The organism is Pseudomonas sp. FSO-7, from assembly GCF_059579345.1.
Genome location: NZ_CM184193.1, coordinates 5,510,205 through 5,566,052 on the forward strand (window position 1 = coordinate 5,510,205; position 55,848 = coordinate 5,566,052).

The 55,848-nt window shown below is 61.0% G+C and carries 54 protein-coding genes, 2 tRNA genes and 1 pseudogene (2 of these 57 running past the window's edge); 26 read left to right on the top strand and 31 right to left on the bottom strand.

All coding sequences use genetic code 11. The annotated features are described in order from the left end of the window. Positions 1–866 carry the 5' portion of a sulfate adenylyltransferase subunit CysD gene (gene cysD / locus AC515T_RS24065; RefSeq protein WP_003178041.1) on the bottom strand. The gene continues 52 nt to the left of window position 1, outside the view, so only the first 866 of its 918 coding nucleotides appear in the window; it begins with the start codon at positions 864–866; its stop codon lies off the left edge, out of view. A gap of 241 nt (positions 867–1,107) precedes the next feature. Further along, entirely contained in the window at positions 1,108–1,866 is a 759-nt protein-coding gene (locus AC515T_RS24070) for a Nif3-like dinuclear metal center hexameric protein (protein WP_496530293.1), read from the bottom strand. A gap of 104 nt (positions 1,867–1,970) precedes the next feature. Between AC515T_RS24070 and algW the strand changes: the two genes are divergently transcribed. From algW to AC515T_RS24085, 3 genes are all read left to right on the top strand, one after another. Next, complete coding sequence (gene algW, locus AC515T_RS24075) at positions 1,971–3,131, top strand: Do family serine endopeptidase AlgW (protein WP_072344423.1); 1,161 nt, start codon at positions 1,971–1,973, stop codon at positions 3,129–3,131. 252 nt (positions 3,132–3,383) lie between these two features. Next, the gene (locus AC515T_RS24080; protein WP_496530294.1) at positions 3,384–5,489 is read left to right on the top strand and encodes a TonB-dependent siderophore receptor; all 2,106 of its coding nucleotides are present in this window, start codon (positions 3,384–3,386) and stop codon (positions 5,487–5,489) included. A gap of 13 nt (positions 5,490–5,502) precedes the next feature. Then, positions 5,503–6,222: a DUF4198 domain-containing protein gene (locus tag AC515T_RS24085; protein WP_496530295.1), complete on the top strand. Its 720-nt coding sequence runs from the start codon at positions 5,503–5,505 to the stop codon at positions 6,220–6,222. A 295-nt stretch (positions 6,223–6,517) separates the two neighbouring features. On the opposite strand, the gene AC515T_RS24090 is transcribed toward AC515T_RS24085, so the two are convergent. From AC515T_RS24090 to AC515T_RS24100, 3 genes are read right to left on the bottom strand one after another with little or no spacing between them, the layout of a single operon-like run. Then, positions 6,518–7,141 (bottom strand): SOS response-associated peptidase, encoded by a 624-nt coding sequence (locus tag AC515T_RS24090; RefSeq protein ID WP_072409381.1) that lies wholly within the window; start codon positions 7,139–7,141, stop codon positions 6,518–6,520. Positions 7,142–7,180: 39 nt separating this feature from the next. Next, on the bottom strand, positions 7,181–7,441 hold the full coding sequence (locus tag AC515T_RS24095) for a putative signal transducing protein (protein WP_092202539.1): 261 nt from the start codon (positions 7,439–7,441) through the stop codon (positions 7,181–7,183). A 10-nt stretch (positions 7,442–7,451) separates the two neighbouring features. Then, the gene (locus AC515T_RS24100) at positions 7,452–7,634 is read right to left on the bottom strand and encodes a CPXCG motif-containing cysteine-rich protein (RefSeq protein ID WP_122567091.1); all 183 of its coding nucleotides are present in this window, start codon (positions 7,632–7,634) and stop codon (positions 7,452–7,454) included. Positions 7,635–7,773: 139 nt separating this feature from the next. Here AC515T_RS24100 and AC515T_RS24105 point away from each other — a divergent pair, with 139 nt between their 5' ends. After that, positions 7,774–8,940, top strand: a complete 1,167-nt coding sequence (locus tag AC515T_RS24105; RefSeq protein WP_496530296.1) for a 1-acyl-sn-glycerol-3-phosphate acyltransferase — start codon at positions 7,774–7,776, stop codon at positions 8,938–8,940. Between the two features lie 246 nt (positions 8,941–9,186). On the opposite strand, the gene AC515T_RS24110 is transcribed toward AC515T_RS24105, so the two are convergent. Continuing rightward, positions 9,187–9,468 carry a hypothetical protein gene (locus tag AC515T_RS24110; protein WP_496530297.1) on the bottom strand — a complete coding sequence of 94 codons (282 nt, stop codon included), beginning with the start codon at positions 9,466–9,468 and terminating at the stop codon, positions 9,187–9,189. A gap of 406 nt (positions 9,469–9,874) precedes the next feature. On the opposite strand from AC515T_RS24110, the gene AC515T_RS24115 reads away from it, so the two are divergent. After that, positions 9,875–10,081, top strand: coding sequence for a hypothetical protein (locus AC515T_RS24115; protein ID WP_058544127.1), 207 nt, complete (start codon positions 9,875–9,877; stop codon positions 10,079–10,081). A gap of 71 nt (positions 10,082–10,152) precedes the next feature. Here the strand turns inward: AC515T_RS24115 and AC515T_RS24120 are convergent, their stop codons facing one another. Beyond that, the gene (locus AC515T_RS24120) at positions 10,153–10,737 is read right to left on the bottom strand and encodes a YajG family lipoprotein (RefSeq protein WP_003205489.1); all 585 of its coding nucleotides are present in this window, start codon (positions 10,735–10,737) and stop codon (positions 10,153–10,155) included. A 205-nt stretch (positions 10,738–10,942) separates the two neighbouring features. Here AC515T_RS24120 and AC515T_RS24125 point away from each other — a divergent pair, with 205 nt between their 5' ends. Both AC515T_RS24125 and mqo read left to right on the top strand, forming a co-directional pair. After that, positions 10,943–11,176, top strand: a complete 234-nt coding sequence (locus AC515T_RS24125; RefSeq protein WP_072344449.1) for a hypothetical protein — start codon at positions 10,943–10,945, stop codon at positions 11,174–11,176. Positions 11,177–11,914: 738 nt separating this feature from the next. After that, on the top strand, positions 11,915–13,423 hold the full coding sequence (gene mqo, locus AC515T_RS24130; protein ID WP_496530298.1) for a malate dehydrogenase (quinone): 1,509 nt from the start codon (positions 11,915–11,917) through the stop codon (positions 13,421–13,423). Between the two features lie 115 nt (positions 13,424–13,538). On the opposite strand, the gene AC515T_RS24135 is transcribed toward mqo, so the two are convergent. Continuing rightward, positions 13,539–13,826, bottom strand: coding sequence for a PA4642 family protein (locus AC515T_RS24135; protein WP_496530299.1), 288 nt, complete (start codon positions 13,824–13,826; stop codon positions 13,539–13,541). 62 nt (positions 13,827–13,888) lie between these two features. Then, positions 13,889–14,374 (bottom strand): hypothetical protein, encoded by a 486-nt coding sequence (locus AC515T_RS24140; RefSeq protein ID WP_496530300.1) that lies wholly within the window; start codon positions 14,372–14,374, stop codon positions 13,889–13,891. Positions 14,375–14,703: 329 nt separating this feature from the next. Between AC515T_RS24140 and dauA the strand changes: the two genes are divergently transcribed. Next, on the top strand, positions 14,704–16,443 hold the full coding sequence (dauA, locus tag AC515T_RS24145) for a C4-dicarboxylic acid transporter DauA (RefSeq protein ID WP_496530301.1): 1,740 nt from the start codon (positions 14,704–14,706) through the stop codon (positions 16,441–16,443). Positions 16,444–16,582: 139 nt separating this feature from the next. On the opposite strand, the gene AC515T_RS24150 is transcribed toward dauA, so the two are convergent. Then, positions 16,583–17,056, bottom strand: coding sequence for a WbuC family cupin fold metalloprotein (locus tag AC515T_RS24150; RefSeq protein WP_496530302.1), 474 nt, complete (start codon positions 17,054–17,056; stop codon positions 16,583–16,585). A gap of 3 nt (positions 17,057–17,059) precedes the next feature. Continuing rightward, on the bottom strand, positions 17,060–17,617 hold the full coding sequence (locus AC515T_RS24155; protein WP_053125250.1) for a hypoxanthine-guanine phosphoribosyltransferase: 558 nt from the start codon (positions 17,615–17,617) through the stop codon (positions 17,060–17,062). A gap of 164 nt (positions 17,618–17,781) precedes the next feature. Between AC515T_RS24155 and upp the strand changes: the two genes are divergently transcribed. Next, positions 17,782–18,420 carry a uracil phosphoribosyltransferase gene (gene upp, locus AC515T_RS24160; protein ID WP_003185330.1) on the top strand — a complete coding sequence of 213 codons (639 nt, stop codon included), beginning with the start codon at positions 17,782–17,784 and terminating at the stop codon, positions 18,418–18,420. Between the two features lie 2 nt (positions 18,421–18,422). Continuing rightward, a complete protein-coding gene (locus tag AC515T_RS24165) occupies positions 18,423–19,697 on the top strand; it encodes a uracil-xanthine permease family protein (protein WP_407805428.1) in 1,275 nt (424 codons plus the stop codon). 142 nt (positions 19,698–19,839) lie between these two features. On the opposite strand, the gene hemH is transcribed toward AC515T_RS24165, so the two are convergent. Together hemH and AC515T_RS24175 are read right to left on the bottom strand one after the other, a co-directional pair. Beyond that, a complete protein-coding gene (gene hemH / locus AC515T_RS24170) occupies positions 19,840–20,865 on the bottom strand; it encodes a ferrochelatase (protein ID WP_496530303.1) in 1,026 nt (341 codons plus the stop codon). A 13-nt stretch (positions 20,866–20,878) separates the two neighbouring features. Further along, complete coding sequence (locus tag AC515T_RS24175; protein WP_496530304.1) at positions 20,879–21,778, bottom strand: TIGR01777 family oxidoreductase; 900 nt, start codon at positions 21,776–21,778, stop codon at positions 20,879–20,881. A 196-nt stretch (positions 21,779–21,974) separates the two neighbouring features. Here AC515T_RS24175 and AC515T_RS24180 point away from each other — a divergent pair, with 196 nt between their 5' ends. From AC515T_RS24180 to AC515T_RS24205, 6 genes are all read left to right on the top strand, one after another. Next, positions 21,975–22,961 carry an NAD(P)/FAD-dependent oxidoreductase gene (locus AC515T_RS24180; protein ID WP_496530305.1) on the top strand — a complete coding sequence of 329 codons (987 nt, stop codon included), beginning with the start codon at positions 21,975–21,977 and terminating at the stop codon, positions 22,959–22,961. Between the two features lie 177 nt (positions 22,962–23,138). Further along, positions 23,139–24,101 (top strand): YbgA family protein, encoded by a 963-nt coding sequence (locus tag AC515T_RS24185; protein WP_496530306.1) that lies wholly within the window; start codon positions 23,139–23,141, stop codon positions 24,099–24,101. Beyond that, positions 24,101–25,048, top strand: a complete 948-nt coding sequence (locus AC515T_RS24190; RefSeq protein WP_496530307.1) for a MerR family transcriptional regulator — start codon at positions 24,101–24,103, stop codon at positions 25,046–25,048. Before AC515T_RS24185 ends, AC515T_RS24190 begins: the two co-directional genes overlap by 1 nt. Positions 25,049–25,060: 12 nt before the next feature. Beyond that, positions 25,061–26,512, top strand: a complete 1,452-nt coding sequence (gene phrB / locus AC515T_RS24195; RefSeq protein WP_496530308.1) for a deoxyribodipyrimidine photo-lyase — start codon at positions 25,061–25,063, stop codon at positions 26,510–26,512. Between the two features lie 122 nt (positions 26,513–26,634). After that, the gene (locus AC515T_RS24200; RefSeq protein ID WP_496530309.1) at positions 26,635–27,408 is read left to right on the top strand and encodes an SDR family NAD(P)-dependent oxidoreductase; all 774 of its coding nucleotides are present in this window, start codon (positions 26,635–26,637) and stop codon (positions 27,406–27,408) included. A gap of 27 nt (positions 27,409–27,435) precedes the next feature. Beyond that, complete coding sequence (locus AC515T_RS24205; RefSeq protein WP_060740657.1) at positions 27,436–27,741, top strand: YkgJ family cysteine cluster protein; 306 nt, start codon at positions 27,436–27,438, stop codon at positions 27,739–27,741. 131 nt (positions 27,742–27,872) lie between these two features. Here AC515T_RS24205 and AC515T_RS24210 read toward each other — a convergent pair whose 3' ends face one another. From AC515T_RS24210 to hemA, 6 genes are all read right to left on the bottom strand, one after another. Further along, positions 27,873–28,391: an acyloxyacyl hydrolase gene (locus AC515T_RS24210; protein ID WP_496530310.1), complete on the bottom strand. Its 519-nt coding sequence runs from the start codon at positions 28,389–28,391 to the stop codon at positions 27,873–27,875. A 114-nt stretch (positions 28,392–28,505) separates the two neighbouring features. Beyond that, the gene (gene murI, locus AC515T_RS24215) at positions 28,506–29,297 is read right to left on the bottom strand and encodes a glutamate racemase (RefSeq protein WP_496530311.1); all 792 of its coding nucleotides are present in this window, start codon (positions 29,295–29,297) and stop codon (positions 28,506–28,508) included. Next, positions 29,290–30,045 carry a molybdopterin-synthase adenylyltransferase MoeB gene (locus AC515T_RS24220; RefSeq protein WP_496530312.1) on the bottom strand — a complete coding sequence of 252 codons (756 nt, stop codon included), beginning with the start codon at positions 30,043–30,045 and terminating at the stop codon, positions 29,290–29,292. The genes murI and AC515T_RS24220 overlap by 8 nt, the downstream gene beginning before the upstream one ends. Further along, complete coding sequence (gene prmC, locus AC515T_RS24225; protein WP_496530313.1) at positions 30,039–30,869, bottom strand: peptide chain release factor N(5)-glutamine methyltransferase; 831 nt, start codon at positions 30,867–30,869, stop codon at positions 30,039–30,041. Before prmC ends, AC515T_RS24220 begins: the two co-directional genes overlap by 7 nt. 14 nt (positions 30,870–30,883) lie before the next feature. Further along, positions 30,884–31,966 carry a peptide chain release factor 1 gene (gene prfA / locus AC515T_RS24230; protein ID WP_496530314.1) on the bottom strand — a complete coding sequence of 361 codons (1,083 nt, stop codon included), beginning with the start codon at positions 31,964–31,966 and terminating at the stop codon, positions 30,884–30,886. Further along, positions 31,963–33,252 (bottom strand): glutamyl-tRNA reductase, encoded by a 1,290-nt coding sequence (gene hemA / locus AC515T_RS24235; protein ID WP_496530315.1) that lies wholly within the window; start codon positions 33,250–33,252, stop codon positions 31,963–31,965. The genes prfA and hemA overlap by 4 nt, the downstream gene beginning before the upstream one ends. Before the next feature lie 172 nt (positions 33,253–33,424). Between hemA and AC515T_RS24240 the strand changes: the two genes are divergently transcribed. From AC515T_RS24240 to ychF, 8 genes are all read left to right on the top strand, one after another. Further along, on the top strand, positions 33,425–35,149 hold the full coding sequence (locus AC515T_RS24240) for a tetratricopeptide repeat protein (protein ID WP_496530316.1): 1,725 nt from the start codon (positions 33,425–33,427) through the stop codon (positions 35,147–35,149). Positions 35,150–35,153: 4 nt separating this feature from the next. Beyond that, positions 35,154–35,771, top strand: coding sequence for a lipoprotein insertase outer membrane protein LolB (lolB, locus tag AC515T_RS24245; RefSeq protein WP_003205525.1), 618 nt, complete (start codon positions 35,154–35,156; stop codon positions 35,769–35,771). 1 nt (position 35,772) lies between these two features. Next, positions 35,773–36,624, top strand: a complete 852-nt coding sequence (gene ispE / locus AC515T_RS24250; protein ID WP_496530317.1) for a 4-(cytidine 5'-diphospho)-2-C-methyl-D-erythritol kinase — start codon at positions 35,773–35,775, stop codon at positions 36,622–36,624. A 37-nt stretch (positions 36,625–36,661) separates the two neighbouring features. After that, a tRNA-Gln gene (locus AC515T_RS24255) sits at positions 36,662–36,736 on the top strand. Between the two features lie 47 nt (positions 36,737–36,783). Then, positions 36,784–37,725, top strand: a complete 942-nt coding sequence (locus tag AC515T_RS24260) for a ribose-phosphate pyrophosphokinase (RefSeq protein ID WP_003171603.1) — start codon at positions 36,784–36,786, stop codon at positions 37,723–37,725. A gap of 140 nt (positions 37,726–37,865) precedes the next feature. Further along, positions 37,866–38,468, top strand: coding sequence for a 50S ribosomal protein L25/general stress protein Ctc (locus AC515T_RS24265; RefSeq protein ID WP_496530318.1), 603 nt, complete (start codon positions 37,866–37,868; stop codon positions 38,466–38,468). 166 nt (positions 38,469–38,634) lie between these two features. Next, positions 38,635–39,219, top strand: coding sequence for an aminoacyl-tRNA hydrolase (pth, locus tag AC515T_RS24270; RefSeq protein ID WP_003185374.1), 585 nt, complete (start codon positions 38,635–38,637; stop codon positions 39,217–39,219). A gap of 22 nt (positions 39,220–39,241) precedes the next feature. Further along, complete coding sequence (gene ychF, locus AC515T_RS24275) at positions 39,242–40,342, top strand: redox-regulated ATPase YchF (protein WP_496530319.1); 1,101 nt, start codon at positions 39,242–39,244, stop codon at positions 40,340–40,342. 96 nt (positions 40,343–40,438) lie between these two features. Here ychF and AC515T_RS24280 read toward each other — a convergent pair whose 3' ends face one another. From AC515T_RS24280 to AC515T_RS24335, 12 genes and pseudogenes are all read right to left on the bottom strand, one after another. Then, on the bottom strand, positions 40,439–41,647 hold the full coding sequence (locus AC515T_RS24280) for a hypothetical protein (RefSeq protein ID WP_496530320.1): 1,209 nt from the start codon (positions 41,645–41,647) through the stop codon (positions 40,439–40,441). Further along, on the bottom strand, positions 41,565–42,503 hold the full coding sequence (locus AC515T_RS24285; RefSeq protein WP_496530321.1) for a hypothetical protein: 939 nt from the start codon (positions 42,501–42,503) through the stop codon (positions 41,565–41,567). Before AC515T_RS24285 ends, AC515T_RS24280 begins: the two co-directional genes overlap by 83 nt. A gap of 1,106 nt (positions 42,504–43,609) precedes the next feature. Then, on the bottom strand, positions 43,610–43,981 hold the full coding sequence (locus tag AC515T_RS24290; protein WP_496530322.1) for a c-type cytochrome: 372 nt from the start codon (positions 43,979–43,981) through the stop codon (positions 43,610–43,612). 78 nt (positions 43,982–44,059) lie between these two features. Beyond that, positions 44,060–44,647: a hypothetical protein gene (locus AC515T_RS24295; RefSeq protein WP_496530323.1), complete on the bottom strand. Its 588-nt coding sequence runs from the start codon at positions 44,645–44,647 to the stop codon at positions 44,060–44,062. Between the two features lie 4 nt (positions 44,648–44,651). Next, positions 44,652–45,095 carry a DUF3592 domain-containing protein gene (locus AC515T_RS24300; RefSeq protein WP_496530324.1) on the bottom strand — a complete coding sequence of 148 codons (444 nt, stop codon included), beginning with the start codon at positions 45,093–45,095 and terminating at the stop codon, positions 44,652–44,654. Between the two features lie 73 nt (positions 45,096–45,168). Then, a complete protein-coding gene (locus AC515T_RS24305; protein WP_496530325.1) occupies positions 45,169–46,206 on the bottom strand; it encodes a sensor histidine kinase in 1,038 nt (345 codons plus the stop codon). Between the two features lie 9 nt (positions 46,207–46,215). Next, positions 46,216–47,676, bottom strand: a complete 1,461-nt coding sequence (locus tag AC515T_RS24310) for an ATPase domain-containing protein (protein WP_496530326.1) — start codon at positions 47,674–47,676, stop codon at positions 46,216–46,218. Continuing rightward, positions 47,673–48,107 carry a hypothetical protein gene (locus tag AC515T_RS24315; protein WP_305468474.1) on the bottom strand — a complete coding sequence of 145 codons (435 nt, stop codon included), beginning with the start codon at positions 48,105–48,107 and terminating at the stop codon, positions 47,673–47,675. Before AC515T_RS24315 ends, AC515T_RS24310 begins: the two co-directional genes overlap by 4 nt. A gap of 164 nt (positions 48,108–48,271) precedes the next feature. Beyond that, complete coding sequence (locus tag AC515T_RS24320) at positions 48,272–49,177, bottom strand: methyl-accepting chemotaxis protein (protein WP_496533189.1); 906 nt, start codon at positions 49,175–49,177, stop codon at positions 48,272–48,274. After that, positions 49,172–50,434: pseudogene (locus AC515T_RS24325) on the bottom strand (cache domain-containing protein); the annotation flags it as partial. The gene AC515T_RS24320 and the pseudogene AC515T_RS24325, both read right to left, overlap by 6 nt. 492 nt (positions 50,435–50,926) lie before the next feature. Beyond that, positions 50,927–51,988 (bottom strand): ankyrin repeat domain-containing protein, encoded by a 1,062-nt coding sequence (locus tag AC515T_RS24330; RefSeq protein WP_496530327.1) that lies wholly within the window; start codon positions 51,986–51,988, stop codon positions 50,927–50,929. A gap of 79 nt (positions 51,989–52,067) precedes the next feature. Further along, positions 52,068–53,285: an MFS transporter gene (locus tag AC515T_RS24335; RefSeq protein WP_496530328.1), complete on the bottom strand. Its 1,218-nt coding sequence runs from the start codon at positions 53,283–53,285 to the stop codon at positions 52,068–52,070. Positions 53,286–53,616: 331 nt separating this feature from the next. Between AC515T_RS24335 and AC515T_RS24340 the strand changes: the two genes are divergently transcribed. Together AC515T_RS24340 and AC515T_RS24345 are read left to right on the top strand one after the other, a co-directional pair. Beyond that, positions 53,617–55,674 (top strand): methyl-accepting chemotaxis protein, encoded by a 2,058-nt coding sequence (locus AC515T_RS24340; protein WP_496530329.1) that lies wholly within the window; start codon positions 53,617–53,619, stop codon positions 55,672–55,674. A gap of 103 nt (positions 55,675–55,777) precedes the next feature. After that, positions 55,778–55,848 (top strand) — tRNA-Met (locus AC515T_RS24345) (it continues 6 nt past the right edge of the window).

A 55,848-nucleotide genomic window follows, 5' to 3' on the forward strand; every position in this document is an offset into this window, starting at 1 on the left:
TCGATGACCCGGCCCTGGCGCTCGGAAGTTCGCGTCAGGAGCATTTCCTGGATGATGTCCGTCAGGCTTTCGGCCTCGGACTCCACCGCGCCCGTCAACGGGTAGCAGCCAAGGGTACGGAAACGCACTTTCTTCTTGACGATACGGGCTTTGTCTTCGTCGGACAGGTGCTCGAGGATGCGCTCGTCGTCGATCATGATCAGCGTGCCGTTCTTCTCGATCACTTCACGTTCGGCGGCGAAGTACAGCGGCACGATCGGGATGCCTTCGAGGTAGATGTACTGCCAGATGTCCAGCTCGGTCCAGTTCGACAACGGGAATACGCGGATCGACTCGCCCTTGTTGACCTTGCCGTTGTAGACGTTCCACAGCTCCGGGCGCTGGTTCTTCGGGTCCCAGCGGTGCTTGCTGTCACGGAACGAGTACACACGCTCCTTGGCGCGGGATTTCTCTTCATCGCGACGGGCACCGCCGAACGCGGCGTCGAAACCATATTTATCCAAGGCCTGCTTCAGGCCTTCGGTCTTCATGATGTCGGTGTGCTTGGCACTGCCGTGGGTGAACGGGTTGATGCCCTGCGCCACGCCGTCCGGGTTCACATGAGTGATCAGGTCCAGGCCCAGTTCTTCGACCATGCGGTCGCGGAACTTGTACATTTCCTGGAATTTCCAGCGGGTGTCGACGTGCATCACCGGAAACGGCAGCTTGCCGGGGAAGAACGCCTTGCGTGCCAGGTGCAGCATCACGGCGGAGTCTTTACCGATGGAGTACAGCATCACCGGGTTATCGAACTCGGCGGCCACCTCGCGGATGATGTGGATGCTTTCCGCCTCCAGCTGTTTCAGATGCGTCAGTTTGTCGACCATGGCTACTCACGAAAACTTTCTTATGAACGGCCAGCGGGCCGTGTTCGAGCGGGGAATCCTAGCACAGCGACCTCTTCTAATCAGGGCGCCAACTAGATCGAAACAGCATATGGATATGCCTGGTGGTTCGGGCCTTTTGTGGGAGCGAGCTTGCTCGCGATAGCAGTGTATCAGTCGGCATTGAAGTTGACTGACCCACCGCTATCGCGAGCAAGCTCGCTCCCACAGGGGTTACAAGCAGTCAGATGGGGTTCGGGCAATCGATGAAGATATGTTCCAGGGCAAAGCGTCGCGCCAGGTAGTCACCCAGTGCCTGGACGCCGTAGCGTTCGGTCGCATGATGGCCGGCGGCGATGAAGCTGATGCCGTTTTCCCGCGCGCTGTGGAACGTCTGCTCCGAGGCCTCGCCGCTGAGGTACAGGTCGACACCGGCCAGCACCGCCTGATCGATATACCCCTGGCCGCCGCCGGTGCACCAGCCAACCCGGCGGATCATCTGCTCGCCTTCGATCAGCAAGGGCTCGCGGCCCAGGGCTTCCTGGACCTTGCGCGCGAAATCCCGCGCCGTCATGGGTTCGGAGAGGGAGCCGACCAGGCCGACAACCTTGGGGTTGTCCGGGTCCAAGGGTCCCTCGACGGTGATGTCCAACTGCCGGGCCAACTGCACGTTATTGCCCACCTCGGGGTGCAGGTCCAGGGGCAAGTGGTAAGCCAGCAGGCTGATGTCATGCTTGAGCAACGTCTTGAGACGACGCTGTTTCATGCCGGTGATACAAGGGTTCTCGCCCTTCCAGAAATAACCGTGATGCACCAGCACCAGGTCGGCCTCGGCCTCGACGGCGGCATCGAGCAGCGCCTGGCTGGCGGTGACACCACTGACGATGCGCATCACCTGGGGCGCGCCTTCGACCTGCAGGCCGTTGGGGCAATAATCGGCAATCCGGCTGCTTGCCAGGTAACGGTCCGCTTCTTCAACCAGGGTGTTCAGGGCTACGGCCATGAAAAGACTCCTAAATATCCCGTTCAGAGGCGCGCGCGGCCTCGTATAATGCGCGACATTATGGGCGGTCTCATACCGCCTGCAACCTTTGTAGGACGTGCTTAATGCTCAAGGCGCTGCGTTTTTCCGGCTGGCCGCTGTTGGCCGGCGTGCTTGTCGCTCTACTGATTATCCAGCGCTACCCGGAATGGGTCGGCCTGCCGAGCCTCGACGTCAACCTGCAGCAAGCGCCGCAAACCAAGGCGGTTCAGCAGGGCCCGGTGTCCTATGCCGACGCCGTGACCACCGCCGCGCCGGCCGTGGTGAACCTGTACACCACCAAGGTCATCAACAAACCCAGCCATCCGCTGTTCGAAGACCCGCAATTCCGGCGCTTCTTTGGCGACAACTCGCCCAAGCAGAAGCGCATGGAGTCGAGCCTGGGCTCGGGCGTGATCATGAGCCCGGAAGGCTACATCCTGACCAACAACCACGTCACCAGCGGTGCCGACCAGATCGTGGTGGCCCTCAAGGACGGCCGCGAGACCCTGGCCCGGGTGATCGGCAGCGACCCGGAAACCGACCTCGCAGTGCTGAAGATCGACCTCAAGAACCTGCCGGCCATCACCATCGGCCGCTCCGACAGCATCCGCATCGGCGACGTCGCCCTGGCCATCGGCAACCCGTTCGGCGTTGGCCAGACCGTAACCATGGGCATCATCAGCGCCACCGGGCGCAATCAGTTGGGCCTGAACAACTACGAGGATTTCATCCAGACCGACGCCGCGATCAACCCCGGCAACTCCGGTGGCGCGCTGGTGGATGCCAACGGCAACCTCACCGGGATCAACACGGCGATCTTCTCCAAGTCCGGCGGCAGCCAGGGCATCGGTTTCGCCATTCCGGTGAAGCTGGCGATGGAGGTGATGAAGTCGATCATCGAACACGGCCAGGTGATCCGCGGTTGGCTGGGGATTGAAGTCCAGCCGCTGACCCAGGAACTGGCGGAGTCCTTCGGCTTGTCCGGGCGGCCCGGCATCGTGGTGGCGGGAATTTTCCGCGACGGCCCGGCGCAGAAGGCCGGCCTGCAACTGGGCGATGTGATCCTGAGCATCGATGGCGAACCGGCCGGCGATGGCCGTCGCTCGATGAACCAGGTGGCGCGGATCAAGCCCACCGACAAGGTGACGATCCAGGTCATGCGCAACGGCAAGGAACTCAAGCTCACCGCTGAAATCGGCCTGCGCCCACCGCCGGCGCCGGTGGTGCTCAAGGAAGAGCAGTAAGCCGTAACAGCCCCCATCCCCGTGGCGAGGGAGCTTGCTCCCGCTGGGCTGCACAGCAGCCCTGAACCTGCCACCGCAAAAACCCAGACTGATCGCATCAATCCTGTTGGGGCTGCTTCGCAGCCCAGCGGGAGCAAGCTCCCTCGCCACGAAAACAGCGTCTGGCGCTACTTTTTCTGAAAATCAGGAATAGCATAAATTCTCATCAGTAGTGTTATATTGTTTCAATACTAAAAATTGGAACAACATAACATGTCATCCCTGAAACGGATTTCCGTTGCCAGCCTCGCCTTGGGCCTGCTCGGCGATCCCTCCTACGCCGAAGAAAGCCAACCCGTGGAACTGGACGCCATCAGCGTCACCTCCGAGTACGAATCGCCCACCGGCCCTGTGATGGGCTATCGCGCCACCCGCTCTGCCAGTGCCACCAAAACCGACACGGCCCTGCGCGACATCCCGCAATCGATCAGCGTGATTCCCGCCAGCGTGCTCAAGGACCTGGGCAGCACCAGCGTCGAGCGGGCATTGGAATATGCCGGCGGCGTGTCGAAGCAGAACAACTTCGGTGGCCTGACGCTCTACGAATACAGCGTGCGCGGCTTCACGACCTCGGAGTTCTACAAGGACGGTTTCAGCGCCAACCGCGGTTATCCGAGCACGCCGGACGCGGCGAACATCGAACGCATCGAAGTGCTCAAGGGCCCGGCCGCCAGCCTGTATGGCCGGGGCGATCCCGGCGGTACGGTGAACATCGTCACCAAGAAACCGCAACCGCAAGCCTTCACCACCCTGCAGACCAGCGCCGGCAGTTGGGACCGCTACCGCACCGCACTGGACGTCAACACGCCCCTGGACGCCGAAGGCCAGCTGCTGTCGCGGGTCAACCTGGCGGTCGAGGACAACCACAGCTTTCGCGATCACGTCGACAGCAAGCGCGTCTTCGTCGCGCCTTCCCTCAGTTGGCAGTTGAACCCCGACACGCGGTTGCTGGTGGAAAGCGAAATCGTGCGCCACAGCTCGACGTTCGACCGTGGCATCGTCGCCCCGAACAATCGCTGGAGCGGCGTTTCCCGCTCGACCTTTTTGGGCGAACCCAACGACGGCGACATCGACAATCACAACAACATGCTCCAGGCCGCCCTCGAACATCAGCTCAACGACACCTGGCAATTGCGCCTGGCCAGTCACTACAAACAAGGTGAACTCTGGGGCTTCGCCTCCGAAGCGCGTCCACTGAACGCCGACGACCACACGGTGAATCGCCGCTATCGCGAGCGCGACAACAATTGGCACGACAGCATCACCCAGCTGGAATTGCGCGGCCTGTTCGACCTCGGCCCGTGGCAGCACGAACTGCTGATCGGCAGCGAATACGAGGACTACCGCAAGAACGAGCGCGTCACCACCATCGGTGGCAGCACCTACCCCATCGACATCTATCAGCCGATCTACGGCCAGCCGAAACCCAATGGTGCTCGGACCGGCACGGACTTCTTCGAGCATGTGCAAAGCCGCGCGCTGAACCTGCAGGACCAGATCGTCTTCACCGACAAGCTGCGGGGCATGCTCGGCGTGCGTTATGAGCATTTCGAGCAGAGCATCGACGACCACACCCGCAGTAAAACCAGCCGCCAGCGCCACGACACCCTGACGCAGCGGGCCGGCCTGCTGTATCAACTGGCACCCGAAGTCGGGCTGTTCGCCAACACGTCCACCTCGTTCAAGCCCAACAACGGCCTGGATGCCAGCGGCAAGACGTTCGACCCCGAGGAAGGGGTCGGCTATGAAGCGGGGATCAAGAGCGAGTTGTTCGACGATCGCCTGAGCACCACTCTGGCGGCGTTCCATATAGAGAAGGAAAACGTCCTGAGCCCGGTCGCCGGAACCGACTTCAGTCGCGCCATCGGCAAGGCCCGCAGCCAGGGCATCGACCTGCAGGTGACCGGGCAGGTGACCGACGCCGTGCGCGTGATCGGCGCCTATGCCTACATTGATGCCGAAGTGACCCAGGGTGACCGGGAAAATCCCACCGGCAGCCGGATCCTCGGCGTCGCCAAACACAGCGGCAGCGTGCTGGGGGTCTACGAATTCCAGGACGGGCACCTGCGCGGTTCGGATGTCGGCGCGGCGTTCACGTACGTCGGCGATCGCTCAGGCGAAGCCGGCAAGGATTTCGAACTGCCGGCCTACCACACCGTGGACCTGCTGGCCCACTACAAGGCCAGCGACGACGTCACCGTGGGCCTGAACCTGAACAACGTCTTCGACGAAAAATACTACGAGCGCGCCTACAGCAACTACTGGGTCACCCCCGGCGAGCCGCGCAACTTCACCGTCAGTCTTACCCTCGCACTGTAAAAGGAAAATCGGCATGAAACACCCCAAGACCTTCGCCCTGCTCGGCCTGCTCCTGGCCACACAGGCCTCGGCCCATGGCCTGTGGACCGAACAGCGTCGCGGCAACATCGAAGTGATCTACGGCCACGGCGCCGAAGACAATGCCTTCAAGGCGCAGAAAGTCAGCGGTGCCTGGGCCTATGACCTGGGCGGCAAGATGATCCCGGTCACCGTAGAGCGCCTGCCGGACCACGCTCGTCTGCAACCGCTCAAGCCGCCGGCCGTGCTGGCGGTGGCCCTGGACAATGGCATGTGGTCCCAGACGGCGGACAAGAAGTGGATCAACGAAGGCCGCAGCAAAGTGCCCGGGGCGATCGAGTCGACCCACACATTCAAATACAGCCTGGCGATCTATGAGCCGGGTGCGAAACTGCCGGCGCTTGCACCGATCAAGTTCGTGATCCTGCCGGAAGTCGACCCGCTGACCGTAGGCCCGGGCCAGTCATTGCCGGTGCGGGTACTGCTGGATGGCAAACCGGCGGTCGGTGTGAAACTGGTGGGCGACTACCGCAGCGCGCCGGACACCGTCTCGACGGAAACCGACGCAGAAGGCCGGGCCAAGGTACTGGTGCGCAACGAGGGCTTGAATGTGATCGCGGCGCAGATGGAAATGGCCCTCAAGGACAACAAGGACGTGGCCACCCGCGGCGTATTCACCTCGCTGACCTTCCTGGGCGAACCGCACCACGAGTAACCCCCAAACCTAATGTGGGAGCGAGGTTGACTGACACGACGCCATCGCGAGCAAGCTCGCTCCCACAGGGAATAGCGGTGAACACATTTTTTGTAAACACCGGTAGCCTATTGTGGGAGCGGGCTTGCTCGCGAAAGCGGTGGGTCAGCTTGCATGAATGTTGGATGTCACGCCCCTTTCGCGAGCAAGCCCGCTCCCACAGGGGATGGCGGGTGTACGGAAGATTTGAATACACCTGCCGCCCATTGTGGGAGCGAGCTTGCTCGCGATGAGGCCAGCACAATCGCCGCAAAACTCAAGCCGGCGTCAAGCACTCCGGCCCATTGAGCTTCGGATCATTGACCATGTTGGCCAATACCCGCTCGCGCAGTGGTGCCGGCTCGCTTGCCAGCAGCCCTTGCAAGGCATGCAGCGGTGTCTGCGGGTCGAGCCACAGGCGCTGGCCTTCTTCGTCCAGGATCAACGGTCGACGCTGACCCGCCGCCGGCTGGGTGATGACCGCCGTGCTCAACCACACCTGCTCCTGCACCGGGTACGCTTCCCAGATCGCGGCAAAAAACAACGATGAACCCTCCCCCGGCGTCAGCCAGTACGGACGCTTGCGCGTACCGCCGCGCCATTCATAAAAACCGTTGGCCGGCAGCAGGCAGCGGCGCAGGCGCAAGGCCTCGCGGAACATCGGTTGCTCGGCCACGGTTTCGGCCCGGGCATGGGCCGGGGTGCGGGACAGGTCGGTCAACCACGGCGGCGTCAGGCCCCAGCGCGCCCGGGCCAGTTCGCGCTGGCCCTCGGCGCCGGCCCGCAGTATCAGCACCGAATCGTTGGGCGAAATATTCCACTGGGCCTTCTGATCGGCGGGAAAACCGGGCAGGGCCGCAAAGGTGGGGTTCCAGCGAAACAGGGCATAACGTCCACACATGGGGCAACACGACTCTTGATCGAACGAACGGCCGTCAGCCTAACAGACCAGCGTGCCGGGGTAGCTGTCCGGTTCATCGCCAGGCAGCGGCAGCGCGGCATTGTACGCGGCGATCAGCTCACGGGCGTATTGCGCCTGCTCGTCCTCCACCGCCAGCCCCAGCAGGCCCTGCATGGGCAACTCCCCCGCGCCGCCCAGCAGATCGCGCCCCACCAGATGCGCCGTGATGCCTTCGCTGGCAAGCATGCCCTGCAATAATTCACCTTCCATCAGGTTTTCCAGCTCGTAGATTCGCTGCATGGGCGCCCCATCATTCGTTTTCGCTGAAGACTTCGAGGTGCCACTCCTCGCCATGGACCTGCAGCACAAAGGTGATCGGCCGACAGCACACCTGACAGTCCTCGATGTAGGTCTGGTCGCCGCCGGACAAATCCACGGATGTCTCTACTTCCTCCCCACAATAGGGACAATCATAACGAGCGTTTTCCAGCATCGCGGTCTCCCAGGTGACTTGTGCGTATAATCGCCGGTCTATTTGCAGGGCTATTTTCGTCTGGCTTATCTTCCAGGCCGTGCCCCGTCGTTTTTTCGATCGAACCTTTACTTACCCTAGCCGTTTCCAACAAGAGAGCATGATGGGCGAATTCGATGCCATCCGACCTTACGACGACAGCGAAGTCCCAGCGGTGCTGGCACGGCTGCTCGGCGACAAGGCGTTTCTAGATATCCTCACCCACTTCCGCTTCCCACGCCTGGCCGGCGCCTTCGGCTGGATGCTCAAACCCCTTATAGCGCAAAGATTGCGCCGTGAGTTCGCCGGTGTGACGTCGGTCGCCACCTTGCAGGACAAAGTGGAGTTCTACGTCGACCACACCATCGAGCGCGCCACCGATGGCGTGACCTACACCGGGGTGGAGCAATTCAAGTCCGGCAGCGCGTACCTGTTCATCGCCAACCACCGCGATATCGTGATGGACCCGGCCTTCGTCAACTACGCCGTGTACCACGCCGGCCTGCCGACGCCACGCATCGCCATTGGCGACAACCTGCTGCAAAAGCCCTTTGTCAGCGACCTGATGCGCCTGAACAAGAGTTTCATCGTGCACCGCTCCATCACCGGGCGGCGGGAAAAAATGGCGGCGTACCAGTTGCTGTCGGCGTACATCAACCACTCGATCCGCAACGACTGCGCCTCGATCTGGATCGCCCAGGCCGAAGGGCGGGCCAAGGACGGTGACGACCGGACCGAATCGGCGATCCTCAAGATGTTCCACATGAGTCGCAAGGACGAGCCGTTCGGCGAGGTGATCCAGTCGTTGAACCTCACACCGGTGTCGATCAGCTACGAATACGACCCGTGCGACCAGGCAAAAGCCCGCGAGCTTTACATCCGCGCCACTACCGGCACCTACACGAAGGCGCCGGGCGAGGACGACGTGAGCATCGCCAAGGGCATCACCGGCTACAAGGGTCGGGTCCACGTGAACTTTGCCGCGCCCATCACCGAACTGTTCGAAGACACCAAGCAATTGGCCCTGGAAATGGACCGGCAGATTCTCGGCGGCTACCGCCTGTTCCCGGTGCACTACCTGGCTTACGCCCAATGGGCCGACGCCGATCCGCAGTTGCAGGTTCCGACGGCGGCCGAGGTGTTTGGTACCGATGAGCTGGCCAAGGCCCAGGAAGAATGGCAGCGCCGGCTGGACGCTTGCCCGCCGGAACACCGGCCGTTCCTGGTGCTGCAATATGCGACGCCGGTGCGTAATCAGTATCGGGTCAAGGCGGGGTTGGCGCTTTAAAGCCACGCTTGCGAGAGCCTGATGTGGCTTCTGTGGCGAGGGAGCTTGCTCCCGCTCGATTGCGCAGCAATCGCAAAACAGGCTTGCGGTTGAGTCAGAGCGCTGGGTTGACCGTTCGAGGGGGCTGCTTCGCAGCCCAGCGGGAGCAAGCTCCCTCGCCACAAAAGCAATTTTGCCTGGCAATCCTCATTTGCCCTGCAAGCACTTTTGCCTGGCAATCCTCGATTGCCCAGCAAGGCTACCTCATCAGAACTGCGTACTGATCCACGACACCAGCAACGCCAGCGCCAGGCAGCCAAAGCCGAACCGGTAGAAAAACCGGTTCATGCGCTGGGTGGCCAGGTCCAGCAGTGCTTCGAAACGTTCCTCGCCCTTGCCATTGCGTGCTTGCAGGCAGGCCCGCGCCCGTTGTTCGCGGCGGCGCGTCGCATGTAGCACCCAGCCGCCGGGACAGGCAAACAGCAGCGCGAGCAGGTTGATCAGTTTGGCCGGGTGAGCGGCGAACAACGAAAACAGATGCAGCGACATCACGAACCTCAAGCGAAAAACGGCCAGGACAGACATGCCCATGGCCTACGAACAGGGCGCGGATTCTACCGAAAGCCTGACGCCCTGCGCCGTTTTTTCCGACCAGTAACGATCCCGCCGCCGCACTGTAATGCTATTCACTTAAGGCTTGTGTGGGTCATTGTGGCGAGGGAGCTTGCTCCCGCTGGGCTGCGCGGCAGCCCCAAAACAGGGCCGCTTCGCGCCCCAGCGGGAGCAAGCTCCCTCGCCACAGGATTTTCGCCAGGGGTTCGGGCCGCGTGTGTTTTGTTCGGCTGGCCTGGTCATTACAGGATCGGCAACCAAGCCTTGGGTTAATTTCCCCCGTCACGGTTTCGTCATCTGACTAGGCCACTCTGTCGCCCTTCAAACCCGTACGGAACCCGTCATGCTGCACGCCGAAAACCAGGATCGCCTCTATCTCATCAGCCCCAGCGACGAACAACAGAACCTCGTCGACAGCCTGTCCTTCAATGTGCAGGACCGCCATTGGCTGGTGTACTGCGCCCTCGGCGGCCATCCACATGCCGACCTGCCGGAGACAGACCTGCTGACCGGGATCAGCGTGCTGGAGTTTTATTCCCAGGCAGCCTGAAAATCTCACCCATAAAAAACCCCTGTGGGAGCGAGCTTGCTCGCTCCCACAGGGGATACAGGGCTTAACGCTTACTCAGCCAGCACCTGGCCAATAGTCGGGTCCTTGAACAGCCGGGTCAGGGCATCGCTCAACACGTCGCTGACCAGCTTGGTGTTGGTGTCCTGGTTAGGTGCCATGCCGAAGCGCTGGTCCAGGGACGCCCCGTAACGACCGCTGTAGCGGCGGTTGGCGTTCTGCACATCGGAACGGAAGGTCGCGCCGATGGTGGCTTCGGTCACGTACATGCCTTCCTTGGGCGACTGATACTTGAGCTCGGCCAGGGTCACGGTCAGTTGCGGTGCATTCAAGGCATTGGCGGTCGGCGTGAAGCCCAGCAAACGCACCGCGGCTTCAGCCTGGGCCTGCAGCTTGGGCAGGATCTGCGCGCCCTGCACCGTGATCACGCTGGTTTCCGGATACAGCCCGCCACGGGTGCCGAGCGTCGGCGACGGACGACCGTCCACAACCCGCACCACCACCGGCTGGCCACGCCCCACAGGCGCCAGTTGGGCATTGAGCTTGGGCTCCGGGTTAAGTTGTTGCGGGCTGTGGGCGCAGCCGACGAGGGTCAGACTGGTCACAGCGATCAAACCGAACAACAGGCGTTGCAACATGCTCTTCTCTCCAGAATCGGGCACAAACAGGCCGGCAGTATAGCGGTGCGCCATCGCGGTGAACTAGCGCCTTACGATGAATACTGAAATGTCTGACACGGACCGTGATTGCCGGTTCCTGTCACTCCATTGTCACGGTCCTTACACCGGCATGTCATGGCCCGCTGTCAGGCTTGCCCCAAGCTCCCTGACCCGGTATTCGCTCATGCGCTTCCTCATTTCCCTGTTCACCCCGCGTCCCCATCACCGCAGCTTCGCCCTGCTCGATCGCAACGGCCGTTGCCAGGCCTTCAAGCAGTGCAGCTTGCAACCCATGGGCGAAGGCTGGGTGGAAATCGAAGAGATCCGTCTCAACTGGCTGCACCAGCCATTGCCCGCCAGCGCCCGCGTGCAACCGCTTCCTGCCCGCGCACGCAACCGGCAACTGTTGACCATCTGACCGGACGGCTAATAAAAGTCATTAAACACGACCATTTCCCTGCGTTTCTTCGATACAATCTCCCCCCGATTATAAGGACGTCTCCTGATCGGGCCTCGCAACACCGCTAATGCGCTGGTATTGGCACCCCGCACCGCCCACAGAGAGCCGCCCACACAGATCGAGTGAAGCTGGCGCGCTTGCTGTTCCTCCAGGCAAATCACCACTTTTCGCGAATCTGCAGAGCTGTCATTACGCTCGGTCACTGAGCTGTCTGCCCGTTTTGCCTGTCATGTACTGCATGGGGGCAACCAAACCGGGCGCGGTGCCAGGCTGGGACAGCCCTTTTTTGAGGTTCACGTCTTCAAAAGAGCGTGAAAAAACGGGTTTTCACAACTTCACGAGAGTGTGGCGAGCAAATGAAGAGTTTTGCGTCTGAACAAGCACCATTAGCGTCTGAAACAGCCCAACGACACAGGACCGGATATCGCTCAAGAACCGGCGCCTGAAGCCTGTCCGCTACGGATTTGGTTGCACGAACGGATGTCTCGGCCATAAGTCGAATTGCCCGCCCGGCGCTTAAATGAGTTCATGTGACTCTTGAGGCCAGGCTGCATGCATCCGCAGTAGGTGCGAAAAATTGCGAAGATTCGGACATGGCGATCCTGGCCATGGATAACTGGGGCGCAACTGACCTGCCCCGCCACTCCTGGCCGCTATGCCGACAATTTGGTGCTGCAGATTTTGGAGACGCGTTAAATGGCGCATAACGAAGCAGTCGATGTAGTTCTGGTAGGGGCCGGCATCATGAGTGCCACCCTGGCCGTACTGCTCAAGGAGCTCGACCCCGCGATCTCGCTGGAAGTCGTCGAGCTGATGGATTCCGGTGCCGCGGAGAGTTCCAACCCGTGGAACAACGCCGGCACCGGCCACGCCGGGCTGTGTGAGCTCAACTACACACCCCAGGCGGCCGACGGCACGGTCGACATCAAGAAAGCCGTGCACATCAACACCCAGTTCGAAGTGTCGAAGCAGTTCTGGACGTACCTGACCAAAAAGGGCACGTTCGGCTCCTCCAAGTCCTTCATCGCCCCGGTGCCACACCTGAGTTTCGTCCAGGGTGAGAAAGGCGTGTCGTTCCTGAAGGCGCGCTTCGAGCTGATGCGCCAGCATCACGCCTTCGCCGACATGGAATACACCGAAGACAAAGGCCAGATGGCCGAGTGGATGCCATTGATGATGCCTGGCCGGCCGGACGATGAAGTCATCGCCGCCACCCGCGTCATGAACGGTACCGACGTCAACTTCGGCGCCCTGACCAACCAGTTGCTCAAGCACTTGACCAGCGCTCCGGACACCCAGGTCAAATACTGCAAGCGCGTCACCGGCCTCAAGCGCAACGGCAGCGGCTGGACCGTGAGCATCAAGGACGTCAATTCCGGCAGCACCCGCGACGTCGACGCCAAGTTCGTGTTCCTGGGTGCCGGCGGCGCGGCCTTGCCGCTGCTGCAAGCCTCGGGCATCGAGGAAAGCAAGGGCTTCGGCGGCTTCCCGGTCAGCGGCCAGTGGCTGCGTTGCGACAACCCGGAAGTGGTCAAGCACCACCAGGCCAAGGTCTACAGCCAGGCCGCGGTGGGGTCGCCGCCCATGTCGGTGCCGCACCTGGACACCCGCGTGGTCGATGGCAAGAAGTCCCTGCTGTTCGGGCCATACGCCGGCTTCACCACCAAGTTCCTCAAGCACGGTTCGCTCATGGACCTGCCGCTGTCGGTACGCGCCGGCAACATCGGCCCGATGCTGGCCGTGGCCCGGGACAACATGGACCTGACCAAGTACCTGATCAGCGAAGTGATGCAGTCCATGGAGCAGCGCCTGGAATCCCTGCGTCGCTTCTACCCCGAGGCGAAAGCCGAAGACTGGCGCCTGGAAGTGGCCGGCCAACGGGTGCAGATCATCAAGAAAGACCCGAAGAAAGGTGGCGTCCTGCAGTTCGGCACCGAACTGGTGGCCGCCAAGGACGGCACCCTCGCCGCCCTGCTCGGCGCATCGCCGGGTGCTTCGGTGACCGTATCGATCATGCTGGAACTGATCGAGCGCTGCTTCCCGGACAAGGCCAAGGGCGAGTGGGCCGCCAAGCTCGCAGAGATCTTCCCGGCCCGGGAAAAAGTGTTGGAAACCGACGCGGCGCTGTATCGCAAGATCAACGCGCAGAACAACATTGCGTTGGAGTTGGTTGAAGAAAGCAGCGAGACCCAAAGCTACGCTTGATTGCACCGCATAAAAAAACGCCCCGTCCTCCCTGAGAGCGGGGCGTTTTTTATGGGTGACGCTTTCGTGGCGAGGGACTTGCTCCCGCTGGCCCGCGAAGCAGACCCAGGATCAATCAGCCACGCGCCTTCTCGATCAATTCGATGTATTCCTCGGCATTACGCTGGTCCTGGATCAGTGCAACGAAATCGTTGCCGTGCTCATCCTTGCCGTTGAGGTCATGGCCGGCCTCGACGAAGAACGTCAAGAAGCGCTCGAAGTCGTCGACCCGCAGGCCACGGTAGGCCTTGATCAGTTTGTGCAACGACGGCGAAGTGGCATCGACCGGTTCGAAATTGAGGAACAGCTTGATCTGCTCATCGCCAATCTCGTCGCCAATCACTTGTTTCTTGTCTTTACGCATTGCCGGCTCCAGCTCGCACAGTTCACGGGGGCGGGCAGTTTACCCCCGGCAGGCCTCGGGGCTCAACGCGGGCGTTCGGCGCCGGTGTGCAGGTCGGCCCAGATATGGCCGTTGGCGTAGGTGAGGAACTGCACATAGACCGTGTTGTTGCGCAACAGATCGATGACCACCCGGTACTGGGCCTGTGGATAAGACAGCGTCAGGGTCTTGCTCGCCTCGTCGAAGGCCGGTTTCTTCAGGCTTTTGCTTTCGCCGTCGAAGTTGAGGATCACCTGGCTGATGGTCGCCCCCTTGTTCAAGGGCTTGCCCTTGAGACGGACCAGCAAGGGCGAAGTGACCGGGATCGGCTGCTGGTTGGACTGGCGCTGGTTACCCAGCACCACCGAATACTCGGTCACTTGCAGCAACTGCTGTTGTTCAGGCTGTTCCTGGCGCACCACCAGGTCATCCGGCGGCAGGAACTGGCTGTGCATCGGCGCGGCCACAGCCGTCAAAGGCAGGCTGGCGATCAACAGCGAAGTGGCGCAGCGGCGGATCGATACACGCATGACAACCTCCAGAATCTTGGCCGGGCACTCTAGCATGAGCGCGGATGGTAAAAATAAGCGATCAGGATCAATACATCCGGACAGCGGGCGCGGCATACTCGAAGGGTCATCAGAGCTGACACCCGCCAGGCGATGCTTCTGTGGCGAGGGAGCTTGCTCCCGCTGGGTGGCGCAGCCGCCCCAACAACAGGCAACTGCAATTCCCCAGCAAACTGCGTCAACCTTTTTTACGACGACTGCGCCGCCGAGCGGGAGCAAGCTCCCTCGCCACAGGGATCGGTGTTCGGCAGGCCCAGGTGTAACACCCGTTCATTTTGTGTGGAGTGCTTATGTCTTTCTCCGCCCCACCCTTGTTCGCCGCCTGGCGCCAAACCTGGCGTGCCGGCTACACCCTGGAACGCCTGCGCGGCGATCTGGTGGCCGGCCTGACCGTCGGCATTATCGCCATTCCCCTGGCCATGGCCCTGGCAATTGCCGTTGGCGTGCCGCCGCAGCACGGCCTGTACACGGTGTTGGTGGCGGCGCCGCTGATCGCCCTCACCGGCGGCTCGCGCTTCAACGTCAGCGGGCCGACAGCCGCGTTCGTGGTGATCCTGCTGCCCATCACCCAACAATACGGCCTCGGCGGCCTGCTGCTGTGCACCATGCTCGCCGGCCTGATCCTGATCGCCCTGGGCCTGATACGCGCCGGCCGCTTGATCCAGTACATTCCCTATCCGGTCATCCTCGGTTTCACGGCGGGCATCGGCGTGGTCATCGCCACGTTGCAACTCAAGGACCTGCTGGGGCTGACCACCGCAGGCCAAGCCAAACACTACATCGAACAACTGGGCGAATTGATCGTGGCGCTGCCCGGTGCCCGTCTCGGCGATGGCGTGATCGGCGCCGTGTGCCTGGCGGTGCTGATTGCTTGGCCACGCTGGGTGCCACGGGTGCCCGGGCATCTGGTGGCCCTGCTGGTGGGCACGTTGCTGGGGCTGGCGATGGAGCGCGGCGGATGGCCGATCGCGACGCTGGGCGAACGCTTCAGCTACGTCGTCGATGGCATCGCTCACCCAGGCATCCCGCCCTTCTTACCGAGCTTCGACTGGCCCTGGAACCTGCCGGACAGCCAAGGGCAGCCGTTGATCCTGTCCTATGACCTGATCCGCCAATTGCTGGCGCCCGCCTTTGCCATCGCCATGCTCGGAGCCATCGAATCACTGCTCTGCGCGGTGGTGGCGGACGGCATGACCGGCAGCAAGCACGATCCCAATGCCGAGCTGATGGGCCAGGGCCTGGGCAACCTGGTGGCGCCGCTGTTCGGCGGCATCACCGCCACCGCCGCCATTGCCCGCAGCGCCACCAATGTGCGCAGTGGTGCCTTTTCCCCCCTGGCCGCGATCATCCACAGCCTCGTGGTGCTGGTGGCGATTGTGCTGTTGGCGCCGCTGTTCAGTTACTTGCCCATGGCCGCACTGGCTGCGCTGCTGGTGATGGTCGCCTGGAACATGAGCGAGGCCGGGCATGTGCTGCACACCCTGCGCATCGCCCCGCGCAGCGATGTGCTGGTGCTGCTGACCTGCCTGGGCCTGACGGTGCTGTTCGACATGGTCCTGGCCGTCGCCGTCGGCCTGTTGCTGGCCGCCGGGCTGTTCATCAAGCGCATGAGCGAATTGACCGACAGCGCCGAACTGCCGCGCCACTTCCACCAGGCCCTGCTGGACATGCCCGAGCACGTTCGCTGCTACGCCATTCGTGGACCGTTGTTCTTTGGCGCGGCGGAAAAGGCCCTGGATGTGCTGCGCCGGTTCGACCCGGGCGTTCGGGTGGTGATCGTGGAGATGAGCGCCGTGCCGATGCTGGACATGACCGCCCTGGCCGCGCTGGAAAATATCCTGAGGGACTATCGAAAGCAGGGTATTGGCCTGATCCTGGTCGCGACTGCGCCCAGGGTGCGCCTGAAGCTGCGCCGCGCTGGCATTCACCGCGAACAGCGGCAATTGGCGTATGTGCAGACCCTGGAGCAGGCGCGAGTCAAAAGTGAGCAGTGGTTGGCCGGTGGCAGCGCTCACGCAAGGCTGGCTTGATTGATGGGTGGCCACGGAGCTTTTTGTGGCGAGGGAGCTTGCTCCCGCTTGGGTGCGTAGCACCCACCTGCAATGGGGGCTGCTGCGCAACCCAGCGGGAGCAAGCTCCCTCGCCACAAAAGCCCTGCTGTCGCATTGTTCAGTCGAACTGCGCGCGCATCCAGGCCTGGTACTCGGCCACGCCGGCCTCGCCTTCGCGGGGCGCCCAGTGGGCCAGTTCACCCTCGCCCACCGGTCGGTAAGGGCCGGCCTTGCATTCGAACATCAGGCTGTCGGCTTCCAGCACCACCAACCCGTGATACACGCCGGCCGGCAGGTCAACGCCGAGGCAATCGCCGCCGGCCTGCAGGATGCGCTTGTCCACCACCGCACCGGCTTCGTCGAAGATCAACACCCCCAGCCGGCCCTTGAGCACCAGCAGGGTTTCCGCCTTGTCGGCGCTCAGGTGGCGGTGCGGCGGGATGTAGGTGCAAGGCTGCAAGCCAACCGCCATGCGGTGGCACGGCTCATCCATCTCATGGAAGTTATGGTGCTGTCGTCCGCGAGGACTGGCCGCGGCCTTCTCGGCCAATTCATCGAACAGCGCTTGATCCACAAAGCTTGGCCGAGTCATCGATTACATCCCCTTGACGGCGAAAATGCCATTGGCGTTGCGCCAGTAACCTTTGTAGTCCATGCCGTAGCCGAAGATGTAGCGGTCGATACACGGCAGGCCGACGAAATCGGCTTTCAAGTCCGGCCGCGCCTTGCGGTCATGGTCCTTGTCGATCAGCACGGCGGTGTGCACGGCGCGGGCACCGGCGTGTTTGCAGAAGTCGATGATCGCGCCCAGGGTGTGACCTTCGTCGAGGATGTCGTCGATGATCAGCACGTCGCGGTCGATGAACGAGACTTCCGGCTTGGCTTTCCAGAACAGGTCGCCACCGCTGGTTTCGTTGCGATAACGCGTCGCGTGCAGGTAGGACGCTTCCAAGGGGAAGTTCAGATAGGTCAGCAGCTTGCCGGAGAAAATCAGCCCGCCGTTCATGACGCAGAACACCACCGGATTGGCATCGGCCAGTTGTTCGTTGATTTGCGCACCGACACGGGCGATGGCCGCTTCGACTTCGGCTTCGGTGTACAGGCAGTCAGCCTCTCGCATGATTTGACGGATATGCTCGAGATCAGCGGACATGTCGCTCTCCAGGGGTGGCGGGGTTCGGAAAAGCCGGCAAAGGTACGCATCCCGCCCGGCCAGATCAAGCGTTTGTGGACTAACGTTCTGTATTGTCTATAGGACAACACCCTCGGATAGATTAATCTAGGCCGGTTTTTTTGCCCGCCGCCGGAGCCTTCCCCATGCCCATCCTTGAGATCCGCCATCCGCTGATCAGACACAAACTCGGCCTGATGCGCCGCGCCGATATCAGCACAAAGAACTTCCGTGAACTGGCCCAGGAAGTCGGTGCCCTGCTCACCTACGAGGCCACCAAGGACCTGCCGCTGGAGTCCTATGAAATCGACGGTTGGGCCGGTACGGTCCAGGTCGAGAAAATCGCCGGCAAGAAAATCACCGTGGTGCCGATCCTGCGCGCCGGCATCGGCATGCTCGAAGGCGTCCTGAGCCTGATCCCGGGGGCCAAGGTCAGCGCCGTGGGCGTGGCTCGCAACGAGCAGACCCTGCAAGCGCACACCTACCTGGAAAAACTGGTGCCGGAAATCGACGAGCGCCTGGCGATGATCATCGACCCGATGCTCGCCACCGGCAGCTCCATGGTCGCCACCATCGACCTGTTGAAAAAGGCCGGTTGCCGGGACATCCGCGCCATGGTGCTGGTCGCCGCTCCCGAAGGCATCAAGGCCGTGCAGGACGCCCACCCGGATGTGACCATCTACACCGCGTCCATCGACCAGAAACTCAACGAGCATGGCTACATCATCCCGGGCCTGGGCGATGCCGGCGACAAGATCTTCGGCACCAAGCAGAAGGACGCTTGAGCATGCGGGATGAGTTCAACGATCCGCTCTGGCGCCAGGTCCTGTCCGGCGCGCAGATGCTGTTCGTCGCCTTCGGCGCGCTGGTATTGATGCCGCTGATCACCGGGCTGGACCCTAACGTGGCGCTGTTCACCGCCGGCCTGGGAACGATCCTGTTCCAGCTCGTCACCGGGCGCCAGGTGCCGGTGTTCCTGGCCTCGAGCTTTGCCTTCATCACCCCGATCATCCTCGCCAAGGGCCAGTTCGGCCTGGCGGCGACCATGGGCGGCGTGATGGCGGCGGGTTTCGTCTACACCTTCCTGGGCCTGGCGGTGAAGATCAAGGGCACCGGCTTCATCGACCGGCTGTTGCCACCCGTGGTCATTGGCCCGGTGATCATTTCCATCGGCCTGGCCATGGCGCCGATTGCCGCCAACATGGCGATGGGCAAGGCCGGCGACGGTACCGAGCTGATCCATTATCAGACTGCGATGATGATTTCGATGCCGGCCCTGCTCACCACCCTGATCGTGGCGGTGTTCGGCAAAGGCATTTTCCGCCTGGTGCCGATCATTTCCGGCGTGCTGGTGGGCTTTGCCATGGCGTTTTTCTTCGGGGTCGTGGACACCGCGAAAATCGCCGCCGCACCCTGGTTCGCCCTGCCGGCCTTCACCGCACCGGAGTTCAACTGGCAGGCCATCCTGTTCATCGTGCCGGTCGCCCTGGCGCCGGCCATCGAGCACATCGGCGGCGTGATTGCCGTGGGCAGCGTGACCGGTCGCGACTACCTGAAAAAACCCGGCCTGCACCGCACCTTGCTCGGTGACGGCATCGCCACCACCGCCGCCGGCCTGTTCGGCGGCCCGCCCAACACCACCTACGCCGAAGTGACCGGCGCGGTGATGCTGACCAAGAACTACAACCCGAAGATCATGACCTGGGCGGCGATCTTTGCCATCAGCCTGGCATTCATCGGCAAGTTTGGCGCGCTGTTGCAAAGCATCCCGGTGCCGGTGATGGGCGGGATCCTCTGCCTGTTGTTCGGTTCGATCGCGGCGGTGGGCATGAACACGCTGATCCGCCACAAGATCGACCTGGGCGAGGCGCGCAACCTGGTGATCGTTTCGGTGACGCTGGTGTTCGGCATCGGCGGCGTGCTGGTGGGCACCGGCACCGGCCCGGACGACTTCGGCCTCAAAGGCATCGCGCTGTGCGCGGTGGTGGCGATCGCGCTGAACCTGTTGCTGCCGGGCAATGACGGCTGGAAGCAGAAGAAGGCGGATGAGCCGCTGATCTGACCCAAGCTTGATATTTTGTTGTCAGCCAGATAGCTATCGCGAGCAAGCTCGCTCCCACAGTGGATCTCGAGTGGTCACACAATTTGTGTACACAGCAGATCCCATGTGGGAGCGAGCTTGCTCGCGATGGGGCCTTTGAATTTTACAAAGCGATCGGCGCCCGTTCGCAGAGAGTGCTCAACGCCTTGGCCCACTGCGGCTCATCATTGAGGCAAGGCACCAGCACCAACTCCTCCCCCCCCGCCTCGCGGAACTGCTCACGGCCGCGATCGCCGATCTCTTCCAGGGTTTCAATGCAGTCGGCCACGAACGCCGGGCACATCACCAGCACTTTCTTCACACCGCTTTTGGCCAGTTCCTCCAGGCGCGCCTCGGTGTAGGGTTCGATCCACTTGGCCCGCCCCAACCGCGACTGGAACGACACCGACCATTTGCCCTCCGCCAGCCCCATGCGTTGGGCGAACAGTTCGGCCGTGCGGAGGCATTGGGCGCGATAGCAGGTCGCCATGACCTCCGGCGGCGCGTTCTTGCAGCAGTCGGCATCCTTGAAGCAATGAAACCCTGTCGGGTCGAGTTTGGTCAGGTGCCGTTCCGGCAAACCATGGAAACTCAGCAACAGATGATCGTGCTCCTGCATCAGGTACGGCTTGGCACTGGTCACCAGGGCGTCGAGGTATTCGGGCTGATCGTAGAACGGCTGGAGGATCGAAAACTGCACATTGAGTTTCTTTTCCCGCACGACCCGCTTGGCCTCTTCGATCACCGTGGTCACGGTGCTGTCGGCGAACTGCGGGTACAACGGCGCCAACGTGATCTTCTTGTGACCCTGGCTCGCCAGCCGCACCAGTGCCGACTCAATGGACGGCTCGCCATAACGCATCGCCAGTTCCACCGGACCCTGGGTCCACTGCGCGGTCATGGCCTGTTGCAGCCGGCGACTGAGCACCACCAACGGCGAACCCTCCTCCCACCAGATCGAGGCGTAGGCATGGGCCGACTGCTCGGGACGCCGAATCAGGATCAGCGACACCAGCAAACGCCGCACCGGCCATGGCAGGTCGATGACATACGGGTCCATCAGGAATTGATTGAGGTAGCGGCGCACATCGGCCACCGAGGTAGAGGCAGGCGAACCCAGATTCACCAGAAGCAACGCGTGATCGGTCATGCAACGTCCTATTTCAAAGGCGGCTGGACAAGTCTTCCAGAGCCGCAGGCAAATCAGTGAAGCGGAATGTGAAACCCGCCGCCTGCAATCGGGCTGGCGTGGCGCGCTGGCCGCCGAGCAACAGCAAGGACAATTCCCCCAGCGTGACCTTCAGCGCAAGTTCCGGCATCGGCACCACGGCCGGTCGATGCAATACGCGCCCCAGGGCCTTGGCAAAATCGCGGTTGCGCACCGGGTTCGGCGCGCACGCATTATAAGGACCGCTGGCATCGGTGCGGTGCAGAAGAAAATCAATCAGGGCGATTTGATCGTCGATGTGAACCCACGGCATCCACTGTCGACCATTGCCGATACGCCCGCCCAACGCCAGTTTGAATGGCAACAGCAGCCGTGACAAAAAGCCGCCCTCGGCAGACAGGACCAGGCCGGTACGCACCAGCACCACGCGCACGCCCATGACCTCGGCCCGTTGCGCGGTTTCTTCCCAGGCGATGCACAACTGGCTGGCGAAATCTTCGCTCACCGGTCCCGATTCCTCGGTCAACTCACGTTCGCCACCGTCGCCGTACCAGCCTACCGCGGAACCGGAAATCAACACCTGCGGTTTCTGCTCGCAACGCTCCAGCCACGCCAGCAGAACTTCCGTCAATGTGATGCGACTGCTCCACAACAACATCTTGCGTTTATGGCTCCAGGGGCGGTCGGCGATGGGGGCCCCGGCGAGGTTGACCACCGCGTCCACCGGCTCGTGGATTTCGTCGAGCTTGGCCACGCCCCGCACCGTTGCCCCACAGATTTTCGCCACCTCTTCGGGTCGGCGACTCCATACCGTCAAGCGATGTCCCTGCTGCAACCAGAGGCGGCAGAGCTGACGTCCGATCAAACCAGTACCGCCGGTCAGCAATATGTGCATGAGATGTTCCTCGCATCGCGTTTTACCCGGCCCATTAGTCTATTTTTATAAGCAGGGATTTTTCGTATCGGACAGGGTCTGTGTTTAACAATAGGACAACCTGTCCAAACGCGAACGGTAAAACTTATACCAAAAACCCGAATTGTACAGCTTTAAACGACGGCGTAGTCTGTACAGAAAGGTAAACGAGGCCCTCATGACTGTACCTATCGCAATCATCGGCACCGGCATCGCCGGACTTTCAGCCGCCCAGGCCCTGACGGAGGCCGGGCATACCGTTCAACTCTTCGATAAAAGCCACGGCAGTGGCGGACGCATGTCGAGCAAGCGCAGCGACGCCGGCGCACTGGACATGGGCGCGCAGTACTTCACTGCCCGCGACCGCCGCTTTGTCACAGAGGTCCAGCGCTGGCAAGCCAACGGCTGGGCCGCGGAATGGAACCCGCAACTCTACAACTTCCAGAATGGACAACTGAGCCCATCGCCGGACGAGCAGACCCGCTGGGTCGGCACCCCGCGCATGAGCGCCATCACCCGTGCCTTGCTCGACAAGTTGCAGGTGCAGTTTTCCTGCCGGATCACCGAGGTGTATCGCGGCCAGGAGCATTGGCATCTGCAGGACGCGGAAGGTTTCACCCACGGCCCCTTCGGCCACGTGGTGATCGCCACGCCCGCGCCCCAGGCCACCGCATTGCTGGCCGCCGTACCGAAGCTGGCCGCCGTGGCCGCCGGCGTGAAGATGGACCCGACCTGGGCCGTGGCCCTGGCTTTCGAAACACCGCTGGATACGCCCATGGAAGGCTGCTTCGTGCAGGACAGCCCCTTGGACTGGCTGGCGCGCAACCGCAGCAAACCGGGACGCGACAGCAAGCTCGACACCTGGGTACTGCACGCCACCAGCGACTGGAGCCGGCAGCACATCGACCTGTCCAAGGAAGCGGTGATCGAACACCTGCACGGTGCGTTCGCCGAACTGCTGCACAGCGCGATGCCCGCACCGAGCTTCAGCGTGGCCCATCGCTGGCTCTATGCCCGCCCCGCCGGCAGCCATGAATGGGGCGCCCTGGCCGATGCCGACCTGGGGCTGTACGTGTGTGGCGACTGGTGCCTGTCCGGCAGGGTCGAAGGCGCATGGCTCAGCGGCCAGGAAGCTGCACGTCGCCTGCACGCAAGCCTGCAGTAGATCGCATCACCCAATGCTCTTCGCTGCTGTCGAAAGAGACAGCAGCCTGCCCGCGGCACCCACTGACGTTACCCAGCCCCTCTATGAATCCGGTTGACTTGTGCACGTTCGGGCCTATGATGAAAATATTGTACACAAATATAAATTTGTACAAGATTAAGCCATCAGAGGTCGCCCATGCCCAGCGCAGCCATCGCCAAACCCAGAATCGCCATCAGCGCCTGCCTGATGGGTGCCGAAGTTCGCTTCAACGGTGGGCACAAGCAATCGCAGTTGTGCAGCCGCACCCTTATCGATTACTTCGATTTCGTGCCGGTGTGCCCCGAAGTCGCCATCGGCCTGGGCATTCCCCGGGAGCCGATTCGCCTGGTAGGCAATCCTGAACATCCCGAGGCGATCGGCACGGTGAATCGCGACCTCAACGTGACCCGGCCATTGGCCGACTATGGGCAGCAGATGGCCGGGGAACTGGATGACATTTGCGGCTACATCTTCATGCAGAAATCGCCGTCCTGCGGACTGGAGCGGGTCAAGGTCTATGACCACAACGGCGTGACCCAGGACGGCGGCGGACGCGGCATCTATGCCCAGGTCTTTTGTGAACGCCATCCCGATCTGCCGGTGGAGGAAGACGGCCGCCTCAACGACCCGGTGCTGCGGGAGAACTTCCTGACCCGGGTGTTTGCCTATGCCGCCTGGCAACCCTTGCGCCGCCAGGGCCTGACCCGACGCGACCTGATCGAATTCCACTCGCGCTACAAATACCTGCTCATGGCTCACAACCCCGAGCAGTACAAGGCCCTGGGCAAACTGCTGGGCAACATGGGCAAGGCCGATCCCAATGAGCTGGGCCCACGCTATTTCAGTGCATTGATGGCGGCCTTGAAGAAATGCGCTACCCGCCGCACCCACACCAATGTGCTGCAACACCTGAGCGGTTACCTCAAGCGTGCCATCGACGCCGAGGACAAGCAGGAGGTACAGCACCTCATCGGGCAATACCGCCTCGGCATCGTGCCCTTGGTGGTGCCGCTGACGTTGCTCAAGCATCACCTGCGCCAGCACCCCGACCCTTACCTGGCGCAGCAGGTCTACCTGCAACCGCACCCGGAAAACCTCAGTTTGCGAAACGCCATTTAATGAACAACGACCCCGACTCCAGCGCCCGTGAAGACCTGGGGGCCGATTTTGCCAAGGCCTTGGCCCAAGGCTGGCTGCCCATACGCGAAGTCGCCCGGCAGACCGGTGTCAACGCCGTCACACTGCGGGCCTGGGAACGCCGGTACGGCCTGATCGTGCCGCACCGCACGCCCAAGGACCACCGACTGTTCAATGCCGAGCATGTGCAACGGATCCGGAGCATCCTTACCTGGATCGATCGTGGCGTCGCGGTGAGCAAGATCAAGCCGTTGCTGGACACACCGCCGCAGCCGACGCCCCCCACGCAGCCACCGGAGAATGACTGGCAGCGTCAGCGTCACGCCCTGGCGTTGGCGGTGACGCAACTGGCCGAGCGGCAGATCGATGACCTGGTCAACCAGGCGATGGCGCTGTATCCGCCCTGGACCGTGTGCGAGCAATTGCTCTTGCCGTTGCTGGCCGAGCTGCACCTGCGCTGGCAAGGCCAGTTCGGCGCGCAGTTGGAGCGGGTCTTCTTGTACTCGTGGCTGCGCAGCAAGTTCGGCAGCCGGATCTACCACAACAACCGCCAGGTGCGCGGCGCGCCCCTGTTGCTGGTCAATCATTCGGATTTGCCCCAGGAGCCGCACCTGTGGCTCACCGCCTGGCTGGCCAGCAGCGCCGACTGCCCGGTGGAAGTGTTCGACAGCCCGCTACCGGCGGGCGAACTGGCCCTGGCGGTCGAACGCCTCAAGGCCCGTGGCGTCCTGTTGTATTCCAGCCACGCCATCAACCTGTCCCAACTGCCCAGGCTGCTCAGCGGTATCGATTGCCCGATCATCATTGCCGGCCCGGCCGCGTCGATCCACCACGCCCGGTTATCCACAGGCGTCGCGATGATTGACCTGTCCTGGGCCGAAGACCCGCTCTCGGCTCACCGCGAACTGAGCCGCAGAGCACTCCTTTAAATGGAAAACAGCATGCAACTGATCTGGCTGCGCAGCGACTTGCGCCTGCACGACAACACCGCCCTCGCGGCCGCCGCAGCCCAAGGGCCATGCGTAGCGGTGTACCTGACCAGCCCCGGGCAATGGCGTGCCCATGACGACGCACCGTGCAAGATCGATTTCTGGTTGCGTAACCTCGGCGCGTTGAGCGTGGCCCTGAATGAGTTGAACATCCCGCTCTTGATTCGCGAGGCCGCGCATTGGCACCAGGCGCCGCACGTGCTGCTCGAGCTATGTCGCGAACTGAACGTTGGCGCCGTGCATGTCAACGAAGAGTACGGCCTGAATGAAACGCAGCGCGACGCCGAAGTCGCCCGCGGATTGAATGACCAAGGCATTGAATTTCACAGCCACCTCGACCAACTGCTGTTCAAGCCCGGCAGCGTGCTGACCAAGAGCGGCAATTATTTCCAGGTGTTCAGTCAGTTCCGCAAGGTCTGCTACAACCGTCTGCACTTTTCGCTGCCGAGCCTGGTCGCCACGCCGCTCCAGCAGCCTCCCACCGGCATCGCCCGCGACCCGGTGCCGACGCATGTCGATGGATTCGCCCCGCCCGGCGAAGCACTGCGTGCCCTCTGGCCCGCCGGGGAAACCGAAGCCCGACGGCGCCTGGACAACTTTGTCGACCAGCACCTCGACGATTACCAGCACGAACGGGACTTCCCGGCCCGCCCCGGCACCAGCCAGCTCTCGGCCTACCTGGTAGCCGGGGTGGTGTCGCCACGTCAGTGCCTGCATGCCGCACTGCAAGCCAACCGGGGTGAATTCGAGAGTGGAAATGCCGGCGCTGTAACCTGGATCAATGAATTGCTCTGGCGCGAGTTCTATAAACATATTCTCGTGGGCTATCCACGTGTGTCGCGCCACCACGCGTTCCGCCCGGAAACCGAGGCGCTGGCGTGGCGCAAGGCCCCCACAGAACTGGAGGCCTGGAAACAGGCGCGCACTGGCCTGCCGATTATCGATGCGGCCATGCGCCAATTGCTGGAAACCGGCTGGATGCACAACCGTTTACGGATGGTGGTCGCCATGTTTCTGACCAAGAACCTGCTGATCGATTGGCGTGAAGGCGAGCGCTTTTTCATGCAGCACCTGATCGACGGCGACTTGGCCGCCAATAATGGCGGCTGGCAGTGGAGCGCCTCCACGGGCACCGACGCGGCGCCCTGGTTCCGTATCTTCAACCCGTTGAGCCAGTCGGAAAAATTTGACCGCGAGGGCCTGTTCATCAAGTACTGGCTACCGGAACTGAACGATCTGGACAGGCAACAGGTCCATAGCCCAAACACCCAAGGCGGCTTGTTTGGCGCCGTGGATTATCCGGCACCGATCGTCGATTTGCGCGAGTCCAGGGTGCGGGCGCTGGCAGCGTTCAGAAACCTGCCGGCGCGACAGGACGCCGTCGTTGAAGGGGTTGGCGATTAGCGAACATGAAATTACCGGGGTTCGGGATGCAATATTTACCCGATAACATATAGTCTTACTAATCGTGCGGACTCTACTGAGGGCTGTGTCTCAGTACTCTGCGCAATCGAAAGGAGTAAGGAATGGGTCTAGGACTGCCACGGCGCTATTGGCTCACCGGAGCGGGCAACGGAATCGGCGCTTCGCTGGCTGAAGCGATACTCGAGACAGGGGCCTACCTTGCCGTCAGTTCGCGCTCGGCCCGATCGTGCGAAACCCTTTCGACACGTTATCCAGGACGAGTGCTGGCCGTGCCTGGCAATTTGACCGACAGCCAGGCCGTGCGCGAGATCGGCGAGCAAATTTCTCGACAATGGGGCGCCCTGGATCAGGTGATTCTCAATGCCGGAACGGCTGAGTACGTTGACAGACAACCTGCCGAGCACACATTGATCGAGCATATCGTGCGCAGCAACCTGCTGGTCGCCAGTTTCTGCATCGAAGTGGCCATGCCCTTGTTGCGCGCCGGGATCAGACCCCATCTGGTGGGTATCGCCAGCCCGGCGACTTTTCTGCCGCCCTCGAAAATCGAAGCGGGTGGAAGCGGGATGCGCTGTTTGTTCGAATCGACTCGGACAGAGCTGGCGTCTGCGGGCGTTGATGTGACACTGGTGCACCCTGGCTACGACGACCCATCGCTGGGGCCCGACGATTGTTTCCCATTCCCGGTCCACTGGTCGCCTGAAGAAGCGGCGCGGCATGTGCTGAATCACTTGGTCGAACGCCCCCGGGAAGTCGCGCTCCCCATTGCGTCCATGACCGCACTCTGGCCCCTGCCTTCATCCACCGAAACCCTGCTGGCCGACATCGACTCATGCCAGGCAAAAAACGGCTATCCGATCAAGGGACGCCCCTGAGCCGCCGATTGCCTTACACTGCGCGCCATGAAAACCATCCCCCTCCATGAAATCCCGGCACCGGCCGTCACGTGTTCGACGTGCGCGGCGTGCTGCTGCCAGTTGGAAGTGATGCTGATCACCGACACCGGGGTCCCGGAGCGTTTTATCGACACGGACGATTGGGGTGGGGAAGTGATGCTGCGGCTCGACGACGGTTGGTGCGCGGCCCTGGATCGCGACAGCATGATGTGCACCATCTACGAAAAGCGCCCGCTGATCTGCCGCGAGTTCGAGATGGGCGCGCCGGAATGCCTGGAAGAGCGCCAGGGCATTGCGACGGCGTATCGCTAAAAGAATGATCTGGCAGACCTGATTTACTGTGGGAGCGAGCTTGCTCGCGATAGCAGTAGGTCAGACAACTTCAGGGTGGCTGGTCTATCACTCTCGCGAGCAAGCTCGCTCCCACAATTGTTGTTCAGGTGTTACAACGGCATCGTGTAGTGCAGCGCGTAGCTTTCCACACCGTCGTTGGTCGACTTGATACCCGCGTTGGAGTAATGAGTGGCGCGAATGCCCACTTCATGGCCGCCATTGAAGCGCAGGCCGAACCCGATGCGATCCTCGAACTGGAAGGCCGTCCCCAACTTGTTGGTTTCCACTTCGGTATTGGCGAACAGCGCAACGCCGACACCCGCCTCGATGTAAGGCTTCACGTTCTGGCCGGAAAACTCATACACAAACACGGGCGAGAACGACAGGCTATGGTTGCTGGACGTCTCATCCCCTTCCCAATAGGTATAGGCGCCGCTCCAGTAGCCGGTCAGGCGACCGACGTCACTTTGCAGCCAGCTCTTGTCCCAGTCGAACTGCATGCCCAGGCGATAGGTCATGGTCGAGTCGCTGGTCTGGCCAACCCCAAATTCCACACCGGCTGCCTGCGCAGTGTAAGTGTGCCCCAACAACGCAGCCGCAAACGCGGCAAAGCAGAATAAGCGCTTCATTAGAAACATCCTTTTCCGAACAGACTTAGTTGATTTTGTTACAAACATTCAAAGCTATAGAAATCCGCGCCAAAACAGAAGTTCAGCGCGATTTACATAATTTTCACGTTTTTTTTACAGACCGAAGCTTCGCACAACGCCAGACGAATGCCATAGGGTTGGTAGGATTTTTCTTAGATGTACCGGGTCAGCACTCGTCCAGAAGTGCGTTTCACTGGCCGGTCCTTCAGCCAACAGCCCTCGTTCAATCAACAGGCGTTGAAGTTGCCGGGCCACTGCGGCCCCGGTGTCGATGAGGCTGATGTGTTCAGGAATCATCCGCGCGAGCAATGGCTTGAGGAACGGATAGTGCGTGCAACCCAGGATCAGCGTATCGCAGCCGGCCGCCAGCAAGGGGTCGACGTAATGCTGCAGCAATTGATACAAGGCCGGGTTGTGCAGGTCACCCGCTTCGATCAATTCCACCAGCCCCGGACACGGTTGCGTGATGACCCGCACATCGGTGGCGAAACGGTCGAGCAACGCGGCGAACTTGGCGCTCTGCAAGGTGCCGGTGGTGGCCAGTACGCCGACGATACCGCTGCGGGTCGCGGCGGCTGCGGGCTTGACCGCCGGCTCCATGCCGACGATGGGCCAGTGGGGGAAATCGCGGCGCAGGTCGGCGACGGCAGCGACCGTTGCGGTGTTACAGGCGACGACCAAGGCCTTGGCACCTTGGCCCAGGAGAAAGTCGGCAATGATCGCGCAACGTTGTCGGATGTATTCCGGGGTCTTCTCGCCGTAGGGAATATGCCCACAGTCAGCCACGTACAACAGCGACTCATTGGGCAGCAGCCGACGGATCTCCCCCAGCACCGACAGCCCGCCGACACCCGAGTCGAGCACACCGACCGGCGCTTCACTCATGTTGATCACCACACACGCTGCAACCTGGATCACGCTTGACCCGCAACTCACGGAATCGCGTGCCCAAGGCATCGATCAACAGCAGGCGCCCCACCAGCGGCTCACCGAAACCGACCAGCAACTTCAAGGCTTCAAGGGCTTGCAGGCTGCCCACCAATCCCACCAGCGGCCCGATCACACCGGCTTCGCTACAGGTCAGCTCGGCTTCGCTGCCGTGGCCGTAGAGGCAGTGGTAGCAAGGGCTTTCAGGGCGGCGCGGATCGAACACCGACAACTGCCCTTCCAGGCGAATCGCCGCGCCGCTGACCAACGGCTTACCCGCTGCGACACAGGCCGCGTTCACCGCTTCGCGGGTCGAGAAATTGTCCGAGCAATCGAGCACCACATCCACCGCCGCGACCGCCGCGACCAGACTGTCTTCGTCCATGGCCACCCGGTGAGGCACCAGCCGAACCTCGGGGTTGATCGCCCCCAGGCGCCGCATCGCCGAATCGACCTTGCTCAGGCCGACGCTGTCGGTGTCGTGAATGACCTGGCGTTGCAGGTTGGTCAAGTCGACGCTGTCGAAATCCGCCAAGTGCATCTCACCCACGCCGGCAGCGGCCAGGTACAACGCCACCGGCGCGCCGAGCCCGCCAAGACCGATGATCAACACACGGCTTTGCTTGAGCCGCAATTGGCCGTCGATGTCGACGTGCTGCAACAGAATCTGCCGGCTGTAGCGCAACAGCTCCTGATCGTTCAGCACGGCAGGCACCCCAGGCTGATGCGTTCATGAGCGCCCAGGTCCTTGCGGCTGTGGACTTCGACAAACCCTTGGGCGCTCAGCAAATCGCGCACCGCTTCGGCCTGATCGTAACCGTGCTCGAGCATCAGCCAGCCACCCGGTTCCAGGTGCGCCGGCGCCTGAGCCACGATCTGGCGCAGATCATCAAGCCCGTCCGGCCCCGCCACCAAGGCACTGGCCGGCTCGAAACGCACGTCGCCCTCGGCCAGGTGTGGATCGCTGGCCGCGATATACGGTGGGTTGCTGATGATCAACTGGAAACGCTCGCCTTCCAAAGCACTGAACCAGTGGCTGCTCAACACCGTGACGTTGCGCAGGTCCAGGCGCTGGCGATTGCGTTCGGCCAGGGCCACGGCCTCCAACACCCGGTCGACCGCCGTGACGTTCCAGGCCGGGCGCTCACTGGCCAATGCCAGGGCAATCGCGCCGCTGCCGGTGCCCAGGTCCAGGACCCGGGCCGGTGCCGCAGGCAGCAGGGCCAGTGCGGTTTCCACCAGCAGCTCGGTGTCGGGACGGGGGATCAGCGTGTGGGGCGCAACCTCCAGGTCGAGTTTCCAGAAACCCTGTTGCCCGAGGATGTAGGCCACCGGCTCGCCAGAGCGACGGCGGCGCAGGTATTCGGAGAACAGCAATGCGGCCTCGCTGGGCACGATCCGCTCGGGCCAGGTGTGCAGGAAGCTGCGGGACTTGCCCAGGGCAGCGGCCAGCAACAACTCGGCATCCAGCCGTGGCGTGGGCGAATCCGGCAGCTCGGCGGCGCGTAACAGACTGGCGATGATGGTCATTTATTCACCTGTGCTCACTCGCCAATCGCCGCCAACTGGTCGGCCTGGTATTCGGCCAGCAACGGCTCGATCACCGCATCGACACCACCGGCAAGGATCTCGTCGAGGGAATACAGGGTCAGGTTGACGCGATGGTCGGTGACCCGGCCCTGGGCGAAGTTGTAGGTACGAATCCGTTCGGAACGATCGCCCGAGCCCACCAGCAATTTGCGTTCGCTGGCGATGGCGTTGGCGGCGGCGCTGGTCTGCTGGTCATTGAGTTTGGCCGACAACCAGGCCATGGCCCGCGCACGGTTCTTGTGCTGGGAACGTTCTTCCTGGCATTCGACCACGATGCCCGAGGGCAAGTGCGTGATGCGGATCGCCGAGTCGGTCTTGTTGACGTGCTGGCCGCCCGCGCCGGAGGAACGGTAGGTGTCGACCCGCAGGTCCGCCGGGTTGATCTCGATGGCTTCCTGCTCGTCCGGCTCGGGCAATACCGCCACGGTGCAGGCCGAAGTATGGATACGTCCCTGGGACTCGGTGGCCGGCACGCGTTGTACGCGGTGGGCACCGGATTCGAACTTCAGCTTGCCGTAGACATTGTCGCCTTCGACCCGGGCGATGACTTCTTTATAACCGCCGTGTTCGCCTTCGTTCTCCGAAAGGATCTCTACCCGCCAACCGCGACGCTCGGCATAACGCGAATACATGCGGAACAGGTCGCCAGAAAAAATCGCCGCCTCGTCGCCGCCGGTGCCGGCACGGATCTCAAGGAACACATTGCGCCCGTCATTCGGGTCCTTGGGCAGCAGCATGCGTTGCAGGCTGCTTTCCAGTTCGAGCAACTGTTCCTTGGCTTCGCGCACTTCCTCCACGGCCATTTCGCGCATGTCCGGGTCGCTGTCCTTGAGCAGCGCCTGGGCGCCTTCGAGGTCGCCCTGCACTTTAAGCAGTTGTTTATAGGTGGCGACAATCGGCTCGACTTCCGCATATTCCTTGGAATAGGTGCGGAATTTGTTCTGGTCGGCAATGACCTCGCCATCGCCCAGCAAGGCGGTCAGTTCTTCGAAACGGTCCTGGAGGATGTCCAGTTTGTTGAGCAGTGACGCTTTCATTGCGGTTTTTTATCCGAAAAGCTATCCGGTGAGCCCTCACCGAGGGCAAAGAGTTCCTGGGCCATGGCCAGCGCATCGAGGCGGCCCTCGGCGGTCAGCTTCTTGAGCTGGACACTGGGAGCGTGGAGCAACTTGTTGGTCAGGCCACGGGCCAGTTGCACCAGCACCTCTTCGGCGCTGCCGCCGTTGGCCAACAGGCGCTGGGCCTTTTGCAGCTCCTCGTCGCGCAGGCGTTCGCTCTGTTGACGATACGCCTTGAGCACATCCACCGCAGCCAGCTCGCGCAGGCGCACCATGAAGTCCTCGGCGCCGACGCTGATCATCTCTTCCGCCGCCTGGGCTGCGCCCTGCCGGCTCTTGAGGTTCTCGGCCACCACCTCGTGCAGGTCGTCGACGCTATAAAGATAAACGTCGTCCAGCTCGCCGACTTCCGGCTCGATGTCCCGGGGAACGGCGATGTCCACCATGAAAATCGGCTTGTGCTTGCGCAGCTTCAGGGCACTTTCCACGGCGCCCTTGCCGAGGATCGGCAACTGGCTGGCGGTGGAACTGATGACGATGTCGCTGTGCACCAGCTCGGCGGGAATGTCCGACAGCAGCACCGCATGGGCTCCGAACTGTTCGGCCAGGGTGCTGGCCCGTTCCAGGGTGCGGTTGGCGACGACAATGCGTTTCACACCCAGGTCGTGGAGATGGCGAGCGACCAGGGTGATGGTCTCGCCGGCACCGATCAGCAGCGCCTGGCTGCGTTGCAAATCACTGAAAATCTGTTTCGCCAGGCTGACGGCGGCGAACGCCACGGACACCGGGTTCTCGCCGATGGCGGTGTCGGTGCGCACCTGCTTGGCGGCATTGAATGTGGCCTGGAACAAGCGCCCCAGCAGCGGGCCGACGGTGCCGGCCTCGCGGGCCACGGCGTAGGCCGACTTCATCTGGCCGAGAATCTGCGGCTCGCCCAGCACCAGCGAATCGAGCCCCGAGGCGACGCGCATCATGTGACGAACGGCCGCATCGTCTTCGTGCACATAGGCACTGGCGCGCAGCTCTTCAAGGCTCAAATCGTGGTATTCGGCCAGCCAGCGCAGCACTGAATCGGCTGAAACGTGATCCTGTTCTATATAAAGCTCGCTGCGATTGCAGGTGGAGAGGATCGCAGCTTCGCGGCTGTCGGTGAGTCGGCAGAGCTGCTGCAGGGCCTCAACCAGCTGCTCAGGCGTAAAGGCCACGCGCTCGCGGACGTCTACTGAAGCAGTCTTGTGGTTAATACCGAGTGCAAGGAAGGCCATTCAAGGTCGCTGATGGTGACGTGAAGCCGGCAATTGTCCTACTTCGTCAGATTCAGAACAACCACTCGATCTCTATCGCCCGGCCCTGGGTTGTAAATCGACGGGGCGGTTATGTTTGACCCAAGGCTTGTGTCATGATGATCCGACCGCAGGTTAGTCGTCCTCTTCCTATATGAATAGATCTTCCGCGTTGCTCCTCGCCCTTGCCTTGCTCAGCGGCTGCCAGTCCATGGCCCCCGTTTCGACGGACGGTACGCCGCCAGTCGAAGACAGCGTGCAGGCCCCTGAAAAACCCAAGGTCTATGGCTCATTCAGCGAAGAAACCATCTTCAGCCTGTTGAGCGCCGAACTGGCAGGCCAGCGCAATCGCTTCGACATTGCGCTGGACAACTACGTGACCCAGGCCATCAATACCCAGGACCCAGGCATCTCCGAGCGGGCATTTCGCATTGCCGAATACCTGGGCGCCGACCAGCCTGCGTTGGATACCGCGTTGATCTGGGCCAGGAATGCCCCCGATGACCTGGAAGCGCAGCGCGCCGCCGCCGTGCAACTGGCCCGGGCCGGGCGTTACGACGACTCCATGGTCTATATGGAGAAAGTCCTGCTGGGCAAGGGCGACACCCATTTCGACTTCCTGGCGCTGTCCGCCGCCGATACCGACCAGGAAACCCGCAACGGTCTGATGAAAAGCTTCGATCGCCTGTTGCAGCGCCACCCGAATAACGGCCAGCTGATTTTCGGCAAGGCCCTGCTGCTGCAACAGGATGGCGACACCCAGGGGGCCCTCACCCTGCTGGAAGACAACCCGCCGGAAGCCGGCGAAGTGGCGCCGATCCTGCTGCGCGCCCGCCTGCTACAAGGCTTGAACCGTGGCGACGAAGCCTTGCCACTGCTGGAAAAAAGCATCAAGAAGTATCCGGACGACAAACGTCTGCGCCTCACCTACGCCCGCATGCTGGTGGAAAACAACCGCATGGATGACGCCAAGGTGGAGTTCGCCAGCCTGGTCCAGCAATACCCGGAAGACGACGAGTTGCGCTATTCCCTGGCGCTGGTCTGCCTGGAAGCCAAGGCCTGGGAAGAGGCCAAGGGTTACCTGGAAGACCTGATCGCCCGGGAAAGCCACGTCGACTCGGCCCACCTGAACCTGGGTCGCATCGCCGAAGAACGCAACGACCCCGAGAGCGCACTGATCGAGTACGCCCAGGTCGGCCCGGGCAACGACTATCTGCCGGCGCAGTTGCGCCAGGCCGATATCCTGATCAGCAATGGCAAGACCGCCGATGCCCAGAGCCGCCTCGCCGTACAACGCGACTCCCAGCCCGACTACGGCATCCAGTTGTACCTGATCGAAGCCGAAACCCTGTCGGCCAACAATCAGGGCGACAAGGCCTGGAACGTACTGCAGCAAGCCTTGAAGCAGTACCCGGACGATCTGAACCTGTTGTATACCCGCGCCATGCTGGCGGAAAAACGCAATGACCTGGCCCAGATGGAAAAAGACCTGCGCCTGATCATCCAGCGTGACCCGGACAACGCCATGGCCCTCAATGCCCTGGGCTACACCTTGTCGGATCGCACCACCCGCTATGACGAAGCCAAGCTGCTGATCGAACAGGCCCACCAGATCAATCCGGAAGACCCGGCGGTCCTCGACAGCCTTGGCTGGGTGAATTTCCGCCTGGGCAATCTCGACGAAGCCGAACGCCTGTTGCGCCAGGCCCTGGAGCGCTTTCCCGACCAGGAAGTCGCCGCTCACCTGGGCGAGGTCCTGTGGGCCAACGGCAAACAACGCGAAGCGCGGCAGATCTGGAGCCGATTCCTCAAGGAACAGCCTGACAGCGCCATCTTGCGCAGCACCATCAAACGCCTGACCGGATCCGAGACTCTTTAAGATTATGTTTTTGCGCCATCTCATCGTTTTCAGCTTCATTGCCCTGCTCGCCGGTTGCGCGGGCTTCGGCGCCCGTGAATCCGTCCAGGGCCAGGGCAACCAGGCCCAGTGGCGCGAGCACAAGCAACAACTGAGCGGCCTCGACGGCTGGCAGATCGACGGCAAGATCGGCATCCGCGCCCCGAAAGACTCGGGCAGTGGCACGCTGTTCTGGCTGCAACGCCAGGACTACTACGATATTCGCCTGTCGGGCCCACTGGGTCGCGGTGCGGCCCGCCTGACCGGCCGGCCGGGCCAGGTTTCGCTGGAAGTCGCCAACCAGGGACGCTACGAGGCCCCGACCCCCGAAGCGCTGCTGGAAGAACAACTGGGCTGGAAACTGCCGGTCTCCCACCTGACCTGGTGGGTTCGCGGGCTGCCGGCGCCGGACAGTAAAAGCCGCCTGACCCTCGACGCCGACAGTCGCTTGTCCAACCTGGAACAGGACGACTGGCAGATCGAATACCTCAGCTATGCCCAGCAGAACGGCTACTGGCTGCCCGAACGCATCAAGTTGCACGGCAGCAACCTCGACGTCACGCTGGTGATCAAGCAGTGGCAGCCGCGCAAGCTGGGGCAATGACATGACCGCTCCACGCCTGACCCTGCCCTCCCCGGCCAAGCTCAACCTGATGCTGCACATCCTCGGCCGTCGTCCGGACGGCTACCACGAGCTGCAGACGATCTTCCAGTTCCTGGACTACGGCGACGACATCACCTTCGCCGTGCGCGACGACGGCGTGATTCGCCTGCATACCGAGTTCGAAGGCGTCCCCCACGACAGCAACCTGATCGTCAAGGCCGCGAAACAACTCCAGGCGCAATCCGGGTGTACGCTGGGCATCGATATCTGGATCGAAAAAATCCTGCCCATGGGCGGTGGTATCGGTGGCGGCAGCTCGAATGCGGCGACGACTTTGTTGGGCCTCAACCATTTGTGGCAGCTTGGCTGGGACATCGATCGCCTGGCGGCCCTGGGCCTGACGCTGGGCGCCGACGTGCCGGTTTTCGTGCGTGGCCACGCCGCTTTCGCCGAGGGCGTCGGGGAAAAACTCACCCCGGTGGACCCCGAGGAACCCTGGTACTTGGTGCTGGTGCCGCAAGTATCTGTAAGTACAGCAGAAATTTTTTCAGATCCACTGTTGACACGTAACTCTCCTCCCATTAAAGTGCGCCCCGTTCCCAAGGGAAACAGTCGAAATGACTGCTTACCGGTGGTAGCAAGGCGTTATCCAGATGTTCGTAACGCTTTGAATTTGTTAGGTAAATTTACCGAAGCAAAACTCACCGGAACTGGAAGTTGTGTGTTTGGGGGCTTCCCAAGCAAAGCTGAAGCTGATAAAGTCTCGGCCCTTCTGACAGAGACCCTTACAGGGTTTGTAGCAAAAGGAAGCAACGTTTCGATGTTGCATCGCAAGCTGCAAGACCTGCTCTAAAAGGAATCGAGTGCTGGGCACTCGCAGCAACAGATACAGGGGCGTCGCCAAGCGGTAAGGCAGCAGGTTTTGATCCTGCCATGCGTTGGTTCGAATCCAGCCGCCCCTGCCATTTTCCTATACTCATCCAGGTATACCCTCAGCCTTCAGGTACTGCGCGTGTCCAAGATGATGGTCTTTACGGGGAACGCTAACCCCGATCTGGCTCGGCGTGTCGTACGTCAGCTGCATATCCCTCTCGGTGACATTTCTGTCGGTAAGTTCTCCGACGGCGAAATTACTGCCGAGATCAATGAAAACGTTCGCGGTAAAGACGTCTTCATTATTCAGCCGACTTGTGCTCCGACCAACGATAACCTGATGGAACTCGTCGTGATGGCTGATGCCTTCCGCCGTTCCTCGGCTACTCGTATCACTGCTGTTATTCCTTACTTTGGTTATGCCCGTCAGGATCGCCGTCCGCGTTCCGCACGTGTGGCGATCAGCGCGAAAGTCGTGGCTGATATGCTCACCGTAGTCGGCATCGACCGTGTCCTCACGGTTGATCTGCATGCTGACCAGATTCAGGGCTTCTTCGATATTCCCGTGGATAACATCTACGGCTCCCCGGTCCTGGTGGATGATATTGAAGATCAGCGCTTCGAAAACCTGATGATCGTGTCCCCGGACATTGGCGGCGTCGTGCGTGCACGGGCTGTTGCCAAATCCCTGGGCGTGGATCTGGGGATCATCGACAAACGCCGTGAGAAAGCCAATCACTCCGAAGTGATGCATATCATCGGCGACGTCGAAGGGCGCACCTGTATCCTGGTCGATGACATGGTCGATACCGCCGGCACCCTGTGCCACGCGGCCAAGGCCCTGAAAGAGCATGGCGCTGCCAAGGTCTTTGCCTACTGCACACACCCTGTGCTGTCGGGTCGGGCGATCGAAAACATTGAAAATTCCGTGCTGGACGAGCTGGTGGTGACCAATACCATCCCGCTGTCCGCTGCAGCACAAGCCTGTGCGCGTATCCGTCAACTGGATATCGCCCCGGTGGTTGCCGAAGCGGTTCGCCGCATCAGCAATGAAGAATCGATCAGCGCGATGTTCCGCTAAGGGCCCTGCCCTTTCCAGGACCTCTCGTTGACGAAAAGCGCCCCGCCCCAACACTCATGTTGGGGCGGGGCTTTTTTGCCCATACCGCTTTGGCGTCGGTCGCAGACGTCATTCGGAAATGGCTATTTTGGAGATACAACATGAACGATTTTACTCTGAATGCTGAAGTGCGTTCCGACCTGGGGAAAGGTGCGAGCCGCCGCCTGCGTCGTCTCGCAAGCCTGGTTCCAGCTGTAGTCTACGGTGGCGACAAAGCCCCTGAGTCCATCAGCATGCTGGCCAAAGAAGTTGCCAAACTGCTCGAAAACGAAGCGGCCTACAGCCACATCATCGAGCTGAACGTTGGTGGCACCAAGCAAAACGTCGTGATCAAAGCCCTGCAGCGTCACCCGGCCAAAGGCCACGTGATGCACGCTGACTTCGTCCGCGTTGTTGCCGGTCAGAAGCTGACTGCTGTTGTTCCAGTGCACTTCGTCAACGAAGCTGCTCCGGTCAAGAAAGGCGGCGAAATCTCGCACGTGACTTCCGAACTGGAAGTGTCCTGCCTGCCGAAAGACCTGCCTGAATTCATCGAAGTCGACCTGGCTGACGCCGAAATCGGCACGATCATTCACCTGTCCGACCTCAAGGCCCCTAAAGGCGTTGAGTTTGTTGCTCTGGCACACGGCGATGACAAGGCTGTTGCCAACGTCCACGCTCCACGTGTTGCTCCAGAAGCCACTGAAGAAGGCGCTGCAGAGTAATTTCACTCTGTCGCCGGAGTGACCGGAAACATCGCGGACTGGAACGTAGCGAGACAGCGGGCGAGAACGCGAAGTTTACTTAACGGTAAATCCGCCATTTTCGTCCACTGTCGCAACACCGCCTGATTGCGACATCGTTATCCACACTCCAGGAAGGGCCCCTATCGTGACTGCCATTAAACTGATCGTTGGCCTGGGAAATCCAGGCGCTGAATACGAACAGACCCGGCATAACGCAGGGGCCCTTTTTGTTGAGCGCATCGCGCACGCACAAGGCGTCAGCCTGGCGGCCGATCGCAAGTATTTCGGCCTGACCGGGCGCTTCTCGCACCAGGGTCAGGATGTTCGCCTGTTGATTCCCACCACCTACATGAACCGCAGCGGCCAGGCCGTGGCGGCATTGGCCGGTTTCTTCCGCATCAAGCCTGAAGAAATCCTGGTGGCCCACGACGAACTCGACCTGCCTCCGGGCGTTGCCAAGCTCAAGCAGGGCGGCGGTCATGGCGGTCACAACGGGTTGCGCGACATCATCGCGCAACTGGGTAATCAGAATACCTTTCACCGCCTGCGGCTCGGCATCGGCCACCCGGGCGTTGCCAGTATGGTTTCTAACTTTGTCCTGGGTCGTGCGCCTCGCGCCGAACAGGAAAAACTCGATGCCAGCATCGACTTTGCCCTCGGCGTGCTGCCGGATATCCTCGCCGGTGAATGGAACCGCGCGATGAAAAACCTGCACAGCCAGAAGGCCTGACACTTATCCGAGGGGAAACACCATGGGATTCAATTGCGGCATCGTCGGCCTGCCTAACGTCGGCAAGTCCACCCTGTTCAACGCCCTGACCAAATCCGGTATCGCGGCCGAGAACTTCCCCTTCTGCACCATCGAGCCGAACAGCGGCATCGTGCCGATGCCCGATCCGCGGCTGGAAGCCTTGGCGGCCATCGTCAACCCCAAGCGCATCCTGCCGACCACCATGGAATTCGTCGACATCGCAGGCCTGGTGGCTGGCGCGTCGAAAGGCGAAGGCCTGGGTAACAAGTTCCTGGCCAACATCCGTGAAACCGATGCCATCGCCCACGTGGTGCGCTGCTTCGAAGACGAGAACGTGATTCACGTCTCCAACAGCGTCGACCCGAAACGCGACATCGAGATCATCGACCTGGAACTGATTTTCGCCGACCTCGACAGCTGCGAAAAACAACTGCAGAAAGTTGCCCGCAACGCCAAGGGCGGCGACAAGGACGCGGTCGTCCAGAAAGGCCTGCTGGAGCAGTTGATCGCCCACTTCACCGAAGGCAAGCCTGCGCGCAGCCTGATGAAGAGCATGAGCACCGACGAGAAGCTGGTGATCAAGGGCTTCCACCTGTTGACCACTAAACCGGTCATGTACATCGCCAACGTCGCCGAAGACGGTTTCGAGAACAACCCGCACCTGGACGTGGTCAAGGCCATTGCCGAAGAAGAAGGCGCCATGGTCGTTCCGGTCTGCAACAAGATCGAAGCGGAAATCGCCGAGCTGGACGACGGTGAAGAGAAAGACATGTTCCTCGAGGCCCTGGGCTTGGAAGAGCCTGGCCTGAACCGCGTGATCCGCGCCGGCTACGAGATGCTCCACCTGCAGACCTACTTCACCGCCGGTGTCGAAGAAGTCCGCGCCTGGACCGTCCGCGTGGGTGCCACCGCACCGCAAGCCGCCGGTGTGATCCACACTGACTTCGAAAAAGGCTTTATTCGTGCCGAAGTCATCGCCTATTCGGATTTCATTCAGTACAAGGGCGAAGCGGGCGCCAAGGAAGCGGGTAAATGGCGTCTGGAAGGCAAGGAATACATCGTCAAGGACGGTGATGTGATGCACTTCCGCTTCAACGTCTAACGTTTTTCTCGCATCAGGTCATTGGAGGCGATCAACGTCTTCATGACCCAATCGCGTGGCAGCGACTCGCTGCCACGCGACCTTCTGAAGCCGACATCAGGTCAGCAGATGCCCTGGATCAGCCTCGGGCGCTACCCCGATCAGCCCTATCTTGGCGTCGGGAGCAAAGATCATGTCATCTTCATCAAGGCTTTCTCGCCAGTCCCCAGCAAGCGCGACCTGGAACCAGTGACCTTGTGCGTCCGCTTCCACATCCCTCAGGTAAGTGCGATCCAGTTCGTTGTTGTAAACCATCTCCAGCGTAGTGCCCGTCCCCTCTCCAAAGCCGGTATAGCCCAGGGCCGATACATCGATCTTGTCGTCAACGGTGAAGCCTTCGATAAGATCGGCAAAGCTCTGGCTGTCCGTACGATAGCTGTCCTCGGTAGAGAGATAGCGGAACACGTCGTCGTTTTGGTGGTTATCTGTCCACAACGAGATGTCGGTTCTATCTCCGCCATTGAGACGGTCTGCGCCGGCGCCACCGATGATGACATCAGCGCCAGCACCGCCGTTGATACGGTCATTGCCATCCAGGCCATAGATGATTTCCGACAAGGCTGAACCGGTAATCGTATCTTTACCAGACGCCCCCTCGACAGTGGGTGCGGTGAACACCAGGTGGGTGCTGTCCAACTGCCCCACCAGGTTGCCGTCCAAGGCCAGTTCAAACCGTTGTCCGGAGGCATCCGCATCGTAGTTCTTGAGGTAGGTGCGAGTACCGTCTGCGCTCGCCATCACAGCCAAGGTGCCGCCATGGCCGTCGCCAATGCCGGTGAAACCCAGGCCAATCAGGTCGATGCGGTCCTGAGAGACGTCGAAGTCCATGACCCGGTCGCTGTGGTTTTGCGTGATCGTGCGGAAACTGTCGCCCAGTTCGGTGAAGCGGAAAATGTCAGCGCCAGCGCCGCCCTGCAGAAAGTCGCGTCCGCCGTTGCCTTGGAGCACATCATCACCCGCCAAGCCGTGAATGATTTCGGCGGCATCGCTCCCCAGCAGGATTTCTTCGCCGGCGTATCCGTCCACGTGGAGCTTGCCGTCCTGGCTGCCGAAGCCGGTATCCACACTGCCATCCGCGTTCAAACGGATGACGCTGAAATCCCCGTTGCTCGTGCCAGCGGCAAGGATCTTGCCGTCGCCTTGTACCGTCAAAGCCACAGGCGTGTCGGCCTCGAAGGTCACCCTACCATTGGAGCCAAAGCTCGCATCGAAGGATGCCATCGGCGTTAAGTCGCGCGACAGTAGCCAAAGTACCGCCTTCGCCATGGCCCATCACGATGATCTTGCCGTCAGCCTGCACGGTGACCACTGAGTCTTCGCCAAAACCCGTGGCAGCGCTCAAGGAGAGGACACCGTCATCACCGAAACGGGTATCCAGCTGACCGTCGGAATTGAAGCGCTGCAGGGTGTACGTCGGATCACCCACGCCGGAGGCATTGTACGCAGCCCCGACCACAACCCCTCCATCTGCCAGCACCGCAGTAGAAATCCCTCCGTTGTAGTAGGCGTCTTCGGGAATATTGACCGTCAGCACACCATTGTCGCCAAAGCCATCGACGACAGTGCCGTCATTGCCGATCCTGGTCACTGTGGCCTGGTCAAACCCACGGGCGCTGATCTGGAATGTGCCATCCGTACTCGCCGTCAGGTCGATGTCCTTGAAGTCGTGGCTGATGTCGACCGTAATAGCGCCATTTTGGCCAAAGCTGGCATCGCGTGTCCCATCGCTGTTGAAGCGCTCCACCTGTACGCCGGTGTTCAGCGCGACGGCGACAAGCACCTTGCCATCGGACTGCACCGCCGTCAGCTCGTAGCGCGACGCCGGTGCTATCGCAGCAGGTACGATGTCGATGCCACCTTCATGGAAGCTGGTGTCCAGGCTACCATCGGCGTTCAGCCGGACAACGGAGTGGTTCTGTTCGTAACCGTAGCTTTCCTCGCCTGGCGCGCCGGGGTATCCCCATGCCAGGTACTCGGTATAGCCTCCAACCAATATCTTGCCGTCTGGTTGGATAATGATGCTCTGGTTATCGTCGAACTGGCCGGTGAGGTCGACTTGGACAGTGCCCGGGCCAGTTCTCACGGTATGGGTACTTGCCATCGTGCTATCGCTGGTTGCCATGGGTTAATCCTTTAACGGGGGCTGGATCCGTCACTCTAGTAGAGCAGTAAGGATTTGCACGCTGCCCCGGCGTTGGCACGAGCAGAGTTCGACCGGTGGTTTGTTGAAGCCTAAGAAAAGGGGCTGTCCCCAATTCTCTAACGTCTAAGTTGCAGGTGGTGTTGTGGGTGATGGGGTGATGGGGTGATGGGGTGATGGGGTGTATATCCGTTATTTAGGTAACGGCTACTTAGGGTTTCGCCCTTACGGCGAGTCACTTTTGAAAAGCGCAAAAGTAACCAAAACGCTCTTGCCCCACCACTCGGCACCTCGCCTAGGCTCGGTGTGCCCTCACTCCGGCATTGCTCCGTGGGCCCGCCGCGAAGGGCCATCCATGGCCCAGCGCGGCTAACCCGGCATCCATGCCGGGTTGCCCACTCCACAATGCCTGCGTTCGGCCAGCGTGGTTAACGGGGCGCCCGAGATCAACGTCCACCGCGAGGCGGCCTGAGAGCCGACCTGATTCTGGGGGATCGCGTTTCTCCTGTGGGAGCGAGCCTGCTCGCGATGGCGGTATCACAGCCAATGGTGTTGTTGAATGTACTGGCCTCTTCGCGAGCAAGCTCGCTCCCACAGGGGGACGTGGCGCCATATGAATTTTATGCCTGCTGAAAATCCACTGTGGGAGCGAGCTTGCTCGCGATAGCGGTGGTTCAGTCACCTAGATGCCGGCCTGCGTCCCGCTCTTGCTCTTGCTCTTGCTTTGGCTCTTGATCTTGATCTGGACGCCCCGTTAAACCACGCTGGCCGAACGCAGGCATTGCGTAGTGGGCAACCCGGCATGGATGCCGGGTTAGCCGCGCTGGGCCATGGATGGCCCTTCGCGGCGGGCCCACGGAGCAATGCCGGAGTGAGGGCATGCCGAGCCTAAGCGAGGCACCAAGTGGTGGGGCAAAGCGTTTTTGGTTACTTTTGGCGCTCTTCCAAAAGTGACCCGCTGTAAGAGCGGAACCCTAAGTAGCCGTTACCTAAATAACGGATATACACACAAACCCAAAAACGTATCTAAGCCCTTCAAATAAGGCACTCACACGATCAACCACACGCAGAAAAAAAACCCATAAAAATCATCGGCTTCTTGAAATCACACCACTCATGTATTGATTCAAATCGCGAAAGTCCTTAACCCCCCAAGAAAACGGCGCTAACTTCACCCCATTCTCTTTCAACGTCCTGGGAATCAAGTCTCCATTGGGACGAAGTATTACCGATGACACAATAACCCCCGGATAAACCCTCAAGCGCTCCTTGAAAGCGGCAGTCGTAAGATCAGGCGCAGGAGGACTGCTTTTATGAGCCAATGGCCCTGTTCCCTTGAGGTCCACTCCATGGCACATGACACATCGCTGCAAATAAATACTTTTCCCATTGGCATTTTCCGCGAAGGACAGTGACGTTTGAATGAGCAACAGAATCCCTAGCGAAGCAATGACTAACATTCTCACTATTCATGCAGCCTTGTTGTATCGATCAGATCGGCGTTATTGGTGTGGGAACAAGCTCGTTCCCAAATCTCACTAGAACAGATAACCCATATAGATCGCCGCGCCACCACCGGCCTGCAAACCTGCGTTCACACCCGCCATCACCACCGCCCCCTTGGCCGAGCGCGCCAGTTGCCGATTGACCGTGGTCGACGCGATGAGCGAAGTTGCCGGGTTGGAACTCAGGGCCACCGACAACGCCAGCAACTTGGGATCGAGCCCGAACAGCAGGGCCGTGGCCGAGCCGCCGACCACCAGGCCCACGCCTACTTCGGTGTACATGCAAGGACCGGTGATGTCGTCGCTGGTCAGGTCGCGATTGACCAGGGCATCGCTGACAAACACCTTGCCGGTGCTGGGAAATGCCTCCGCCGCACCGGCCGCGGCCACACCCTTGCCCTTGATCTGGATATTGATCTTGCCGAAGCGCGGCAGCCGTGCACCAAACCCGACACCCACGCCGACACCACCATAGCGGTAGCTGACGTCTTCCCCCTGGGGCGAGCGCAGGATAATCGAGCCGCCGCTGCCCGCCACCATGACCACGGTCAGGCCTCCGCCGCTGGCGGTCTGGTACTGCCAGCGACTTTCATTGACCGGGAGTGGGATGTTGTAGCTCATACGTTCAAAGTCCTTTATATGAATGAACCGCACCGCGTCCGCGTTGACGCAAAGCTTTTAGCAGGCCGACAAGGGTGAACACCAGGCCTATAAACCCCAACACCCCGGAGGTGCCCCACAGTGCGGCCGGGGCATCGACAATCGCGCTGCCAGCCGGCTGCTCGGGCAGGTAATGCACCCGCACCGGTTGGTCCTTCTGATAACCGAAGATAAAGCCGCCCTGGGGGTAGGAAATTTTTTCACCGCTGACAGTGGTGAAGGCGATCTCAGGATGGGAACCACCGGCATTCAAGTGGCTGACGATGCCATCGGCGGTCTGTGCCCGGGCGAGGAAGTCGCGCCGGTCGAGGGTGAGATTGACGGCAATGCCCAACAAGCCAATGCCAATCAGGGCAAACAGCAGGCCCAGCAGAATCGTCCCGATGCGTGACGGGGTGTCGTTAGCCATGGCGTGTCTCAGTATTCATCCATGAAAGAAGAAGATCAGGGTATCAAGAAACCCTCGCGATATCCTATCCCCCTTACGTGGCTTGACTCACCAACGGCAACCTCACCACGAACTCGCTACCCTGCCCATCCCCCGCACTCTTGCCGATTACCGTGCCGCCGTGGCTTTCGACCAACTCGCGCACCACCGTCAGACCAATGCCCAGGCCAACGCCGTTGAAACCGACGGCGTGAACGTCCTGCACGAATGGCTCGAAGATGAACGGCAGCGCCTTGGGCGAGATCCCTATGCCGCTATCGCGGATGCTGATCTCCACCCTATCGACCTCGACGGTGGCCCAAAGCCTGATCGTACCGCCGGCAGGTGTGTACTTGGCGGCATTGCCCAACAAGTTGCCGAAAATCTGCGCGAGCCGCACCGGGTCGCCGTTCATCGACAAGGCACACGCGGGTAATTCGGCACTGAAGTGCAAGTCGCCAGAGAGCATGACCGGTCGACAGTTGTCGATGGACTCATGAATGATCTGAACGATATCGACAATCTGGCAATCGAGGCGAAACTTGCCGGTCTTGACCCGCGAGACGTCGAGCAGGTCTTCGACCAACCGAGACATGTGCCGCACCTGGCCTTCGATCAGTTTCTGCATGCGCGGCAGTTCCTCACTGGGCGCCCGTGCCAGTCGGCCGGCAATCATACTGATGGGGTTCAGTGGATTGCGCAGTTCATGGGCCACCAGGGCGAGGACACTACGCTGGCGCTCCAGTGCGCGCTCGGCCGAGGCCTTCAGGTGTTGCGCGCTGAGGGCGGCGATGACCAATAGCTCATTGGCTTCGCGCATATCCTGATACAACTGTTGTTGTTCTAGCGCCTGCGTGTTTTTTGGCTTTTCAGCCTTGGACTGAGCCGACAGGATCGCCAGGACCAATTGCTGGTTGGCCTCGATCAACTGCTCGATATGTTGCTTATCGGCGAGTTGGGTGTTGGCGTCGCGCAGCTCCTTATGCAACGCCGCCAGCACCGCCCGCGCCTCGACGGTTTTCTGGCCAAGCAGGAACAGCTCGCGAGCGGCCGAAGCCTTCGCTTGCTCATTCTTGCCATTGGCCTTATCCATGGTCGCGACTCATCCGGCGCCGTTGCCGGAAAGCTGCAGGGTCGGCCGACCGCCGAGCAACCCCTCCCGATCCGGCAACATTTCGCCGATCTGCAAGCCGTTGTCGTCGATGCGATAAAGGCGTAGCTCGTCGGAGTGAGCACTGGCCCGCACCTTGACCACCGCCATGATGCGCAATAAACGGCTCTGCACTTCAATGTAGCGCTGAACGATAATGGCGTCGGTGAGAAAAGCCGTGCCGTAAGGGCTGAAACGCAGGTCGGTGTAGCGGTCTTCCAGCTCCGACGTCAGCAATACGCTGACACCGGCGCTGGTCAACGCAGTCACCATGCGCGACAGCGATTCGCGAAAATCCTCACGAAAGGTCGGCGCCAGCGCCAGTTCGAAGCCCGACAACGAATCAATGACCACGCGAGTCGCTTTCAGGCGGGCGATCTCGCCCAGCAGTAAGTGCACGATTTCGTCGATGGACAGGTCCGCCGCCCGGCTATCCACCAACGCGACTTTTCCACGTTGAATCAAGTCGGCAAGCGTGGCGTTCTGGGAATGATTGGGACGTTGTTCAAACACCGCGATCACGCCGGTTTCACCGTTGCGCGCGCCTTCGGCGAGAAAGGACGCCGCCAATATGCTTTTGCCCGAACCGGACGGCCCTGCCACTAACAAGGAATACCCGCGCGGCAGACCACCGCCGAGCATTTCATCAAGCTGCGGCACGCCCATTGCCAAGCGCTTGATGGGGAACTCCAGCGGCGCTTCGCCCGGGTGAAAGGGGGCGGGGGCAAACACCTTGATTCCCGAAGAGGCAATACGGAAGGTGTGCAGGCCTGGCAGCGTTGGCTGGCCGCGCATCTTCATGATCTCCATCTTGCGCACCATGGAGTTGCGCTGAACGCTCTGGCGCAGCCAGATCAGTCCATCGGCCACGGTGAAAATCGGGTTGGTATCGGTTTCGGTGAAATACTCGCCGATCAGGAAAGTCGTGGCCTGCCAGGTGGTCATCAACATGCCCAGTTGCTGGACGAACTGCGGCAGGTTGTTATTGGGGTTGTCCTGGGTCTGGCTGGCCAGCACCACCGAACGGAACGAATCAACGAACACCAGCGCCGGGGAGTGAGCCTCCACCTCGCTGACAATGCGCCGCAGCACTTCGTCCAGATCCCCGGCCAGGGTGTCGTCAGCCAGATTGACGTAGCGGATCGATTGATTGATCGCTTCGCTGTCGAAGAAATCGAACTGCTGCTGATAACGCAGCATCTTCAGCGGCGGCTCGCCCAGCACGGTAAAAAACAGCGCGGGACGCTCCGGAGTCGCCAGGGCAAACATCATCTGGTGCGCGAGGGTAGTTTTGCCGCAACCGGGGGGACCGGCGATCAGGTTGAACGAAAACTCCGGCAATCCTCCGCCCAAGACCTCGTCCAGCCCTGGCACGCCGGTAGCCAAGCGGTTGATAGTCACTTTGGTGTTCATGGCGAATTTTCCTGCGAAGGGGTGTCGCTCAAGGAAGGCTCCCACACGTCACGAAGCAACCGTGCGGTGAGCGAGGGCCCGATCAGCGTGGTCAGCAACTCGTAGAAGACAGTCAGCATCGCTTCACCGAAAAACAGCGCATCGGCTTCGCTTTGCTCAACAAGTACCGATTTAAGAGCAGTCAGAACCAGGCCTGGCTGCACCCTGTCGCAGGTGCTGGTCAGGCGCGGATGAGTAGACCCACACAAGTGCAGGCTGCGGCGATACAGTGCGGCGACCCCTTGCTGACCAATGACGGGCGTAAGGGTCGCCTCTATATCCTGCAAAATTGAAATGATCGCGTGAGCGATCCTTGCAGTGTCAGCGTTGGGGCCAACGCGGTGCGTCAGAGAAGCTACGATCTGACGGCTCTCTTCGCTTAGCGTGGACATAGCTAACTGATATCCGATGGGCAAGCCTTGATACTACACCCTCACAGCCGTTATCGAGTCACCATTGCATGAAGCAATGCAATTGCACGTATTAAAAACCGGATCGAATCCGTGACGAGGGCGGTTGCTCCCCTCGCCACAGTGCCCCCTGGCTGGAAAACCCATTAGCCTCTTTTGACTTTGAAACGGCCCAACACACGCTGCATCAGCGATGCCCGCTCCGAAAGGTCCTTGGCCGCCACCGCGCACTCTTGCGAGTTGGACTGGTTTTTTTGCGTCACTTCATCGATCTGCTCCAAGCCGATGCTGGCCTGCTGCAAGCCCGAAGCCTGCTCGCTGGAGGCCTGGTAGATCAGCGAAACCAGGTTGGAAACCGCGCTGGTTCCCGTGACGATGTTTTTCAGCGATTCGGCGGTCCGGCCGGCGATGATCATGCCGCGCTGCGTCTTGCTCGATGAATCGGCGATCAATGCCGCCGTCTGCTGGGCGGCCTCGGCGCTGCGGGCGGCCAGGCTGCGTACCTCGTCGGCGACTACGGCAAAACCGCGCCCAAGCTCACCCGCCCGGGCGGCTTCGATGGCCGCGTTCAGCGCCAACAGATTGGTTTGTGCGGCAATATTGTCGATGGTGGTGATGATCGCGGTGATGTCCTTGCCCGAGTTGTCGATTTCAGCCATCGCGGCAATCAGCTCGCTCATCAATTTATCGCTCTCCCCCGCATCGGCCCGTGATGCCTGGGATTGCTCGTCGGCTTTCTTGGCGTTGGCGGCGTTGTCCCGGGTCTGCGCAGCCATTTGCGTCATCACCGCGCTGATTTCGGTAATGGACGACGCAGAGTTCGACGCACCATCGGACAACGACTGGCTCAGATCAGTGACCTGCGCCGAGCTGCCGGTAATCTGGGTGGCGCTGGTCTGCACCTCGGAAATCAGCTGGTTCAGGTTGCTGACCATCTTCTCCAGTGACTTGCCAAGGGTATCTTGGGGTGAAGACAAGCGGACCTCCAGGTCCAGATCACCTTCGGAAATACGCTCGGCCACACGAACTTGGCGTTGCAGGCTTTCAGACATGTCGTTAAGCGCCACAGACAATTGCCCGACCTCATCCTCGGATTTCTGCACCAGGCGACGAGAAAAATCCCCCAGGCTGATGCTGGCGGCCAAGGCCGCGGCCTCGCGGATCGGCCCGACGATTTTCGCAGCGGCAAACCACAGGGCGGCCAGGGCCAGCAGCGAAATGGCCAAGCCTACCGAGACTTGCCAGATGCTGTTGCTGATACTGCGCGCCTGCAACTCCTGCTCCAGGGCAATGGCCTGACTCATGACCACGGCCTTGGGCAGGCGAATCAGCACCGCCCAGGGCTTGCCTGTGCGACCGAGCGTAATGGGCATCAGCACTTCGATATGCTGGGTTTGTGGATTGAGCAGGCCGTTGCCACGACCGCTCTGGATGTCGCGCAGTACGTTTTCCCAGGACTCAGGTAACAACGCCTTGATGGGCTGGCCAATCAAGTCAGTACGCTGGCTGTCCGCGACCACCAGGCCCTGGTTGCTCAAGATCGAAACCGTGCCTTTGCCGCCGTAGAGCTCGGCGGACATCTGCTCGCTGAGTTTCTGGATAAAGGCGATGTCGAAGTCAGCCCCGACCACACCGTAGAACTTGCCATTGGCGACGATCGGAACCGACAACGTGGTCAGCCAAACGTTTTTACCCTGGACCACATAAGGAATGGGATCCAGCACGCTTTCCTTCAGAGTGTCGCGCGGGCCGCTGTACCAGCCACCTTTGGGCACACCGTTAGGGTGACGGTCCAGGGAGTCGTACTCGACCAACGGCTGCACCGCGACATGGCCACCGGCGCTGCGTGTCCAGTAAGGCGTGAAGCGCCCTGTCAGTGGATTATTGCCATCCTGGGCATTGCGCAACGCCAGATCCTGTCCATCCAGCGCATCCGGTTCCCAGCAGGAATAGGTGCCATTGAAATCAGGGTTGTCCTTGAGGACGCTGAGCAACACCGTATTGATCTGTTCTCGACCCAATGCCAAGGAGCTTTGCGTGGTCTTGCTGGCGGCAAAGGTATTGGCCATGGTGCGGGCCGCATCCAGGGCATTCTGCAACTTGGCTTGGATGGCATTGGCCCGGGACTCGGCCAGGTTCTGAATTTCCCGGATCGTTGACTTTTCAACCAGCGCCGAGACTTCGGTGGCCACATATTGCTCATTGGCCCGAGCGGTAAAGAGCCCGTAGATAATCAGGCTGACCGATGAAACAAACAGGCAAACGCCTGCCGTGACACAAATGCGTGCCTGCAATGACTTGAACTTCATATCATCCCCTGCCTGATTCTATTTATTGCCAACGTTAAAGACGAAGGCCTCTAACTTGTGCACGACGCGGCGAATAACAATCAATCACGGCTGTTTACGCGGCCCACGAGGCAATCGCCTTGAAAGGGCACGGCGATACAGCTGCTTTATAGGTATTTGAAACGTGGCAGGTGGGGGCACAAAACCGGTAGAGGTATTCAAGTCAGGAACCGAAGGCCTTATGTCCAGGACAGTAAGGGCGATAGGTGGAAAGAATGCGAAGCCTGCTTGTCCAGTCACCACAAGGTTACCCTTGAATAATGCCGCAGAATCCATTCAGACCAATAACCACGAGAGCAAATTAACACGACCAGGTTTTATACAAAATCAAACTTAGGCGTTATACAAAACAGTACTTTAGTCTTAATTCACCAAATGCCCGACGCCCAGGATGAAAGTGCCCGCGCGCGAGGTGTCACGCCGGGCTATTCGATCCTGAAAGAGGCCGTCGCGTTATCGGCTGTAGGAGGGCATCGCCAATGGCACCGGCTGCGGGTTGGCGATGACCCAACGCACAGCCAATTCACAGAGACGCTCGGTCTGCTCGGCGTTATCGTTGCCATTGCGCAGAAGGGCAGCCAGCGCCCGTGCTTCAGCGAGCTCGGCCACAGGCAAGGGCACGGCGCTGCCCACATGGTCAACCAGAGCCGCCAACATCGCTTTGAAATCCGCGTCCCAGTTGGCCGAGCCGTTGTGGTGAATCTCTCGGGAAATACGGCCACTGATGCGGATCACCTCACCCTGCGCCGTCGCTGCGGCGCCAGAGGATGGCACCAGCAGCTCCCACAGTTGCTGATGCTGGTCACGCCAGTCACTGGCCGCTACGACGATAGCGGCCTGACCGTCGTGAACCTTGCGAGGGGCAACGGGAGTGACGTTGAAAAGACGATAAAGACTGGCCAGGGCAGCGTCTGTTGTCTCGAGGTAGTCCGGGTTGAAGGAGGCCCGGTGAAACTCGAACTCACGACCGATGCGCTGCACTTCAGCGAGCATGCCGTCATCGGCTTGCAGCCCTGCCGCCAGCAGCGTCTGGGCGATTTTCGCGGTGGCCTCGATATCGGCATTGCGGGTCGTCGCCAGGGCAATGTGCAGCACACCCTGTCCCTGCCGACTCTTGGCATCGACATTGGCGCCACGGCGGATCAGGGCAGCAATGGCCTCGGCCTTGTGGCTGTTGGCCGCGGCATGCAGTGGCGTGTAGCCCTGGTAATCCTGCGCCTCGATATCGGCGCCCAAATCCAGCAGCAGATCGACACCACCGATCCAACTCGAACTGCGATGGTGCAGGGGCGTTCGTTGGTAAGTGTCACGGGCATTAATGTCGGCGCCCTGCTCCACCAGCCAACGGACCAGTTCGTCGGGACAGTTGTAGAACCCCAGCGCGGTGCTCTTGCTGTAACCCCCGATGGCTTCAAGCTCGCACGCATCGAACACGGCGACCAGTTCGGCAAACGAGGCCTGCTCCAGCAACTGACCGAAATCCTTCGGCAGTGTCTTGCGTTTACGCTTACCCATGGCGGCGGCCACCGTTCTGATCCAAAGATTTTTCAGCATAAAATCAGATACTCATCGGTCACGGCCATCTGAATGTAGATCAGACTTTTTTAGTTCTCGGCAGGAATATCGCCAACACCCCGAACAACGGCAGGAACGAACACAACCAGTACACGTACTCGATACCATGGATGTCCGCCAGGTGCCCCAGCAGCGCAGCGCCAATCCCGCCGAAACCGAACATCAGCCCGAAGAACACGCCGGCGATCATCCCGACATTGCCCGGCACCAGTTCCTGAGCGTACACGACGATGGCCGAGAACGCCGAGGCGAGGATGAAGCCGATGACCACGCTGAGGATGCTGGTCCACAGCAGGTCGACGTGAGGCAGGATCAGGGTGAACGGTGCCACGCCGAGGATCGAGAACCAGATCACCGCCTTGCGCCCGATCCTGTCGCCAATCGGTCCGCCAAAAAAGGTCCCCGCCGCCACCGCGCCGAGGAACAGGAACAGGTGCAACTGCGAAGAAGCCACCGACAGGTCGAACTTCTCGATCAGATAGAACGTGAAGTAACTGGTAAAACTGGCCATGTAGAAGTACTTGGAAAACACCAGCAGCCCCAGCACCACCAGCGCACTCAAGACCCGGCCCTTGGACAGACCATGGGTGGCCGCCTGGCCTTGCTTGAGCTTGAACAGGTTCAAGTGGTTGGCGTACCAGCGGCTGATGCGGTACAGCACGAACAACGCAAACAGTGCGAACAGCCCGAACCAGGCCACATTGCCTTGCCCGTAGGGAATGATGATCGCCGCGGCCAGCAGCGGGCCGAAGGCAGAGCCGGCGTTACCGCCCACCTGGAACGTCGATTGCGCCAGCCCGTAGCGGCCACCCGAGGCCAGTCGTGCCACCCGCGATGCTTCCGGGTGGAAGGTCGACGAGCCGATGCCGATCAACGCCGCCGCCAACAGGATCAAGGCAAAACTACCGACCATGGACATCATCACAATGCCGATCAGCGTGCACACCGTCCCCGCCGGCAGTAGCCAGGGCTTGGGATGTCGATCCGTGTGATAGCCGACCCAGGGCTGCAACAAAGATGCGGTTAACTGGAACGTCAGGGTGATCAGGCCAACCTGGGTGAAGGTCAGGCCATAGCTGTCCTTGAGCATCGGGTAGATCGAGGGCAGCACCGCCTGGATCAAGTCGTTGATCAAGTGCGCCAGCGCCACGGCGCCGATGATGCGCATGACCAACGGGCTGCTTTGCGCTGAGGCGGCAACGGATGGGGTGGCGGCCTGGGTATTGCTGATAGCCATAGGAGTTTCCATACGACAGAGGGTGCACACGGGCAGGTGCGTCAATGTGCCATTTTTCGGTGCAACAAGGCTATCCCCTTAGCTTGCTATCGACCTTGAAAAATTGTCGAATTCCAAGGTGATAGCCCAACGCCATGGTCTGAATCTTGCCTTGTTAATGGCCTACAACGCGGCTCCTTACAAAGGAGACCGAGAATGGGAAGTTTCGCTACAGAGCTGGCCTACCGAGCCGATTTGGACAAACTTTCGAAGCCTTTTAAAAGGGCACCCGTTTTGGCACTTGTGTAGAAACGCACAAAAACAGTGCAAGGGTGTTCAGGGGAGTATGGGCATGCAGGCTTTTTTATCACCGGGAATCAGGTTGTTGGGGCATTTCGGCTTCGCCCGTAAATTCCAATTGCTGTTCCTGCTTTTTATCCTGCCGCTCATGGGCAGCCTGTGGCTCATCGGCCAGGACTATCGCGACAAGCTCAGCCTGATTTCCGGGGAACGCGCCGGGGTTCGTCAATTGCTGGCACTGGATAACCTCGACAACCTGCTCACCGCCCAGCGCAACCGCGCCGCCCGCTGGCGTGCCACCGAGACCAATCGGCAGCCGACACCCGCGACGCTGGCCGCCATGGCGGCGTACGATGCCGTGCAACCGGCCCTCAACCAGGCCGCCAGTGACTTGGCCAATACCCTGCAAACCGAAGGGGCCGAAGCCGATACCCTCGCCCGCTATCAAACCCTGCAAACCAGCCTCAACGGCCTGGATTCGAAAAGCCTGGGCAGCGTGGGTTGGTGGCCGGATGGCTATGACCGCTTCACCACAGCCCTCAGCGCCCTGCAAGCGTTGCGCGAGCAGATGGTCATGGACAACCGCCTGACCCTCGCCTCCTGGCTGGAAACTTACCTGCTGACCCAGATTTCCACCCAACAGACGCCGGACCTGATCGAACGGGTCGGCCGCCTGGCCAGCGTTGGCCAGGCCTCCGTGGTGTCAGGCCAGTTCACACTGCAGAGTCGCCTGCAGTTGCGGGACCTGCGCAGCCGTATCGGTGACGCCCGGGATCAACTGGTCAAGACCGGAGCACTGCTGGAAACCCGCCTGCCCAGCGAATTGCAAACTTGGGCCGGACAATTCCAAGGCAGCCTCAAGCACTTGGACGCCGGCCTGAAAGTGCTGGATGACGGCGTGTTCGGCGGCTCCATCAACCTGAAGCCGGAAGACTTCGAAAAACACATGGACGCCCTCCTCACTGACCTGGCGACCCTGCGACAACAATCACTGGTGGCACTGGATACGCGACTGGAGCACTACCACGGTTCGGCGATTCGCCAGTTCACCCTGGTAGCGACGGTGCTGGGCTGCCTGCTGCTGGCGGCGCTGTATCTTTTTGTGTGCCTGCAAGCGTCGATCCGGCGCAGCGCCAGCGGCATCACCGTGCTGGCCGAGGCCCTGCGCGACGGCAATCTCAGCCTGCAAGTGCCGGTACAAGGGCGCGATGAACTGGCGGCCATCAGCACTGCTCTCAATGTCGCCGTGGTGCAACTGCGCAACAGCCTGCTGGGGGTGGATCACGAAACATTGCAGTTGAGCAATGCCGTGCGCACCCTCAATACACACTCCAGCGGCGCCCTGGGCGAAGTCGAGGCCCAGCAAATGCAGATCAGCCAGATCGCCGCCGCCGCGACACAACTGGCCGCCACCTCCCAGGGTGTGGCGAAGAGTTGTGAACAAGCCGCCGGCAGCGCCCAGCAGACCCGCCGCATCGCCACCGACAGCAGCCGCGACAGCCAGCGCACCACGGCGAGCATCCAGCAGCTCAACCAGCGGCTCAACGAAACCGCCGCCGCACTGGGCCGGGTCAGCGAACAGGGGCAGCAGATCCAACTGGTGGTCGATACCATTCGTGGCGTCGCCGAGCAGACCAATCTCCTGGCCCTCAATGCCGCCATCGAAGCGGCTCGCGCCGGGGAACAGGGCCGTGGTTTCGCCGTGGTGGCCGATGAAGTGCGCAGCCTGTCACAACGCACCCAGTCCTCCACGCAACAGATTGCCGGCACCGTCGACAGCCTGCGCGCCACGGTCAACGAGGCCGTCAGCCTGATGGAAGCCGCTTGTGACCAGGCCCAGACCGACGCCCAAGCCGTCACCGGCCTGGGCGAACGGCTGGGAGAAATCGCCAGCGCCGTGCAAAGCGTCACCGACACCCTGGCGCAAATCGCCACCGCCGTGGATGAACAAGCCAGCACCGCCGACGAAGTCAGTGGCAATATCCAGCAGGTCGACCAGGCGGCCATGCGCCTGCTCGAAGGCGCACGGGCCGTGAACGTGGCCGCGGATACCCTGAGCCAGGGAAGCAAGGCCTTGAGTGCCAACACAGGGAGATTTCAGCTCGGCTGACAGGGATTTGCAGCGAGGATTGTTAAGCGGTTGAAAGCGCAGAGAAATATTTCAGATTTACGCTTGACACATCTTCGTTACCGGCGAATAATGCGCGCCACTTGGCTACATAGCTCAGTTGGTTAGAGCATAGCATTCATAATGCTGGGGTCCGGGGTTCAAGTCCCTGTGTAG

What these genes read in the sequence shown, in the direction of transcription:
- AC515T_RS24085 (WP_496530295.1), top strand. Translation starts at nt 5,503, where the DNA reads ATGAAACACCCCAAGACCTTCGCCCTGCTCGGCCTGCTCCTGGCCACA.
- AC515T_RS24095 (WP_092202539.1), bottom strand. Translation starts at nt 7,441, where the DNA reads ATGCAGCGAATCTACGAGCTGGAAAACCTGATGGAAGGTGAATTATTG.
- AC515T_RS24335 (WP_496530328.1), bottom strand. Translation starts at nt 53,285, where the DNA reads ATGGCTATCAGCAATACCCAGGCCGCCACCCCATCCGTTGCCGCCTCA.
- hemA (WP_496530315.1), bottom strand. Translation starts at nt 33,252, where the DNA reads ATGGCCTTCCTTGCACTCGGTATTAACCACAAGACTGCTTCAGTAGAC.
- AC515T_RS24135 (WP_496530299.1), bottom strand. Translation starts at nt 13,826, where the DNA reads ATGCGTAAAGACAAGAAACAAGTGATTGGCGACGAGATTGGCGATGAG.
- prfA (WP_496530314.1), bottom strand. Translation starts at nt 31,966, where the DNA reads ATGAAAGCGTCACTGCTCAACAAACTGGACATCCTCCAGGACCGTTTC.
- AC515T_RS24205 (WP_060740657.1), top strand. Translation starts at nt 27,436, where the DNA reads ATGAAAACCATCCCCCTCCATGAAATCCCGGCACCGGCCGTCACGTGT.
- AC515T_RS24310 (WP_496530326.1), bottom strand. Translation starts at nt 47,676, where the DNA reads ATGAACACCAAAGTGACTATCAACCGCTTGGCTACCGGCGTGCCAGGG.
- ychF (WP_496530319.1), top strand. Translation starts at nt 39,242, where the DNA reads ATGGGATTCAATTGCGGCATCGTCGGCCTGCCTAACGTCGGCAAGTCC.
- AC515T_RS24330 (WP_496530327.1), bottom strand. Translation starts at nt 51,988, where the DNA reads ATGGGTAAGCGTAAACGCAAGACACTGCCGAAGGATTTCGGTCAGTTG.
- AC515T_RS24165 (WP_407805428.1), top strand. Translation starts at nt 18,423, where the DNA reads ATGCGGGATGAGTTCAACGATCCGCTCTGGCGCCAGGTCCTGTCCGGC.
- upp (WP_003185330.1), top strand. Translation starts at nt 17,782, where the DNA reads ATGCCCATCCTTGAGATCCGCCATCCGCTGATCAGACACAAACTCGGC.
- AC515T_RS24080 (WP_496530294.1), top strand. Translation starts at nt 3,384, where the DNA reads ATGTCATCCCTGAAACGGATTTCCGTTGCCAGCCTCGCCTTGGGCCTG.
- AC515T_RS24120 (WP_003205489.1), bottom strand. Translation starts at nt 10,737, where the DNA reads ATGTTGCAACGCCTGTTGTTCGGTTTGATCGCTGTGACCAGTCTGACC.
- AC515T_RS24115 (WP_058544127.1), top strand. Translation starts at nt 9,875, where the DNA reads ATGCTGCACGCCGAAAACCAGGATCGCCTCTATCTCATCAGCCCCAGC.
- lolB (WP_003205525.1), top strand. Translation starts at nt 35,154, where the DNA reads ATGTTTTTGCGCCATCTCATCGTTTTCAGCTTCATTGCCCTGCTCGCC.
- AC515T_RS24200 (WP_496530309.1), top strand. Translation starts at nt 26,635, where the DNA reads ATGGGTCTAGGACTGCCACGGCGCTATTGGCTCACCGGAGCGGGCAAC.
- algW (WP_072344423.1), top strand. Translation starts at nt 1,971, where the DNA reads ATGCTCAAGGCGCTGCGTTTTTCCGGCTGGCCGCTGTTGGCCGGCGTG.
- AC515T_RS24070 (WP_496530293.1), bottom strand. Translation starts at nt 1,866, where the DNA reads ATGGCCGTAGCCCTGAACACCCTGGTTGAAGAAGCGGACCGTTACCTG.
- AC515T_RS24125 (WP_072344449.1), top strand. Translation starts at nt 10,943, where the DNA reads ATGCGCTTCCTCATTTCCCTGTTCACCCCGCGTCCCCATCACCGCAGC.
- AC515T_RS24180 (WP_496530305.1), top strand. Translation starts at nt 21,975, where the DNA reads ATGACTGTACCTATCGCAATCATCGGCACCGGCATCGCCGGACTTTCA.
- AC515T_RS24240 (WP_496530316.1), top strand. Translation starts at nt 33,425, where the DNA reads ATGAATAGATCTTCCGCGTTGCTCCTCGCCCTTGCCTTGCTCAGCGGC.
- AC515T_RS24150 (WP_496530302.1), bottom strand. Translation starts at nt 17,056, where the DNA reads ATGACTCGGCCAAGCTTTGTGGATCAAGCGCTGTTCGATGAATTGGCC.
- murI (WP_496530311.1), bottom strand. Translation starts at nt 29,297, where the DNA reads ATGAGTGAAGCGCCGGTCGGTGTGCTCGACTCGGGTGTCGGCGGGCTG.
- AC515T_RS24290 (WP_496530322.1), bottom strand. Translation starts at nt 43,981, where the DNA reads ATGTTAGTCATTGCTTCGCTAGGGATTCTGTTGCTCATTCAAACGTCA.
- dauA (WP_496530301.1), top strand. Translation starts at nt 14,704, where the DNA reads ATGTCTTTCTCCGCCCCACCCTTGTTCGCCGCCTGGCGCCAAACCTGG.
- AC515T_RS24100 (WP_122567091.1), bottom strand. Translation starts at nt 7,634, where the DNA reads ATGCTGGAAAACGCTCGTTATGATTGTCCCTATTGTGGGGAGGAAGTA.
- AC515T_RS24320 (WP_496533189.1), bottom strand. Translation starts at nt 49,177, where the DNA reads ATGTCTGAAAGCCTGCAACGCCAAGTTCGTGTGGCCGAGCGTATTTCC.
- AC515T_RS24210 (WP_496530310.1), bottom strand. Translation starts at nt 28,391, where the DNA reads ATGAAGCGCTTATTCTGCTTTGCCGCGTTTGCGGCTGCGTTGTTGGGG.
- AC515T_RS24300 (WP_496530324.1), bottom strand. Translation starts at nt 45,095, where the DNA reads ATGGCTAACGACACCCCGTCACGCATCGGGACGATTCTGCTGGGCCTG.
- AC515T_RS24315 (WP_305468474.1), bottom strand. Translation starts at nt 48,107, where the DNA reads ATGTCCACGCTAAGCGAAGAGAGCCGTCAGATCGTAGCTTCTCTGACG.
- AC515T_RS24280 (WP_496530320.1), bottom strand. Translation starts at nt 41,647, where the DNA reads ATGGCGAAGGCGGTACTTTGGCTACTGTCGCGCGACTTAACGCCGATG.
- AC515T_RS24340 (WP_496530329.1), top strand. Translation starts at nt 53,617, where the DNA reads ATGCAGGCTTTTTTATCACCGGGAATCAGGTTGTTGGGGCATTTCGGC.
- AC515T_RS24155 (WP_053125250.1), bottom strand. Translation starts at nt 17,617, where the DNA reads ATGTCCGCTGATCTCGAGCATATCCGTCAAATCATGCGAGAGGCTGAC.
- AC515T_RS24140 (WP_496530300.1), bottom strand. Translation starts at nt 14,374, where the DNA reads ATGCGTGTATCGATCCGCCGCTGCGCCACTTCGCTGTTGATCGCCAGC.
- phrB (WP_496530308.1), top strand. Translation starts at nt 25,061, where the DNA reads ATGCAACTGATCTGGCTGCGCAGCGACTTGCGCCTGCACGACAACACC.
- ispE (WP_496530317.1), top strand. Translation starts at nt 35,773, where the DNA reads ATGACCGCTCCACGCCTGACCCTGCCCTCCCCGGCCAAGCTCAACCTG.
- AC515T_RS24090 (WP_072409381.1), bottom strand. Translation starts at nt 7,141, where the DNA reads ATGTGTGGACGTTATGCCCTGTTTCGCTGGAACCCCACCTTTGCGGCC.
- AC515T_RS24285 (WP_496530321.1), bottom strand. Translation starts at nt 42,503, where the DNA reads ATGGCAACCAGCGATAGCACGATGGCAAGTACCCATACCGTGAGAACT.
- AC515T_RS24175 (WP_496530304.1), bottom strand. Translation starts at nt 21,778, where the DNA reads ATGCACATATTGCTGACCGGCGGTACTGGTTTGATCGGACGTCAGCTC.
- AC515T_RS24185 (WP_496530306.1), top strand. Translation starts at nt 23,139, where the DNA reads ATGCCCAGCGCAGCCATCGCCAAACCCAGAATCGCCATCAGCGCCTGC.
- prmC (WP_496530313.1), bottom strand. Translation starts at nt 30,869, where the DNA reads ATGACCATCATCGCCAGTCTGTTACGCGCCGCCGAGCTGCCGGATTCG.
- AC515T_RS24265 (WP_496530318.1), top strand. Translation starts at nt 37,866, where the DNA reads ATGAACGATTTTACTCTGAATGCTGAAGTGCGTTCCGACCTGGGGAAA.
- AC515T_RS24105 (WP_496530296.1), top strand. Translation starts at nt 7,774, where the DNA reads ATGATGGGCGAATTCGATGCCATCCGACCTTACGACGACAGCGAAGTC.
- AC515T_RS24295 (WP_496530323.1), bottom strand. Translation starts at nt 44,647, where the DNA reads ATGAGCTACAACATCCCACTCCCGGTCAATGAAAGTCGCTGGCAGTAC.
- AC515T_RS24305 (WP_496530325.1), bottom strand. Translation starts at nt 46,206, where the DNA reads ATGGATAAGGCCAATGGCAAGAATGAGCAAGCGAAGGCTTCGGCCGCT.
- AC515T_RS24190 (WP_496530307.1), top strand. Translation starts at nt 24,101, where the DNA reads ATGAACAACGACCCCGACTCCAGCGCCCGTGAAGACCTGGGGGCCGAT.
- mqo (WP_496530298.1), top strand. Translation starts at nt 11,915, where the DNA reads ATGGCGCATAACGAAGCAGTCGATGTAGTTCTGGTAGGGGCCGGCATC.
- AC515T_RS24110 (WP_496530297.1), bottom strand. Translation starts at nt 9,468, where the DNA reads ATGTCGCTGCATCTGTTTTCGTTGTTCGCCGCTCACCCGGCCAAACTG.
- hemH (WP_496530303.1), bottom strand. Translation starts at nt 20,865, where the DNA reads ATGACCGATCACGCGTTGCTTCTGGTGAATCTGGGTTCGCCTGCCTCT.